The 57671-nt window shown below is 59.6% G+C and carries 45 protein-coding genes and 2 tRNA genes (2 of these 47 cut by a window edge); 30 read left to right on the top strand and 17 right to left on the bottom strand.

Annotated elements, in window-relative coordinates; genetic code table 11:
- The 3 genes from GSP01_RS04815 to GSP01_RS04805 all read right to left on the bottom strand — a co-directional run.
- Nucleotides 1-1165, bottom strand: partial view of a class I SAM-dependent RNA methyltransferase gene (locus GSP01_RS04815; RefSeq protein WP_141351343.1) — the 5' portion only. Its footprint begins 179 nt before the window's first position; 1165 of the gene's 1344 nt are visible here — the first part of the coding sequence; its start codon is at nucleotides 1163-1165; its stop codon lies off the left edge, out of view.
- The gene (locus tag GSP01_RS04810; protein ID WP_373320135.1) at nucleotides 1140-3269 is read right to left on the bottom strand and encodes a DEAD/DEAH box helicase; all 2130 of its coding nucleotides are present in this window, start codon (nucleotides 3267-3269) and stop codon (nucleotides 1140-1142) included. Before GSP01_RS04810 ends, GSP01_RS04815 begins: the two co-directional genes overlap by 26 nt.
- A 348-nt stretch (nucleotides 3270-3617) precedes the next feature.
- Nucleotides 3618-4070 carry a hypothetical protein gene (locus tag GSP01_RS04805; protein ID WP_141351260.1) on the bottom strand — a complete coding sequence of 151 codons (453 nt, stop codon included), beginning with the start codon at nucleotides 4068-4070 and terminating at the stop codon, nucleotides 3618-3620.
- A 183-nt stretch (nucleotides 4071-4253) separates the two neighbouring features.
- Here GSP01_RS04805 and GSP01_RS04800 point away from each other — a divergent pair, with 183 nt between their 5' ends.
- The 18 genes from GSP01_RS04800 to recO all read left to right on the top strand — a co-directional run bounded on the left by GSP01_RS04800 (nucleotide 4254) and on the right by recO (nucleotide 25765).
- Nucleotides 4254-5750 carry an NAD(P)H-hydrate dehydratase gene (locus tag GSP01_RS04800; RefSeq protein ID WP_228123783.1) on the top strand — a complete coding sequence of 499 codons (1497 nt, stop codon included), beginning with the start codon at nucleotides 4254-4256 and terminating at the stop codon, nucleotides 5748-5750.
- A gap of 68 nt (nucleotides 5751-5818) precedes the next feature.
- A tRNA-Leu gene (locus GSP01_RS04795) sits at nucleotides 5819-5903 on the top strand.
- Nucleotides 5904-5963: 60 nt separating this feature from the next.
- A complete protein-coding gene (gene tig, locus GSP01_RS04790; RefSeq protein ID WP_141351258.1) occupies nucleotides 5964-7295 on the top strand; it encodes a trigger factor in 1332 nt (443 codons plus the stop codon).
- Between the two features lie 134 nt (nucleotides 7296-7429).
- Nucleotides 7430-8077 carry an ATP-dependent Clp protease proteolytic subunit gene (locus GSP01_RS04785; protein WP_141351256.1) on the top strand — a complete coding sequence of 216 codons (648 nt, stop codon included), beginning with the start codon at nucleotides 7430-7432 and terminating at the stop codon, nucleotides 8075-8077.
- A gap of 196 nt (nucleotides 8078-8273) precedes the next feature.
- A complete protein-coding gene (clpX, locus tag GSP01_RS04780; protein WP_141351254.1) occupies nucleotides 8274-9539 on the top strand; it encodes an ATP-dependent Clp protease ATP-binding subunit ClpX in 1266 nt (421 codons plus the stop codon).
- A gap of 152 nt (nucleotides 9540-9691) precedes the next feature.
- Nucleotides 9692-12256 (top strand): endopeptidase La, encoded by a 2565-nt coding sequence (gene lon, locus GSP01_RS04775; protein ID WP_141351252.1) that lies wholly within the window; start codon nucleotides 9692-9694, stop codon nucleotides 12254-12256.
- A gap of 141 nt (nucleotides 12257-12397) precedes the next feature.
- The gene (locus GSP01_RS04770; protein ID WP_011251684.1) at nucleotides 12398-12682 is read left to right on the top strand and encodes an HU family DNA-binding protein; all 285 of its coding nucleotides are present in this window, start codon (nucleotides 12398-12400) and stop codon (nucleotides 12680-12682) included.
- Nucleotides 12683-12757: 75 nt separating this feature from the next.
- Nucleotides 12758-12832, top strand: a tRNA-Val gene (locus tag GSP01_RS04765).
- Nucleotides 12833-12851: 19 nt separating this feature from the next.
- A complete protein-coding gene (locus GSP01_RS04760) occupies nucleotides 12852-13583 on the top strand; it encodes a biotin--[acetyl-CoA-carboxylase] ligase (RefSeq protein ID WP_141351250.1) in 732 nt (243 codons plus the stop codon).
- A 16-nt stretch (nucleotides 13584-13599) separates the two neighbouring features.
- Nucleotides 13600-14412 carry a type III pantothenate kinase gene (locus GSP01_RS04755; protein WP_141351248.1) on the top strand — a complete coding sequence of 271 codons (813 nt, stop codon included), beginning with the start codon at nucleotides 13600-13602 and terminating at the stop codon, nucleotides 14410-14412.
- A 40-nt stretch (nucleotides 14413-14452) separates the two neighbouring features.
- Nucleotides 14453-16111 (top strand): ribonuclease J, encoded by a 1659-nt coding sequence (locus tag GSP01_RS04750; protein ID WP_141351245.1) that lies wholly within the window; start codon nucleotides 14453-14455, stop codon nucleotides 16109-16111.
- Between the two features lie 12 nt (nucleotides 16112-16123).
- Nucleotides 16124-17440 carry a proline--tRNA ligase gene (gene proS / locus GSP01_RS04745; protein WP_141351242.1) on the top strand — a complete coding sequence of 439 codons (1317 nt, stop codon included), beginning with the start codon at nucleotides 16124-16126 and terminating at the stop codon, nucleotides 17438-17440.
- Nucleotides 17440-18690, top strand: a complete 1251-nt coding sequence (locus tag GSP01_RS04740) for a lipoprotein-releasing ABC transporter permease subunit (protein WP_141351239.1) — start codon at nucleotides 17440-17442, stop codon at nucleotides 18688-18690. Before proS ends, GSP01_RS04740 begins: the two co-directional genes overlap by 1 nt.
- Nucleotides 18683-19378: an ABC transporter ATP-binding protein gene (locus GSP01_RS04735; RefSeq protein ID WP_141351237.1), complete on the top strand. Its 696-nt coding sequence runs from the start codon at nucleotides 18683-18685 to the stop codon at nucleotides 19376-19378. The genes GSP01_RS04740 and GSP01_RS04735 overlap by 8 nt, the downstream gene beginning before the upstream one ends.
- Nucleotides 19379-19446: 68 nt before the next feature.
- Complete coding sequence (dnaE, locus tag GSP01_RS04730; RefSeq protein WP_141351233.1) at nucleotides 19447-22869, top strand: DNA polymerase III subunit alpha; 3423 nt, start codon at nucleotides 19447-19449, stop codon at nucleotides 22867-22869.
- 194 nt (nucleotides 22870-23063) lie between these two features.
- Nucleotides 23064-23861, top strand: a complete 798-nt coding sequence (rpsB, locus tag GSP01_RS04725; protein WP_141351231.1) for a 30S ribosomal protein S2 — start codon at nucleotides 23064-23066, stop codon at nucleotides 23859-23861.
- Between the two features lie 101 nt (nucleotides 23862-23962).
- Nucleotides 23963-24871: a translation elongation factor Ts gene (gene tsf, locus GSP01_RS04720; protein ID WP_141351228.1), complete on the top strand. Its 909-nt coding sequence runs from the start codon at nucleotides 23963-23965 to the stop codon at nucleotides 24869-24871.
- 129 nt (nucleotides 24872-25000) lie between these two features.
- A complete protein-coding gene (recO, locus tag GSP01_RS04715; RefSeq protein ID WP_141351226.1) occupies nucleotides 25001-25765 on the top strand; it encodes a DNA repair protein RecO in 765 nt (254 codons plus the stop codon).
- Here recO and GSP01_RS04710 read toward each other — a convergent pair.
- Nucleotides 25759-26235 (bottom strand): hypothetical protein, encoded by a 477-nt coding sequence (locus GSP01_RS04710; protein ID WP_141351223.1) that lies wholly within the window; start codon nucleotides 26233-26235, stop codon nucleotides 25759-25761. The two genes, recO and GSP01_RS04710, sit on opposite strands and share 7 nt — an antisense overlap.
- On the opposite strand from GSP01_RS04710, the gene parC reads away from it, so the two are divergent.
- Nucleotides 26212-28422, top strand: a complete 2211-nt coding sequence (parC, locus tag GSP01_RS04705; RefSeq protein WP_141351221.1) for a DNA topoisomerase IV subunit A — start codon at nucleotides 26212-26214, stop codon at nucleotides 28420-28422. The two genes, GSP01_RS04710 and parC, sit on opposite strands and share 24 nt — an antisense overlap.
- A gap of 18 nt (nucleotides 28423-28440) precedes the next feature.
- Here parC and GSP01_RS04700 read toward each other — a convergent pair whose 3' ends face one another.
- Nucleotides 28441-29163 (bottom strand): arginyltransferase, encoded by a 723-nt coding sequence (locus tag GSP01_RS04700; RefSeq protein WP_141351219.1) that lies wholly within the window; start codon nucleotides 29161-29163, stop codon nucleotides 28441-28443.
- Nucleotides 29164-29318: 155 nt separating this feature from the next.
- Here GSP01_RS04700 and cls point away from each other — a divergent pair, with 155 nt between their 5' ends.
- Nucleotides 29319-30731 (top strand): cardiolipin synthase, encoded by a 1413-nt coding sequence (gene cls, locus GSP01_RS04695; protein WP_141351217.1) that lies wholly within the window; start codon nucleotides 29319-29321, stop codon nucleotides 30729-30731.
- A 4-nt stretch (nucleotides 30732-30735) separates the two neighbouring features.
- Here the strand turns inward: cls and GSP01_RS04690 are convergent, their stop codons facing one another.
- Nucleotides 30736-31362, bottom strand: a complete 627-nt coding sequence (locus tag GSP01_RS04690) for an endonuclease/exonuclease/phosphatase family protein (protein ID WP_141351214.1) — start codon at nucleotides 31360-31362, stop codon at nucleotides 30736-30738.
- Nucleotides 31359-32438, bottom strand: coding sequence for an AI-2E family transporter (locus GSP01_RS04685; protein WP_141351212.1), 1080 nt, complete (start codon nucleotides 32436-32438; stop codon nucleotides 31359-31361). The genes GSP01_RS04690 and GSP01_RS04685 overlap by 4 nt, the downstream gene beginning before the upstream one ends.
- A 129-nt stretch (nucleotides 32439-32567) precedes the next feature.
- Here GSP01_RS04685 and GSP01_RS04680 point away from each other — a divergent pair, with 129 nt between their 5' ends.
- Together GSP01_RS04680 and metC are read left to right on the top strand one after the other, a co-directional pair.
- The gene (locus GSP01_RS04680) at nucleotides 32568-33404 is read left to right on the top strand and encodes a sulfurtransferase (protein WP_141351209.1); all 837 of its coding nucleotides are present in this window, start codon (nucleotides 32568-32570) and stop codon (nucleotides 33402-33404) included.
- A gap of 2 nt (nucleotides 33405-33406) precedes the next feature.
- Nucleotides 33407-34618 (top strand): cystathionine beta-lyase, encoded by a 1212-nt coding sequence (gene metC / locus GSP01_RS04675; RefSeq protein WP_141351207.1) that lies wholly within the window; start codon nucleotides 33407-33409, stop codon nucleotides 34616-34618.
- 2 nt (nucleotides 34619-34620) lie between these two features.
- Here the strand turns inward: metC and GSP01_RS04670 are convergent, their stop codons facing one another.
- The 3 genes from GSP01_RS04670 to GSP01_RS04660 all read right to left on the bottom strand — a co-directional run bounded on the left by GSP01_RS04670 (nucleotide 34621) and on the right by GSP01_RS04660 (nucleotide 38353).
- Nucleotides 34621-36123: a YifB family Mg chelatase-like AAA ATPase gene (locus tag GSP01_RS04670; RefSeq protein WP_141351205.1), complete on the bottom strand. Its 1503-nt coding sequence runs from the start codon at nucleotides 36121-36123 to the stop codon at nucleotides 34621-34623.
- A gap of 50 nt (nucleotides 36124-36173) precedes the next feature.
- Entirely contained in the window at nucleotides 36174-37424 is a 1251-nt protein-coding gene (gene serA / locus GSP01_RS04665; protein WP_141351203.1) for a phosphoglycerate dehydrogenase, read from the bottom strand.
- Nucleotides 37425-37564: 140 nt separating this feature from the next.
- The gene (locus GSP01_RS04660) at nucleotides 37565-38353 is read right to left on the bottom strand and encodes an inositol monophosphatase family protein (RefSeq protein WP_141351200.1); all 789 of its coding nucleotides are present in this window, start codon (nucleotides 38351-38353) and stop codon (nucleotides 37565-37567) included.
- A gap of 75 nt (nucleotides 38354-38428) precedes the next feature.
- Between GSP01_RS04660 and GSP01_RS04655 the strand changes: the two genes are divergently transcribed.
- Genes GSP01_RS04655 through smpB form a run of 4 tightly spaced genes read left to right on the top strand, consistent with a single transcriptional unit; the run spans nucleotide 38429 to nucleotide 41422 of the window.
- A complete protein-coding gene (locus GSP01_RS04655) occupies nucleotides 38429-39154 on the top strand; it encodes a 3-deoxy-manno-octulosonate cytidylyltransferase (RefSeq protein ID WP_167495476.1) in 726 nt (241 codons plus the stop codon).
- Nucleotides 39154-39987 carry a prephenate dehydratase gene (locus tag GSP01_RS04650; RefSeq protein ID WP_141351195.1) on the top strand — a complete coding sequence of 278 codons (834 nt, stop codon included), beginning with the start codon at nucleotides 39154-39156 and terminating at the stop codon, nucleotides 39985-39987. The genes GSP01_RS04655 and GSP01_RS04650 overlap by 1 nt, the downstream gene beginning before the upstream one ends.
- Nucleotides 39988-40025: 38 nt before the next feature.
- Nucleotides 40026-40919, top strand: a complete 894-nt coding sequence (dapA, locus tag GSP01_RS04645) for a 4-hydroxy-tetrahydrodipicolinate synthase (protein WP_141351193.1) — start codon at nucleotides 40026-40028, stop codon at nucleotides 40917-40919.
- Between the two features lie 8 nt (nucleotides 40920-40927).
- Nucleotides 40928-41422, top strand: a complete 495-nt coding sequence (gene smpB / locus GSP01_RS04640; RefSeq protein WP_011251661.1) for an SsrA-binding protein SmpB — start codon at nucleotides 40928-40930, stop codon at nucleotides 41420-41422.
- 145 nt (nucleotides 41423-41567) lie between these two features.
- Here smpB and GSP01_RS15375 read toward each other — a convergent pair whose 3' ends face one another.
- Nucleotides 41568-42263 carry a cold-shock protein gene (locus GSP01_RS15375; protein WP_141351191.1) on the bottom strand — a complete coding sequence of 232 codons (696 nt, stop codon included), beginning with the start codon at nucleotides 42261-42263 and terminating at the stop codon, nucleotides 41568-41570.
- 276 nt (nucleotides 42264-42539) lie between these two features.
- Here GSP01_RS15375 and GSP01_RS04630 point away from each other — a divergent pair, with 276 nt between their 5' ends.
- Nucleotides 42540-43541 (top strand): lipid A deacylase LpxR family protein, encoded by a 1002-nt coding sequence (locus GSP01_RS04630; RefSeq protein ID WP_141351189.1) that lies wholly within the window; start codon nucleotides 42540-42542, stop codon nucleotides 43539-43541.
- 56 nt (nucleotides 43542-43597) lie between these two features.
- On the opposite strand, the gene GSP01_RS04625 is transcribed toward GSP01_RS04630, so the two are convergent.
- Nucleotides 43598-45298: a putative bifunctional diguanylate cyclase/phosphodiesterase gene (locus tag GSP01_RS04625; protein WP_141351186.1), complete on the bottom strand. Its 1701-nt coding sequence runs from the start codon at nucleotides 45296-45298 to the stop codon at nucleotides 43598-43600.
- Nucleotides 45299-45376: 78 nt separating this feature from the next.
- The gene (recG, locus tag GSP01_RS04620; protein ID WP_141351339.1) at nucleotides 45377-47530 is read right to left on the bottom strand and encodes an ATP-dependent DNA helicase RecG; all 2154 of its coding nucleotides are present in this window, start codon (nucleotides 47528-47530) and stop codon (nucleotides 45377-45379) included.
- A gap of 72 nt (nucleotides 47531-47602) precedes the next feature.
- On the opposite strand from recG, the gene mfd reads away from it, so the two are divergent.
- The gene (mfd, locus tag GSP01_RS04615; RefSeq protein WP_141351337.1) at nucleotides 47603-51124 is read left to right on the top strand and encodes a transcription-repair coupling factor; all 3522 of its coding nucleotides are present in this window, start codon (nucleotides 47603-47605) and stop codon (nucleotides 51122-51124) included.
- On the opposite strand, the gene GSP01_RS04610 is transcribed toward mfd, so the two are convergent.
- Entirely contained in the window at nucleotides 51113-51976 is an 864-nt protein-coding gene (locus GSP01_RS04610; RefSeq protein WP_141351184.1) for a DUF2125 domain-containing protein, read from the bottom strand. The two genes, mfd and GSP01_RS04610, sit on opposite strands and share 12 nt — an antisense overlap.
- Nucleotides 51977-52077: 101 nt before the next feature.
- Here GSP01_RS04610 and GSP01_RS04605 point away from each other — a divergent pair, with 101 nt between their 5' ends.
- Together GSP01_RS04605 and GSP01_RS04600 are read left to right on the top strand one after the other, a co-directional pair.
- Nucleotides 52078-52899 carry a DUF1217 domain-containing protein gene (locus GSP01_RS04605; protein WP_141351182.1) on the top strand — a complete coding sequence of 274 codons (822 nt, stop codon included), beginning with the start codon at nucleotides 52078-52080 and terminating at the stop codon, nucleotides 52897-52899.
- A gap of 77 nt (nucleotides 52900-52976) precedes the next feature.
- Nucleotides 52977-54404: a pyridoxal phosphate-dependent decarboxylase family protein gene (locus tag GSP01_RS04600; protein ID WP_141351179.1), complete on the top strand. Its 1428-nt coding sequence runs from the start codon at nucleotides 52977-52979 to the stop codon at nucleotides 54402-54404.
- Here the strand turns inward: GSP01_RS04600 and GSP01_RS04595 are convergent.
- The 3 genes from GSP01_RS04595 to GSP01_RS04585 form a co-directional block, all read right to left on the bottom strand.
- Nucleotides 54358-56232 (bottom strand): cobaltochelatase CobT-related protein, encoded by a 1875-nt coding sequence (locus GSP01_RS04595; RefSeq protein WP_141351176.1) that lies wholly within the window; start codon nucleotides 56230-56232, stop codon nucleotides 54358-54360. The genes GSP01_RS04600 and GSP01_RS04595 overlap by 47 nt on opposite strands.
- A 4-nt stretch (nucleotides 56233-56236) precedes the next feature.
- Nucleotides 56237-57253 (bottom strand): cobaltochelatase subunit CobS, encoded by a 1017-nt coding sequence (gene cobS, locus GSP01_RS04590; protein WP_141351174.1) that lies wholly within the window; start codon nucleotides 57251-57253, stop codon nucleotides 56237-56239.
- Between the two features lie 85 nt (nucleotides 57254-57338).
- Nucleotides 57339-57671, bottom strand: the 3' portion of a protein-coding gene (locus GSP01_RS04585; RefSeq protein WP_141351171.1) for a DnaJ domain-containing protein. The gene runs 288 nt beyond the window's last position; only the last 333 of its 621 coding nucleotides appear in the window; the start codon falls outside the window, past its right edge; its stop codon occupies nucleotides 57339-57341.

The raw sequence follows: 57671 nt of genomic DNA, 5'->3' as shown, positions 1-57671 counted from the left end.
CAAGCGCCGCTGGGTTGCAGCTCACGTAAACGATGTCCGGCACGGCCGACTTGGCCAGGGGCGCCGTTTGTGCGCCCGCACCTGCGTAAGGCGGATCAAGAACCACGGCCCGTGTTGATTTTAGATCGTGTGGCAGAAGCGGCTGGCGCCCCAGATCCCGATGAAACCCATCAACGCGGCGTCCACCGGAGGCAGCTTTCAGGCAGTGTGCAGCCGCCAGATTGCCTTCATAGGCCATGACACGGCCTTTTTCGGACATCGGGAAGGTCAGGGTGCCACATCCGGCAAACAGTTCGACCGTCACATCCTTTTTGTTGAGTGACGGCAAGCCGTCGACAACGGCGGCGACAATAGTCTTCTCGGCATCAGCGGTCGCCTGAAGAAAGGCAGAGGGAGGCGGGGAGACGATCACACCGTCAAAATCTTCCCGGACCGGGCCGGACTGGGCCACTGTCTCGATACCCAGATCTTTCGGATCCTGCCAGGAAATTCGCGACAGGTTATGCTCGCGGGCAAAGGCTGCCAGTTTGATGCGGTCAGCACTCGTCAAGGGAGCGGGGGTCTGCAGTGTGAGGTCTGGTCCACTGTCGAGCAGGTTGACCATCAGGCTCCCGCGGCCCGTCAGTGCACCCAGACTTCCAAGAACTTCACGCAGAGGGGTGAGAAGTCCAAAAATTTCGGGATGCAGGACATGGCATTCCGTCATGTCCACGGGATCACCATTGCGGCGATGCAGCCCGATGATCACGCCGCCCGGCACGCGCTGGACAGCAAAATCCATGCGGCGCCGGGTTTTTGGCGTTGTCTGGAACATCCGTGCAAGCGGTAGATCTGTGAAACCCGCTGCTGTGAGGGCCTGTGTGACGCGCTGCGTCTTCCAGTCCAGCAGAGCCGGGAGGGAGAGGTGCTGTAATGCACAGCCGCCGCATTCGCCAAACAGGTCGCACAGGGGGATGACGCGGTCGGGTGATGCGTGAACGATGTCAATGAGTTCGGGATGGGAGGGAGCGAGGCGGACCCGGACGTCTTCCCCGGGCAGAGTACCCGGGATGAAAACGGTCTGGCCATCAAGATGCGCGATGCCGTCGCCTGCCGCACCCAGTCCTTCAATCCGGAGTTCTGCAACTCCGGTCAAGGTGTCATTCATTACCGTAATGGCGCCCATCATGCTGAACAGGAGCAGCAGGATCGTTGCTACCGGGAACTATGACTTTTCTGCGGCGCGGGACCAGCATGAAAGCGGGCGTATCACCCCCAAACCCTGTCTTTGGCCCATCGTTTTCGAAAGCAGGGGCCAGTTCAACCGAACGGTGGCTGACGGGGGCCTCGATCGCCGCGACAGAGGTGGGTGTGACCTGCTGAACGGTCTCGTTTTCGTCGCGATCGCCACGATTGCGATTGCGACCGCCACGACGGCGCTTGCGGGGCCGCTGCTCTCCTTCTTCCGCCACGTCCTGCGGTGCAGGAGTCGCGGTCTCGGGCGGGCGGCGTTCACCGTCTTCGGGAGCCCAGTCAACGGTTGTGATGCCTTCAAGAACTGGGCGTGCAATCACCTTGCCTGTCAGTGTCTCGATGGCTTCCAGCAGTCTGCGATCGCGCGGGGCTGCCAGACTGAAGGCATGGCCTTCGTTACCTGCACGACCGGTCCGCCCAATGCGATGCACATAATCTTCCGCATTGAACGGTAGATCATAATTGAAGACATGCGACAGGCCGCCGATATCGATGCCGCGCGCTGCCACGTCCGAGCATACCAGGAACTTCAGGTCGCCAGAGCGGAAACGTTCAAGCGTCGAGAAGCGAAGGGACTGGGCCAGATCTCCATGAAGATGACCGGCTTCGATGCCATGCTTGGTCAGATACTGCTGGATCATGTCCACATCGCGCTTGCGATTGCAGAACACGATGGCGCTCTGGACGTTTTCACGACGCAGCAGCTTCTTAAGCGTGCGACGCTTTTCGTCCTCCGGCACAATAACCAGAGCTTCTTCGATCGTCGTGGCTACGGAAGACTGGCGCGCCACCGTGATTTCCACCGGGTGTCGGAGGAAAGCATCGGCTAAACGGCGGATTTCCGGTGCCATCGTGGCGGAGAAGAAGAGGGTCTGGCGATGGGCCGGCAGCAATGCCACAATTTTTTCGATATCGGGGATGAAGCCCATGTCCAGCATACGGTCGGCTTCGTCGATCACGAGCGTGCTGGTCTGCGTGAGCAGCAGGCCACCGCGTCCGAACAGGTCGAGCAAACGGCCCGGAGTCGCGATCAGCACATCTACGCCGCGGTTCAGCACGTCGCGCTGTTCGGCCATGCTCTCGCCACCGATCAGCAGCGCATGGGTCAGACGCAGATACTTGCCATAGAGCTTGAAGTTCTCGGCAACCTGCAATGCCAGCTCTCGCGTGGGCTCCAGGATCAGTGAGCGCGGCATCCGGGCGCGGGCACGTGAGCCGGCCAGTTTTTGGAGCATCGGCAGTGTGAAAGAGGCAGTTTTGCCGGTTCCGGTCTGGGCGACACCCAGAACGTCATGGCCCTTCAGGACTTCGGGAATGGCCTGGGCCTGAATGGGAGTGGGGTGTTCGTAACCAAGCTCCTCAATGGCTCGCATGATCGACTCGCCCAGACCCAGATCGGCAAAGCGTGGCCTGTCGGAAACGTCTTCGGCAACCACGACGGCGGAGGGATCAACGGTTTCTTCAACGACAGCCGGTGTTGCAGCAGCCGCTTTGGTACGGCGACGACGCGCAGGCTTTTCGCTTTTCGAGAGTTCGGCCTGAACGGCAGGAGTTTCTTCGGCAGCGGGTTCCAGGGCTTCCACGACAGGGGCGGAGGCCTTGCGACGGGAGGGACGCGTTTTCTTTTCGACGGGGGCCTCTACCTTGGCCTCTGCAACTGCGACATCCACCTTGCGCGGACGGCCGCGACGACGCGGCGCTGCAGGAGATTCTGGGGTTTCCTCCGGCACAACTTCGGTGGCGGGCTGTTCCATAACCGGCGTCTTGCGCGGACGGCCACGGCGTTTGGGGGCCGCCTCGACTTCTTCGGTCACGGTCTTGACTTTTTTTGTGGAGCGACGGCGCGGGGTAGGTGCGGCTACAGATGCCTGGGCAGGCTTGGTCGCGGCTTCCGGTTCTATAACAGCTTTTTTGGGGCGTCCTGCCGTTTTCGGAGTAGGGACTTCGCTTTCACTCGCGGATTCGGTAGCAGGCGTGGCTGTTTTGCGGGTCCGGCGTGCAGGCGCCTTTACTTCCGCCGTTTTTTCCATCGCCATTGCCGCAGCCTTCGTGCGGCGCGTGCGGGGAGCCTTGGCGGCAGGAGTTTCCGTTACCGGAGACGTTTCGCCTTCATCGGCAACCGTCGGTGACGTTGCGGCTGCGGCAGCACGTGAACCAGAGGGGCGTCCGCGTCTGGGCGTTGCAGTCGTACGGGGCTTGGAAGGACCGGAGGTCGTTTTCGCGCTCAAATGACTCTCGAGACTCTCTTTGACGGCGCACACCCGAATGGATGAGGGCCGGAGTTGAGGGCGGGGCAATTGCCCGCAGCTATAACTGGTGCGTTATCGATAAATAGCAGGAATGGCAAGCGATACGGCCCTTCAAGCGCCGTATCGCTTACGATTTCACATGCCGCGTGCCATTGCGGCGACAAGAATGGTCAGGACACCCAGCCCCGCCATCATGGCGGTGCGGCTGCGCAGGGTGTCGAATAGCGCGGGCTGGGGGCGCATGGCGCGTCGGGCCCGACGGAAGGGGCCTTGGACGGTCAGGATGAAAATTACCGCCATAGCGAGGCCCAGAAGTTGCATCGCATTGACCGGCCAGGGCACGGATGCAAATCCGCCTTCATGGAAAATCAGACCCCAGCCGCTCAGTAGCGAGAACGGGACGACCTGATAGAGGCCGCGGAAAAAGCGCGTGTAACCCTGAAGCAGGACGGAGTTACGTGGTCCCGGATCCAGCAGTCCGACCGTGGAGCGGACAACGAGTGTCGAGTAGATCGAACCGCCGACCCAGTATGTCATGCACAGCAGATGGATTGCGAGCACGAGGCTCCAGATGATCGACCCTGTCATTGATCCTCGTCATGGTTGAAAATGGAAAAAAAGGGGAAAGAACATTCCCGAAGCATTTCCCTTGAATACCCGACGCAAGCCCCTTAGCGCCAGAGGGAAGCGGAATTGAGGGGCCCCGTAAGAGGCAACGTAACAGCCGCTCATGCTTTGCTGTCATAAAACCAGCAGGAGAACGCCCTCGAGATGTCCCGCCCTGTAATATTCGCTCCTGTGTCTCGCCATCCTTTCGCATTGCTAATGCCCGAGGAGAGCGACCGCATGGATTATGCGGCTGCTGCCATCCTTCCATCTACACGTCTGATGGAAAATGCCGGCTGGGCCGCTGCACGCGTTATCCGTAACCGTTTTTCGCCGTGTCGTGTCACGGTTGCCTGCGGGCCGGGAAACAACGGTGGAGACGGCTATGTCGTAGCCCGCAATCTCGCACGCTGGGGTTGGTCTGTCCGCGTTGCCGCGCTTTCTGCTCCCAAATTCGGGACGCCTGCTGCCGACATGGCTGCCCGCTGGGCTGGTCCTATGGTGCCGTTCACAGCTGAGGAATTGGCGGAGGCTGATTTGGTGGTGGATGCGGTTTTTGGTTCGGGGTTGAAGCGCCCTGTTGCGGATGATGTTGCGGCTGTTCTTGCGGCTGCTCGGGAGGTCGTTGCCATCGATATGCCGAGCGGCGTGGCTGGGGCCTCGGGTGAAATCCTCGGAAAGGCCCGCGGCTGTAAGTTCACGGTGACTTTTGTTCGTCTGCGCCCCGGGCATGTCCTGCAACCTGGTTCTGATCTGTGTGGTGAGGTGATCTGCGCCGATATAGGCATGCCTGAAGCGGCGTGGGACGGCGTTACGCCGCTTGTGCAGCATAACGAGCCTGGCCTGTGGAGTTTGCCGCTTTCGGGGGATGGGGACTATAAATACCACCGTGGTGTCGTCAGTCTGTGTGGTGGGGCTGAAATGCCCGGTGCGGCCCGGCTTGCGGCTCGCGGGGCGCGCCGCAGCGGGGCGGGTCTTGTGCGAATTGCGGCGGGTGAGGGGGCTTCGGCCTATCGACTCGGTGATCCTGGTCTGATCGTGGACGAGGCGCCGCTTTCCGAATTGCTGAAAGATGCGCGTCGCAAGGTCTGGATCTGCGGTCCCGGCCTGACCGAAGACGAAGTTGCTACGACCCTTCCGCAGCTTCTCAAGGCCGACCGGATCGTGTTGGCGGATGCCGGTGCACTGGCATGGGGATCGCAGGATCTGTCGCGGCTGAAAGGGGTTGTTGCCGTCACGCCCCATATCGGAGAGTTTCGCAAACTCTTCGGACCGGTCGAAGGCAGTCGTCTGGATGTCGCGCTGGCTGCTGCAAAGCGTATCAATGCTGTTGTCGTCATGAAGGGGCCTGACACAATCATTGCTGCTCCGGATGGTCGGGTTGCCATCAATACGCATGCGTCGTCTGCTCTGGCGACGGCGGGTTCGGGGGATACCCTCACGGGTGTGATCGCAGCCCTTCTTGCGGCGGGGATGGATGTCTGGGAAGCCTGCTGCGCAGGCGTCTGGCTGCATGGGGAAGCTGGAATCGAGGCCGGGAAAGTGCATGGCGGCTGGCCCCTGGCCGAGGATCTGGATCTCCCTCTAGGGCAGGCAAGGGCGACCGCCACGCGTCTGGCGCGGGAGGCATTAGATAAAAAGGCGACCGGATCACTGTTGTGAAGTCGCGTTTCATGCGCTAAAGGCCGCGCATCCGAGGTTCGGTAACACGAGCCTGGAGGCCGAGCGCTGCGGGCGTGGTGAAATTGGTAGACACGCCAGATTTAGGTTCTGGTGGCGCAAGTCGTGGGGGTTCAAGTCCCTCCGCCCGCACCAAGCCCGGCTTCCCGAGAAAGAGATTTGACCAACCTACCGACCGAGAGGATCGCCTGGCTCATGCAGGTTACGCCCACGCTCAACGAAGGACTTAAGCGCGCCTTCACCGTCGTTGTCCCGTCTGCCGACCTGCAGGTCCGTCGCGATGCACGACTCGCTGAAGTCGCCAAGACGATCAAGCTTCCGGGCTTCCGTCCGGGCAAGGTGCCGGCCTCCCTCGTCAAACAGCGTTACAGCGATTCCGTGAATGCGGAGCTGCTGGAAGAAGTCATCAATGACGCCACGACCAAGCTGTTTGCAGAGCAGAATGTTCGTCCGGCGATGCAGCCGAAGGTCGAAGTGGTTTCCGCCATCGAAGACGGCAAGGATCTCGAATTCAAGGTTGAGACCGAAGTTCTCCCGGAAATCGAAGTTCCCGACCTGTCTGGCCTGAAGCTGACGCGCCTTGGCGCCAAGGTCAGCGAAGAGACCGTCGAGAAGGCCCTGAACGACGTTGCCCGTCGCAGCCGCAAGTTCGAGACGATCGAAGAAGACCGCGCAGCCGCTCAGGGCGATGTCGTCTGCGTTGACTTTGTGGGCAAGCTGGACGGTACGCCGTTCGACGGTGGCACGGCTGACGATGTGAATGTCGAAATCGGCGGCGAAGGCTTCATCCCCGGCTTCGCCGAGCAGATGGAAGGCATGAAGGCTGGCGAAGAGCGCGTTATCAACGTGACGTTCCCCGCCGACTATCAAGCTGAAGAGCTGGCCGGCAAGGCCGTGACCTTCGACATTAAGGCGAAGTCCCTGAAGAAGGCTGTTGATCCGGCCATCGACGACGAGCTTGCCAAGACGATCGGTTTCGAGAACCTCGAACAGATCCGCAAGATCATCACGGAACAAGCTGAGGGTGAATACCAGCAGCTTTCGCGTTTGCGCATCAAGCGCGATCTTCTGGACGCGCTGTCCGAGAAGACGGACTTCGAAGCGCCGTCCAGCATGGTTGACGCCGAGTTCAACCAGATCTGGGCCCGCGTCGAGGAAGACCGCAAGGCCGGTCGTCTGGACGAAGAAGATGCTGGCAAGGACGAAGAGACCCTCAAGGCTGACTACCGTCGCATTGCCGAGCGTCGCGTGAAGCTGGGTCTGCTGCTGGCTGAGATCGGCCGCAAGCAGGAAATCCAGGTTTCCCGTGAAGAGCTTCTGGGTGCGATGCAGCAGGAAGCCCAGCGTTACCCGGGTCAGGAACAGATGGTTTTCGAGTTCTTCTCCAAGAACCCGCAGGCTGTCGAAGGGCTCCGTGGCCCGATCCTGGAAAACAAGGTCGTCGATTATCTGATCGAGCTGGCTGACGTCACCGACAAGGAAGTGACGCCGGAAGAACTGGCCGAAATCCCGCCCGCCGAACTCTGATCTTTCGGCGCGGGATCCAGCGGGCGCTCTTCGGGGTACCCGTTTTTTCCTGCCTGCTCCCTTTGACGGAACGACATGTCGGGTCCATGTTAGGAAGTAGAAGAAAGCCCATCGGGCATTGAGGAACAGACAGCATGGCCATTCGGGATCGTGATCCCCTCGAGGTGTTCAGCAACTCTCTGGTGCCGATGGTGGTCGAGCAGACTGCCCGCGGAGAGCGCTCCTTCGACATTTTTTCGCGTCTCCTTCAGGAGCGAATTATCTTCCTGACCGGACCTGTCTACGATCAGGTCTCGTCCCTGATCTGCGCGCAGCTCCTCTATTTGGAGAGCGTGAATCCCACCAAGGAAATCTCGTTCTACATCAACAGCCCGGGCGGTGTCGTTTCCGCTGGTCTCGCGATCTATGACACCATGCAGTACATCCGCTGCCCCGTGAGCACGGTCTGCATCGGTCAGGCTGCATCCATGGGTTCCCTGCTTCTGGCAGGTGGCGAGAAGGGGCATCGCTACGCCCTTCCCAATGCCCGCGTAATGGTTCACCAGCCGTCCGGTGGTGCTCAGGGACAGGCTTCAGACATCGAGATCCAAGCTCGCGAAATTCTCATCATCCGTCAGCGGTTGAACGAGATCTATCGCGAACATACCGGTCAGACGTTGGAGCAGATCGAGCAGAAGCTCGAGCGTGACAGTTATCTCTCAGCCAACGAGGCCCGCGAATTCGGCCTGATCGACAAGGTCGTCGTACGCAATCCGCATGAGACCACGTCCGATCCGAGTTGAGATACTTCCGGACCTGAGGAGCCTTATGCTCCTTACCGGACCAGAAAAGCGGCATTCCGATATGCCGCTTTTCGTGTCTTGGGGCATCGGGGCTCCGGGGTTGCCGAAGACTCCGACCTCGGCCTAAAGTTAAAGTTCTTTCGCATGTCTGCTGCATGAATGTGGTCAGGTCGTGCGCAAGGGAAAGGGAACAGCAATGAGCAACAAATCCGGCGATTCCAAGAACACCCTGTATTGCTCGTTCTGCGGGAAATCCCAGCACGAAGTCCGTAAACTGATTGCTGGTCCCACGGTCTTCATCTGCGATGAATGCGTCGAACTCTGCATGGATATCATCCGTGAAGAGCACAAGACCCATCTCGTGAAGTCCCGTGATGGTGTTCCGACTCCCAAGGAAATCTGCAAGGTTCTTGACGATTACGTGATTGGTCAGTTCGAGGCCAAGCGTGCGCTCTCCGTGGCGGTTCACAACCATTACAAGCGCCTTGCCCATGCCACGAAGAGCAGCGACATCGAGATTGCAAAGTCCAATATCCTGCTGATCGGTCCGACGGGTTCGGGCAAGACCCTGCTTGCCCAGACGCTGGCACGTATCCTGGACGTTCCCTTCACGATGGCGGATGCCACGACCCTGACTGAAGCCGGCTATGTCGGTGAGGACGTGGAGAACATCATCCTCAAGCTGCTCCAGTCCGCTGACTACAATGTCGATCGGGCCCAGCGCGGCATTGTCTATATCGACGAGATCGACAAAATTTCCCGCAAGTCCGACAACCCGTCCATAACGCGTGATGTCTCGGGTGAGGGCGTGCAGCAGGCCCTGCTGAAGCTCATGGAAGGCACCGTAGCTTCTGTGCCGCCGCAGGGTGGTCGCAAGCATCCGCAGCAGGAATTCCTGCAGGTCGATACGACCAACATGCTCTTCATCTGTGGCGGTGCTTTTGCCGGTCTGGACAAGATCATTTCGGCGCGTGGTAAGGGGTCGGGCATTGGCTTTGGTGCGGATGTGCGTTCTGATGACGAGCGTCGTCTTGGTGCGATTCTGCAGAGCGTGGAGCCGGAAGATCTGTTGAAGTTCGGTCTCATCCCCGAATTTATCGGCCGCTTGCCGGTCATAGCAGCCCTGAACGATCTGGACGAATCCGCGCTGATTCAGATCCTCAGTAAACCCAAGAACGCGCTGATTAAGCAGTATGGTCGTCTTTTCGAGATGGAAGGCGTCAAGCTGACCTTTACGGAAGATGCCCTGGCAGCGATTGCCAAACGCGCCATCGAGCGCAAAACTGGTGCGCGTGGCCTTCGTTCGATCCTGGAAAGTATTCTTCTTGGTACGATGTTCGACTTGCCTGGACTTGAAGGCGTCGAAGAGGTCGTCATTAACCGGGAAGTGGCGGAAAACAAAGCCCAGCCAGTCTATGTTTACGGGAAGGGCAAGTCCGAGCCCACGGAGCAGTCTGCGTAAAAATGGTTCCGGCTCTTGTGCTGGCCCCTTCGGCTTTCGACATAACTGACTGAGATTGTCCGAACTCATGCCGCTCAAGCATGAAAAAAATGCGATACTGGCGCTGCATGGCAGGTCGGTATCGCAAGATCGTCCCTCTGGAGATCAAGTGAATGACTGACGATACCAAGCCGAAAACCCGCCGCCGCATAAAGAAAACAGACGATGTGGCTATTTCCGAAAAAGCTACTGCGGCTCCGAAGAAGGTAACGCGCAAGCCGCGTGCTGCAGCGCGTAAGCTGGAGCCCGAAGCGGTGGCGCCTGCGGTGCAGCAGCCCGTACGTCACGATGTGATGGCCGTTCTGCCGCTGCGGAACATTGTTGTGTTTCCACACATGATCGTGCCTCTGTTTGTTGGGCGCGAGAAGTCGGTGAAAGCGCTGGAGACCGTGACGCGCGAGAGCAAGCAGATCCTGCTTGTGGCGCAGAAGGATGTCTCGTTAGACGACCCGTCCGTCGATGACATCTATCGCTACGGCACGGTGTCGACGATTCTCCAGCTTCTGAAATTGCCTGACGGGACCGTGAAGGTTCTGGTTGAAGGGACGCGGCGTGTACATATAACGCGTCTATTCGATGTAGACGGGCATTTCGAGGCTGAAATCGAGGAAATTCCCGAAGAGCCTGTTGATGCCGCTTCAGGAGGTGAGATCGAGGCGCTGAGCCGTTCGACGGTTTCGCAGTTCGAGCAGTATATCAAGCTCAACAAGAAGATCCCCCCGGAAGTCATGGTCTCGATCAACCAGATCGAGGGTATTTCCAAGCTGGCCGATACGATTGCGAGCCATCTGAACCTTAAGATTTCCGAAAAACAGGAAATTTTGGAGACGGCCTCGGCTGCGCGTCGCCTGGAACAGGTTTTCGCGCATATCGAGACGGAAATCGGTGTTCTTCAGGTCGAAAAGCGCATCCGCAACCGCGTCAAGCGACAGATGGAGAAGACCCAGCGCGAGTATTATCTGAACGAACAGCTCAAGGCGATCCAGAAGGAGCTCGGCGAAGGCGAAGACGGCAAGGACGAGAATTCCGAGCTTGAAGAGAAAATCAAAAAGACCCGTCTGAGCCGTGAGGCCAAGGAAAAAGCCTATGCCGAGCTGAAGAAGCTGCGCGGCATGAGCCCGATGTCGGCCGAGAGTACGGTTGTGCGCAACTATCTCGACTGGCTGCTAGGAATTCCCTGGAAGAAGCGCTCCAAGATCACGCGGGAGTTCCAGCACGCTGATGACGTTCTCGAAGCCGAGCATTACGGTCTGGAGAAGGTCAAGGAGCGGATTCTCGAGTATCTGGCAGTGCAGACGCGCTCGCAGAAGCTTAAAGGACCGATTCTGTGCCTTGTCGGCCCGCCGGGCGTGGGCAAGACTTCTCTGGCGCGTTCGATCGCCAAGGCGACGGGGCGGAATTACATTCGCATGTCGCTGGGTGGTGTGCGCGATGAATCCGAGATCCGCGGACATCGTCGGACCTATATCGGCTCCATGCCAGGCAAGATCATCCAGGGTATGAAGAAGGCGCGGACATCTAATCCGCTGTTTCTGCTCGATGAGATCGACAAGCTGGGTGCCGACTGGCGCGGTGATCCGTCATCTGCGCTGCTCGAAGTGCTGGATCCGGAGCAGAACTCCACGTTTGCTGATCATTATCTGGAAGTGGATTATGATCTTTCGGATGTGATGTTCGTGACGACGGCCAACAGCCTGAACATGCCCCAGCCGTTGCTGGACCGCATGGAGATCATCAACCTGTCCGGCTATACGGAAGACGAAAAGGTACAGATCGCGCGCCGTCATCTTCTGGGTAAGCAGGCCGAGGCACATAACCTGAAGCCTGCTGAATGGACGGTCACGGATGAGACGATCCGCGAACTGATCCGCTCCTATACCCGCGAGGCCGGTGTCCGGAACCTTGAGCGTGAACTGGCTAAGCTCGCGCGCAAGACGGTCAAGGAAATTATCACGACCGGCGTCAAGCATGTCGAGATTACGCCCGAAAACATCGAGAAGTATGCGGGTGTCCGTCGCTACCGTCATGGCGAAACCGAGACCGAGGACATGGTCGGTGTAGTGACAGGGCTTGCCTGGACTTCGGTCGGTGGCGAGATACTGACGATCGAGAGCGTGATGGTTCCGGGTAAGGGGCAGGTCAAGCAGACCGGCAAGCTCGGTGAAGTCATGCAGGAGAGTATCTCGGCCGCGTTATCTTATGTCCGCTCGCGGTCGCAGGACTTCGGGATTCGGCCGCCGTTGTTTGAGAAGCGGGACATCCATATCCATCTTCCCGAAGGTGCGACGCCCAAGGATGGTCCGTCAGCCGGTATTGCGCTCGCGACGTCTCTGGTGAGCATCATGACCCAGATTCCCATCCGCAAGGATGTGGCCATGACGGGTGAGATCACCTTGCGTGGCCGCGTCCTTGAGATCGGGGGACTCAAGGAGAAGCTGCTGGCGGCTCTGCGGGCTGGCATCAAGACGGTCCTGATCCCCAAGGATAACGAGAAGGATCTCGTGGAGGTGCCGGATAATGTCCGTCATGCGCTCAAGATCATTCCCGTCAGCCATGTAGATGAGGTGCTCAAGATCGCCCTGACTCGTATGCCAGAAGCCATCGAATGGGACGAAAATGTCGACCCGGTGGGTGAAATAACGGTGGATAAGACGGCTCCGCAGGCACTTCCTCACTGACACTGACACGCTTCTGCGATTCTAGCAGTTGACGCGGGCAAAATCCGCTTCATAGTGCGGCCGCAGATCGAACAAGGCGCCTGAGCCAGAAGGGACTCACCAGAGCCCGGCTCAGGCGCTCTAACACCAGAAAGGCACATCATGGAGAAGCCCCTCAACAAGCAGGAACTGATCGCCGCCGTTGCAGACGCTGCCGATCTTCCGAAGGCCAAGGCCAGCGAAGTTGTCGATGCGGTGTTCAGCACGATCGAAGCGACGCTTGCCAAGAAGCAGGAAGTCCGTCTCGTCGGTTTCGGCAGCTTCGTGACTGCCACGCGCAAGGCCGCCAAGGGCCGTAACCCGCGCACGGGCGAAGAGATCGACATTCCGGCATCCACCTCCGTCCGCTTCAAGCCGGGCAAGGGGCTGAAGGACGCCGTGAGCTGAGAAAGTTCACAAAATGGTTCCGGGTGGCTTTACCGCCATCCGGAACCGTGTATATAGACCGCACACACATTCTGAGGGCGATTAGCTCAGCGGTAGAGCGTCTCGTTTACACCGAGAGGGTCGGCGGTTCAATCCCGTCATCGCCCACCATAAAGAACATCATGCAGCCATGAGCTGGCGTTTCGAATACTATGAAACGCTCGGATCCACCTCCGATCTGTGCAAAGCCAGAGCCGAAGTCGGTGAACCCGAACATCTAGCCATTCAGGCTTTTTCCCAGACATCAGGGCGTGGCACGCGCGGACGGACCTGGACCGATCCGGGGGGCAATCTTGCCATTTCGCTGCTGTTTCGTCCGGCTGATCCCAAGGCTTTTATCGCAGCGCTGCCATTTGTTGTTGCCGTGGCTCTTTTCGAGACGGCAACCCATTTCTGTTCAATTGTGACGGGGCCGTCCCGTTTTATGCTCAAATGGCCCAACGATCTTCTGATGCATGGTCGAAAGATGGCGGGCGTGCTGATCGAGACGGGCGGTCTACAGGGTAATTCCTGGGTCGTTGTGGGAATCGGGGCCAATCTGCGGCAGGCCCCCGAAATTCCGGGGCGTCGCCTGGCGGCGCTCGTCGAGGCGACTGATCCGCCGTCTGCGGAAGTTTTTGGAAAGGTGCTGGTGACACAAATCGAACGCTGGGCTCTCATCCGGGAACGTGAAGGGTTCGCACCGGTCCGGGCCGCATGGCTGGCGCGGGCACACCCGGTTGGCACCCCGCTTGCGGTTCAGCGTTGTGAAACCTATATTACAGGTTCGTTTTCAGGGCTCGACGCGCAGGGACGCCTGCTGCTTGCCTTGCCTCACGGTGAAACCATTCCGGTTGTAACCGGCGATATCCTGCTGGACTGAAGGACCGGACTGCAACGTGCTTCTCGTCATTGATGCTGGAAACACCAACATCGTGTTCGCTGTACACGATGGAAAGTCGTGGCTGGGGCAATGGCGTATTTCGACGAATGAAGCACGGACGGCTGATGAATATGCGGCCTGGCTTCTGACACTCTTCGATCGGGTGGGGGTGAATGCCAAGGCCATCGAGCGAGCTATTATCGGGACAGTTGTACCCGTGGCGCTTTATGAACTGCGGCGTTTCTGCCGTGAATGGCTTAATGTTGTACCCTTGGTTGCCAATGCAAGGCTGGACTGGGGTATCGACGTTCTTGTCGATAATCCGAATGAACTTGGCGCGGACCGCCGCCTGAACGGTCTGGCGGGTCGCGAGCTTTTTGGTACACCGCTGATCGTGGTCGATTTCGGGACCGCGACGACCTTTGACGTCGTCAACAGTGCGGGACAGTTCTGTGGTGGGGCGATTGCTCCGGGTGTAAACCTGTCGATCGATGCGTTGCACCGTGCAGCTGCTCGCCTGCCGCGTATGAGCATCGGTCGCCCTACGGCGGCGATTGGCCGCAATACGAGTGTGGCAATGCGTTCGGGCCTGTTCTGGGGCTATGTCGGTCTCGTTGAGGGATTGATCCACCGAATTTCCGATGAAATGGACGCAAAGCCGACTGTGATTGCAACAGGCGGTCTGGCTCCACTGTTCTCTGAGGGAACGCCGCTTTTCGATGTGCTGGCACCCGATCTGACACTGGATGGCCTGCGCCTTCTGGCTGACCGTAATACGGGGCCGCCGCTTTCCTATTCCCCCGAGCGCTCTCAGGGCATCGGGCAATGAATATCACTCTGATTATGCATCATTTTTGTAAGGAACAATCATGACAGAAAAACAGGACGGTTTGTCCTTCCTGCCCTTGGGCGGGACGGGCGAGATCGGCATGAATTTCAATCTCTACTGCCTGACGAAGAACGGTAACGACACCTGGCTTGCCATTGACTGCGGTATCGGGTTTTCGGGTAATGATACGCCTGAAGCCGAAGTGCTTATGCCGGATCCGACTTTCATTGCCGACCGTGCGCGGGATCTGTGCGGTCTGGTGATTACGCATGCACATGAAGATCATTTGGGGGCGGTAGCACATCTGTGGCCCTATTTGCGCTGCCCGGTTTATGCTACACCGTTTGCTGCAGCCGTGCTGCGCCGTAAGCTGCAGGAAGCGCATCTAAACAATCAGGTGAAGATTCACGTCATCCGCCCGGCTTCGCGCTTTGAGGTTGGGCCGTTCGATCTTCAGTTTGTGTCCGTCACGCATTCCGTCGCTGAGGCTCAGGCCGTGGCACTGCGGACGCCGCATGGCCTGATCGTGCATACGGGTGACTGGAAGCTGGACGAGAACCCGCTGGTCGGGCCGGTGACGGATCTTGAGACGTTTGGCAAGCTGGGCGACGAGGGCGTTCTGGCAATGGTCGGCGACAGCACCAATGTGCTCAAGCCGGGCAAGTCTGAGTCGGAGGCGGACGTCCGAAAGGGCTTGACGGATCTGATCATGGGGCTGGAAGGCCGCATTGCCGTCACCTGTTTCGCTAGTAATGTGGCGCGCGTCGAGAGCATCGCCAAGGCGGCCCAGGCTTCGGGACGTGTGGTCATGATCGTTGGCCGCTCGCTGCGCAATCTTGAGACGGCTGCGCGTGAGTGCGGCTATTTTCAGGACCTGCCACCGTTCCTGACCGAGCAGGATGCGCGGGATGTGGATGATGACAGTCTGCTGATGATCATCACGGGCAGCCAGGGTGAACCGCGCTCGGCCTTGTCGCGGATTGCGTCCGACACCCATCCGAACATCGCGCTCGGTGAGGGGGATACGGTGATCTACAGCTCGCGGATGATCCCGGGCAACGAGCAGGCCGTCATGGCTGTGCAGGACAACCTGTCGCGTCGTGGCGTGACGGTCCTGACGGACAAGGATGCCAAAGTCCACACGTCTGGTCATGCGACCAGCGAAGACATTCGCACGCTGTACCGGATCGTCCGTCCGAAATACAGCATCCCGACCCATGGTGAATGGCGTCATCTGACGGCCCATGCTGCTCTCGCTCATGAAATGGGTTCTGAGCCGATCCTGCTGGAAGACGGCGATATCCTGAACCTGTCTCCTGGTGAGGTTAAGGTTGTCGATACGGCGCCGACGGGCCGGCTGGCACTGGATGGCGGTCGTCTGCTGCCAATGACGGGTGGCGTTCTGGCCGCTCGTCGCAAGATGCTGTTCAACGGCATCGTGCTGGCAAGCTTCGCTGTTGATGACGAAGGCTATGTCATCGGCGAGCCCAAGATCAGCGCCCCGGGTCTGCTGGAATCTGACGACCCTGAAAGCATCCGGATTCAGGAAGAGTTTGCTGACTCCATCGATCAGATCCCCGACGAACTGCGTCAGGACGATGCAGCCTTCCGGGATGCGGCCAAAACGGCCCTGCGTCGTGCTCTGGGGCGCAAGCTTCAGAAGCGCCCGCTTGTCGATGTTCATCTGCTGCGCGTCTGAGAGAAGTAACACATGCGTTTGACGAAAGCCTTTCAGCCGACGCTGAAGGAAGTTCCGGCCGAGGCACAGATCGCGTCTCACCGCCTGATGCTGCGGGCTGGCCTTGTGCGCCAGACCTCTTCGGGCATCTATGCTTGGCTGCCGGCAGGCCTGCGGGTTCTGCGCAATATCGAGCAGATCGTCCGCGAAGAGCAGGATGCGATCGGCGCACAGGAAGTCCTGATGCCGACGCTTCAGTCCGCTGATCTGTGGCGCCGCTCTGGGCGTTATGACGCTTATGGTCCGGAAATGCTCCGGATTCAGGATCGTCATGGCCGTGATCTCCTGTACGGGCCGACGAACGAGGAAATGATCACGGACATCTTCGGCGCGTCCGTGAAATCCTATAAGGATCTGCCCAAGGCGCTCTACCACATCCAGTGGAAGTTCCGTGATGAGGTGCGTCCCCGCTTCGGCGTGATGCGTGGACGTGAATTCCTGATGAAGGACGCGTATTCCTTCGACGCGACATACGACGATGCTGTTGCCAGCTATCGCCGCATGATGTTGTCCTATCTGCGTATCTTCCAGCGTCTGGGTGTTCGTGCTGTCCCAATGGTTGCTGATACCGGGCCAATTGGTGGCGATTTAAGCCATGAATTTCTGGTTTTGGCTCCGACAGGTGAGAGTGGCGTTTTCTTTGATGCAGCTCTTGAGGAGCAGGATTGGCTCGGTCGCCCGGTCGATTGTGACGACCACGAAAGTCTCGCCACGTTCTTCTCAACTGTGACTGACCACTACGCGGCCACGGACGAAAAGCATGATGAAGCCGAATGGGCCAAAATTCCGGAGGAGCGTAAGCGCGAAGGCAGGGGGATCGAAGTCGGTCATATCTTCTATTTCGGTACGAAGTACACGGAATCGATGGGTATTGAAGTGATCGGCTCTGACGGGGCGTCGTTCCATCCGCAGATGGGTTCCTACGGTATCGGCGTGTCACGTCTGGTCGGCGCGATCATCGAAGCGTCGCACGACGATGCAGGCATCATCTGGCCCGCATCCGTTGCACCTTATCGGGCCGCGATCCTGAACCTGCGTCAGGGTGACGAAGCCTGCGATGCGATCTGTGACCGCATTTATGGGACTGACCCGGAAAACATGCTGTATGATGACCGTTCCGAGCGGGCGGGCGTGAAGTTCAACGACGCGGATCTAATGGGACATCCCTGGCAGATCATCGTTGGGCCACGAGGGGCCAAGGAAGGCAAGGTCGAACTCAAGCAGCGCGCCACGGGCGAGCGGTTCGAACTGTCAGTCGAGGATGCTCTGGCCAAAATCGGAGCCGCCTGATGTTCGGCCGCTTTGAGCGCATGGTGGCGGGACGGTATCTCCGCGCCCGCCGTGGCGAACGCTTCGCCTCGATCATTGCCATCTTTTCCCTGATCGGGATTGCGCTTGGAGTGGCAACGCTCATCATCGTTATGTCGGTAATGAACGGGTTCAAGGCCGATCTGATGGGGCGCATCCTCGGACTGCACGGTGATCTGACCGTGTACGGCTACGGGCGTCCTATCGAAGCTTACGAAAATGACGTGGCGGCGATCCAGCAAGTTCCCGGTGTAAAGTCCGTCATTCCAATGGCGCAGGGCACTGTGCTGGTGGAAGCGGGGCGTTTTTCTTCCGGAGCGGAAATGCAGGGCGTGTCCCAGCAATCCCTCCGGGACTGGACGGCGCTGAGCAGCGGGATCGTTGCGGGAAGTCTGAACAATTTCACGGGTAATGATGCGGTTGCGATCGGAACGACGATGGCCGATCGGGCCGGGCTGACAGTCGGTTCTCCGATCACGCTTCTGTCTCCAGACGGTCAGGCGACGCCGTTCGGCACCATGCCACGGGTGAAAACCTATCATGTGGCCGTCATTTTCGATGCCAACTGGAACGACTATAATTCCAGCATCGTTCTGATGCCGCTGCCTGCGGCACAGAAATTCCTGATGCTGGGGCCGTCTGCCGTTTCGCTCATTCAGGTCTCGACGGCTGATCCGTCGAATGTACAGCCTACGCGCAAGGCCATTGCCGTACGTCTCGAAGATCCGCGTTTGCGCGTTCTAGACTGGACGCAGAGCGCGAACGGTTTTCTGGATGCTGTGACGGTCGAGCAGAACGTGATGTTCCTGATCCTGACCCTGATTATTCTCGTTGCAGCGTTCAACGTCATTTCGTCGCTTATTATGATGGTAAAGGACAAGACACGGGACATCGCCGTGCTGCGCACCCTGGGGGCAAGCCGGGGCGCAATCATGCGGATTTTCCTCATGTGTGGCGCATCCGTCGGCATCGTAGGGACTGTGGTGGGGTCGGCGCTTGGGATTGCGTTTGCGCTGAACATTGAACGGATCCGCCAGTGGCTCCAGTCGCTCACGGGAACAAATCTGTTCAATCCGGAAGTCTATTTTCTGGAGCGCTTGCCAGCGAAACTGGTCTGGTCACAGGTTTGGGAAGTGATCGGAATGTCGCTGGTCCTGTCGCTTCTGGCGACACTTTATCCGTCCTGGCGGGCAGCCAGAACTGATCCGATCGAGGCTCTGCGTCATGAGTGAAGTATCAGTCGGAACGAGTGCCCTGCGCCTTGAAGGTCTGACGCGCCGTTTCCGCTCCGGCGAGGAAACGCTGGAGATTCTCAGTGGTGCGGAGTTCGAACTTCGCGGCGGCGAGATCGTTGCCCTCGTAGCGCCGAGTGGGACTGGGAAGTCCACGCTTCTGCATCTTGCTGGTCTGCTGGAAGCACCTTCGGAAGGCACGGTCTTTGTAGCAGATCGTCCGGCCAGTGGACTGAGCGACACCGTCCGGACGGCAATCCGGCGCGATCAGATCGGATTTGTGTACCAGTTCCATCATCTGCTGGGCGAGTTCACGGCGTGCGAGAACGTCATGCTGCCACAGCTCATTGCTGGTGTAGCGCCGCGCAAGGCACGGGAGCGGGCACGGGAACTTCTGGGCCGGTTCGGGCTATCGCATCGTCTCGATTCGCTGCCGGGGCGGCTATCGGGTGGCGAGCAACAGCGTACGGCAATTGCGCGTGCGCTGGCTAATAAGCCAAAGTTGCTTCTTGCGGATGAGCCTACGGGAAATCTTGATATCGGCACGGCCGATCATGTGTTTGGCGAGCTTTTGCGTGTCGTGCGCGAAGAGGGCGCAGCAGCGCTGATCGCCACACATAATGAGGAGCTGGCTGCCCGCATGGACCGGACCGTGACATTGCGGGACGGTAAGCTCGTTACGTTCTGAGGGATGATCTGGGGCAGGGTGTATCAAAACCCCCTGCATCCGATACGCGTCCCTGATAGAATAGCGGCATGTCTCATGCCGATTTCGTTCATCTAAGAAACCATTCCGCTTATTCCCTGAGTCAGGGCGCGATCCGCATTCCGGAACTCGTGAGTCTGGCGGCCAAGAATGGCATGCCAGCGGTGGCACTCACGGATAGTGGTAATCTGTTCGGCGCGCTTGAATTCTCGCTGTACTGTCGTAGCAACGGTGTCCAACCGATAGTCGGTTGTCAGATTTCACTCCCTCCGCGCAGTACCAAACCTGGAGCGATGTCCGAGCCGCTGGTGCTTCTGGCGCGGAATGAGGAGGGACTGGAAAATCTTCAGATCCTGTCATCTGAAGGCTTTTTGAATGGTGATCCTGCTGATCCTTCGGTTGCGATCGATTTTCTGTGTCAGCATGCAGCGGGACTATTTCTGCTGACAGGCGGCAATCGCGGGCCAATCAACAAGCTAATCCTTGAGGAACAGAAGTTTGAGGCGCAGGCGCTTCTAAGCCGTCTGGAAGAAGCTTTCCGGGGAAATATCGCAGTCGAACTGAACCGGCTGGGAGAGGCGGGGGAGCAGGAAGTCGAAAGTGTCCTGATTCCAATGGCGGACCAGATGGACATTCCGCTGGTAGCGACCAATGAGTGTTTCTTTCCGAGGCCGGAAATGCATGAAGCCCATGATGCGCTACTGTGTATCGCGCAGGGGCGGACCATTGCGGAAGACGACCGTTGGCATGTATCTCCGCAGGCCTGGTTCAAGACGCCTGCCGAAATGCGGGCTGTCTTCCATGATCTTCCGGAAGCCTGTGACAATACGCTGATCATTGCCCAGAAATGTGCGGTGGCAGCTTGTACGCGAAAGCCGCTTCTGCCGATCTGCCCTAAAGTTCGCGAGGGCTCGACGGAAGAAGAGACGCTTCGGGCTATGGCTTGGGAAGGGCTGGAAAAGCGCCTTGAAGCGATCAATGCGGATGAGGAAAAGCGCAAGCTTTACTCGGAACGCCTGCAGGTGGAACTCGATATCATCGCAAGGATGGGCTTCCCGGGCTACTTCCTTATCGTTGCCGACTTTATCCAGTGGGCAAAAGCGCATGACATTCCGGTAGGCCCAGGGCGTGGATCAGGTGCAGGTTCGCTGGTGGCGTATGCGCTGACGATTACGGATATCGATCCCATTCCATTTGGACTGCTGTTCGAGCGCTTTCTGAATCCCGAACGCGTTTCCATGCCGGATTTCGATATCGATTTCTGTCAGGACCGACGTGACGAGGTGATCCGTTATGTGCGCGAAGAATATGGTGGAAGCCGTGTGGCGCAGATCATCACGTTCGGAAAGCTTCAGGCCAAGGCGGCCGTGCGCGATGTCGGCCGTGTGCTGGGGCTGCCTTACGGCATGGTCAACCGTGTTGCCGAGCTGATCCCGAACAATCCGGCCAAGCCTGTTTCCCTGTCCGATGCGATTGATGGGGAGCCGCGGCTTCAGGAAATGCGGGACAGCGATGAGTCGCTCAAAAGGCTCATGGAAATCGCGTTGCAGCTTGAAGGCCTGTACCGTCATGCCTCTACGCATGCCGCGGGTGTGGTGATTGGTGATCGCGAACTGGTGGAGCTGGTGCCGCTGTATCGCGATCCAAAGAGCGACATGCTCGTGACGCAGTACAACATGAAATATGTTGAGCAGGCTGGTCTGGTGAAGTTTGACTTCCTCGGCCTGACAACGCTCACCATTCTCAAGCGTGGTCTTGATTTCCTTAAAGAACAGGGAATTACAGTCGATCTCTCACGTATTCCATTGGACGATGCGAAGACGTTCGAGATGCTGGCCAAGGGCGATACGGCAGGCGTGTTCCAGTTCGAAGGCGCGGGCATGCGGGACATGCTCAAGCAGATGGCAGCCAGTCGGTTGGAAGATCTGATTGCGGGTGTGTCGCTATATCGTCCGGGGCCTATGGCAAACATTCCGGATTACTGCCGTCGCAAACATGGCGAACCTTGGGAGCCGCCTCACGAGGAAATTCGAGATATTCTTGAAGAGACCTATGGGATCATGGTCTATCAAGAGCAGGTCATGCAGATCGCCCAGAAGATGGCGGGTTACAGTCTGGGGGGCGCGGATCTGCTACGGCGGGCGATGGGTAAGAAAATTGCCGCGGAAATGGAGAAGCAGCGCGCGATCTTCACTGAGGGTGCAACGGCGCGCGGTATTCCTCAGGAAAAAGCAGTCGAAGTCTTTGATCTTATGGCTCGTTTTGCGGATTACGGCTTTAATAAATCACATGCTGCAGCCTATGCCTTGGTGTCCTATCAGACGGCCTGGATGAAGGCGAATCACCCGGTCGCCTTTCTTGCGGGCTGTATGTCTCTGGCACGGGAAAAGACGGACAAGCTGGCAGCTCTGTGTCAGGAAGCACGGCGAATGAAGATTCCTGTGTTACCCGTTGATATTAATAAATCTCTTGCTGATTTTTCTATAGAAACGCTGGAAGACGGGCGTCAGGGGATTCGTTATGCGCTGTCAGCCATCAAACGTGTAGGCGCGGCTGCGATGCAGAGTGTCGTGTCATCCCGTGGCGACAGGCCGTTTCAGGACCTTACGGATTTTGCGGAGCGCTGCGATCCGAAGAGCCTGAACAAGATCCAGCTGGAAAGTCTTGCAAAAGCAGGGGCTTTTGACCGCCTTCTCAAGGAACGGCATATCGTTTTTTCGAGCGCCGATATTCTGTTGCGCCGAGCTCAGGCGCGGGCGCAGGAGCAGCAAATGGGTCAGGCCGGACTGTTCGGAGGCGCGGGTCAGGAGCGTGAGATTCTGCGCCTGAACGAAGGTCGCCCCTGGCCTGACTTTGAACGACTCTCACTGGAAGCGTCGGCCATCGGGTTCCACATGAGTGCACATCCGCTGGATGCGTATCGTAGTGTCCTGCGGCGCTTGGGTGTGACGCCATCAAACGCACTGGAAAATGCTGCAAAAACAGGGACTACGCGCGTCAAGATCGCAGGCTGTGTTGTGGATCGCAAGGAGCGGCCGACACGGACCGGCAAGAAAATGGCTTGGGTCAATCTGTCCGATAGCGGTGGCGGATGTGAGGTCACGTTATTTTCCGAAACGCTGATATCCTGCCGGGATCTGCTGGTGGCGGGACAGGCCATTCTGGTGACGGCGGAGCTCAAGGTAGATGGCGATGCGCTGCGAATTACCGCGCAGAATGTCATGGATCTTGAGGTTGCGGCTGCGGCCGAGCGTTCGGAAATTCGAGTTTGGTTGAAGGAGGATGCGTCCCTGCCAGATCTGGCCTCTTTGCTGGAAGAGGTTCAGGGAGGTTTGGGGCGTGTGAAGTTGCTGCCTTCTGTCGAGGAGACACAGGATGTCGAAATCTCCATTCCGGGATATTACCGAGTGACACCGCGTCTTGCGGAGCGGCTGCGGACATTGCGGGGAGTTGAGAACGCCTTACAGGTCTGATCGGGGGCGTATGTGTGAAACTCTGCTGACAGGTCTTGCGTCTGTGAGCGTTTTCCGTCATATCGCGACCGTTCTTCTCAAGGGGATTTCTCCTGATGAGAACAATCCGCACGCATGGCTCTGGGTTTTCTGGTGTCCTGATTTTAAGGACGTTGCCATGCGGAGGTTCAACCAGACGCAAGGAATTTTGAATCATGGCAATGCCTGATTTCACCATGCGCCAGCTGCTCGAAGCCGGCGTTCATTTCGGTCACCACACCCGTCGCTGGAACCCGGCTATGGCGCCGTACCTGTTCGGTGTGCGCAACCAGGTCCACATCATTGACCTGCAGCAGACGGTTCCGATGCTGGACCGCGCCCTGAAGGTTGTCCGTGACACCGTTGCAAACGGCGGCCGCGTCCTGTTCGTCGGCACCAAGCGCGCTGCGGCTGACCATGTTGCTGAAGCTGCACAGCGTTGCGGCCAGTATTATGTCAATCACCGCTGGCTCGGCGGTATGCTGACCAACTGGAAGACCATCACGGGCTCCATCAAGCGTCTGCGCCAGATCGACGAAATGCTGGCTGGTGGCACAGCTGGTCTGACGAAGAAGGAAGTTCTCGACATCACGCGTGACCGCGAGAAGCTCGAGCGTTCCCTCGGTGGCATCAAGGAAATGGGTGGCCTTCCCGACCTGCTGTTCGTGATCGACACGAACAAGGAAAAGCTGGCGATCGAAGAAGCCACGAAGCTTGGCATTCCGGTCATCGGCGTTCTGGACAGCAACTCCAACCCTGCTGGCGTGACCTACCCGATCCCGGGCAACGATGACGCCATCCGCGCCATCACCCTGTATTGCGATCTGGTTTCCGGTGCAGTTCTCGACGGTATTTCCGCCGAGCTGGCTGCTTCGGGTCAGGACATCGGTGCTGCCGAAGAACTGCCGGCTGAGACGGCTGTTCTGGAAGCCGCTGCAGCTGAAGGCGCAGAAGCTTCCGCTTCCGCAGGCTGAACAGACTGCCGGGGTCCGGTTATGGAAAACGGCAACTGAAACATGGCATGCGGCCGGGCGAGTTCGTCCGGCCGCATGATCTTTTTTAAGGGATGAGATAAATGGCAGAAATCACAGCAGCCCTGGTCCGCGAACTGCGCGAAGCCACCGGCGCAGGCATGATGGATTGCAAGAAGGCCCTGACCGAAGCTGCCGGCGACATGGACGCCGCCATCGACTGGCTGCGCACGAAGGGTCTGTCCCAGGCTGCAAAGAAGTCCGGTCGCACGACGGCTGAAGGTCTGGTTGGCGTTGTGTCCGCCAAGAACCGCGCCGCCATGGTCGAAGTCAACGCAGAGACAGACTTTGTTGGCCGTAACGAAGCTTTCCAGGCATTCGTCGAGCAGGTTGCTCATGTTGCGCTCGAAGTCGGTGACGATCTGGACACCATCAAGGCTGCCAAGGTTCCGTCCGGCCGTACGGTTGCTGACGAACTGACGCACCTGATCGCCACGATTGGTGAGAACATGGCCATCCGTCGCGCCAAGGTCCTGTCGGTCAAGTCCGGTGTTGTTGCCAGCTACGTCCACAGCGCACTGCGTCCGGGCATCGGCAAGATCGGCGTTCTGGCCGCTCTGGAAGCGCCGTCCGAGTCCGATGCCCTGCTGACGCTGGGTCGCCAGATTGGCATGCATGTTGCTGCAACCCGTCCTGCTGCCCTGGATGTTGCCAGCGTTGATCCGGAGTCCCTGGAGCGTGAGCGCGCCGTTCTGATTGAGCAGGCTCGTGAGTCCGGCAAGCCGGAAGCCATTATCGAGAAGATGGTCGAAGGCCGTATCCGCAAGTTCTATGAAGAAGTTGTTCTTCTGGAGCAGGTGTGGGTTCTGGACGGCGAGAGCCGCGTGTCCAAGGTTGTCGAGAAGGCTGGCGCAAAGCTGGCTGGTTTCGAGCGCTTCCAGCTCGGTGAAGGCATCGAGAAGGAAGAAAGCGACTTCGCTGCTGAAGTCGCTGCTGCCGCTGGCACCAAGTAAGGTTTTCCGTTTCTGCCCTGAGCCGGGTCTGTCTGGTTCAGGTCTGACGTGAAAGTCTATAAAGGCCCCTGTGCGCTCTGGCGTGCGGGGGTTTTTTGCGTTTTGGCGTATGGATCGGGGAGGAAGACGATGGAATGGGAAGCGGCGGCGCTGGTTCTGTCCGTCCGGCCTTACGGCGAAGGAAGCACCCTTGTCCATCTGTTCAGCGAGGAGCAGGGGGTTTCGCATGGCATGGCACGCGGGGGAGCGTCTCGCCGTCAGGCTTTCTTGTGGCAGACCGGCAATCTGGTCATGGCGCGCTGGCGGGCGCGACTTGCGGATCAGCTTGGGACTTTGACGGCCGAGCCGGTTCAGTGTGTGGCGGGGCGCATTCTGGATGCTCCGCTGCAGCTTGAGATGGTGAGCAGCGCCTGTGCGCTGGTCGATGGGGCGTTACCGCAGGGTGAAGCACATCCGGAGCTTTTCATGCGGCTGGTCCGTCTTCTGACGCTGATTAACGTGGCGCCTGAGCCTGCGCCGATGGGCACCTACCTGCGCTGGGAAACCCTGCTTCTGGCAAGGCTCGGCTATGGGCTGGACTTGTCGGAATGTGCGGTGACGGGCGCGCGGGAGAATCTGCTCTACGTGTCGCCACGGTCGGGGCGGGCGGTAAGCCGGGAAGGGGCTGGCGAATGGAGGGACAGGCTTCTTCAGTTACCCGCATTGATGATGGATGAGACGCAGGATGGAACACCCGAAGACTGGAAGGATGGTCTTGCGCTGACGGGACATTTTCTGTCGCGCTGGGTCTTTGGCGTGCGCCACCAGCCACTGCCCGCAGCACGGGAGCGGCTGGTGGAGTATGTGCAGCGGCTTCAGTCTGCACAGGACGTTGATATGGAGTCCGATCAGTAAAAAACGTGGCTGGGGCCGGGGCGTAGACCGTTGACGACGTCCAGGTCGGCCGTGCTGTCCCAGACGGACCAGTCCCAGCCCGGATGCTGGTTGATCTCGGCCGTCATGCGCTGCTCCTGCGCGGTATCGATCGGATGACTGGTCTTATAGGCAGCATAGGCTGTCTTATTACCGATATAGACGCAGCCGCAGGCGATGGGGTCGGCATAGAGCAGGACCGGCTGCCCGTTCTGTATGCGGTAAGTCAGGGTGTTGGGGGGCAGGAGGTTCATCATTGCCCAGCGTGCGGTCGTATCGGCAGGGTGTGCCCTGAACCCGGCCAGCGCGAAGGACACTTCCGCCTTCTGGACCGGGCGGTAGGGTGAACAGGCCGCTGGCAGGATAAGGAGAGCGCTGGACAGAATGGCACGCCAGTGTCTAAGTCCTGCACGAAAGAGGGGAGATGCATGGGAACGGATCTGGCTGGTCATATCGAGGATACCAAGCTCGCTGAGGCTCTGAGCGAGCGATATATTGCGTATGCGATGTCGACAATCATGTCGCGGTCCCTTCCGGACGTGCGTGATGGCCTGAAGCCGGTACACCGCCGCCTCCTTTATGCGATGCAGCAGTTACGCCTTGATCCCACATCAGGGTTTAAAAAGTGTGCACGTGTCGTCGGTGATGTGATCGGTAAATTCCATCCGCATGGCGATGCCTCCGTATATGAGGCGCTGGTGCGTCTGGCGCAGGATTTTGCTGTCCGCTATCCGTTGGTCGAGGGACAGGGTAATTTCGGCTCCATCGATGGCGATGGCGCAGCGGCCATGCGATATACCGAAAGCCGCCTGACGGAAGTGGCGCAGGCACTTTTGGACGGCATTCAGGACGATGCGGTCGATTTCCGCGCGACATACGACAACGAAGATCACGAACCGATCGTGCTGCCGGGGACGTTCCCGAACCTGCTGGCCAATGGTGCGGCAGGCATTGCCGTGGGCATGGCGACGAGCATTCCTCCGCATAATGCCGCCGAAATCTGCCGGGCCGCCAAACTTCTGATCGAAAACCCGGATGTGACGATCGCCGAACTGGTGGATCTGATGCCCGGCCCGGATTTCCCGACGGGCGGCATTCTGGTTGAAGAGCGTGATTCTATTATCCGCTCTTACGAAACAGGCCGTGGCAGTTTCCGGACCCGCGCACGTTGGGAAGTCGAACAGGGCCGGTTTGGTACTTGGATGATCATCGTCACCGAGATTCCGTATCAGGTGCAGAAATCGCGCCTGATTGAGCAGATCGCGGACCTGATGGAACAGCGTAAACTGCCGCTTCTGGGCGATGTGCGCGATGAGAGTACGACCGATATCCGCCTTGTGCTGGAACCCAAGACCAAGGGTGTCGAGCCTGAAGTTCTGATGGAGACACTGTTCCGCAATACGGCGCTTGAGAACCGTTTCAGTCTGAACATGAATGTTCTGGGCGGTGATCGCGTTCCGGGTGTGTTGTCTCTGAAAGAGGTTCTGCGGGCGTGGCTGGACCATGTGCACGAAGTACTGGTGCGGCGCTCGAACCATCGTCTGGCGGCTGTCCTGCGGCGGCTGGAAATTCTTGAAGGTTTCCTTGCTGTTTATCTGAACCTCGACGAGGTCATCCGCATTATCCGCGAGGAAGACGAGCCCAAGGTCAGCCTGATGGCAACGTTCAGCTTGACGGATGTTCAGGCCGAGGCCGTGTTGAACATGCGCCTGCGTTCGCTGCGACGGCTTGAGGAGATGGAAATCCGGCGGGAGCGGGACAAGCTTGCTGACGAGCAGAAGGCGCTTGAAACGCTGCTGGGTTCGGAGCGTCGGCGCTGGACCCGGATCTGCAAGGATCTGGATGGCACGATCAAGAAATTCGGGTCTGGCCCGCTCGGAGATCGTCGAACGCTGATTGCTGCGGCGCCGGAGCCGGTGGATATTTCGGCAGCACTGGAAATCGACCGTGAGCCGCTGACGGTTCTGTTGTCCCGCGAGGGATGGATTAGGGCTATGAAGGGCCATGGGCTTGATCCGCAGGGACATCGCTTCAAGGAAGGCGATGAAGGTTGGCTATCAGTTGAATGCCAGAGTACGGACCGGCTGTGCCTGATCTCCAGTAGTGGTAAGGCCTATACCATCAAAGCGGCGGACCTGCCGCGCGGGCGCGGGTTCGGGCAGCCGTTCCGGACTGTGGTGGACGTGCCGCAGGAAGACCGGATTGTGATCCTGTTCCCCGTTTCAGACGAAGGGCGCCGTCTGATCGCATCCGCATCAGGGCGTGGGATGATCGTGTCCGAAGCCGGGCTTGTGGCGGAAAAGCGCACGGGCAAGCAGGTCTTCAACGTCAAGGACGGTGATGAAGTCTTTGCCTGCATCCCGGTCAGTGGCTCGCATGTCCTGACACTGGGGCATAACAAGAGGGCGCTGATCTTCCCGCTGGAACAGGTTCCGGAAATGACCCGTGGAGGCGGTGTCGCGTTCCAGAAACTGGGTGACAGCACGCTGCGTGATATGCGGACCCTGACCCTGTCTGAGGGGCTGTTGTGGCAGGAAGGCCAGCGGGTTCGATCGGCCGCAGATCTGACACCGCTTGAAGGTCGCCGTGGCGCCGTGGGCCGTGCTGCGCCCCAATGGATGCTGCGGAACAAGGGCTAAAAATGAACAGGGGCCTGCTCAGGCCGGGAGTGTCCCGGTCAGCAGGCTCCAGTGACCGTCACGAAAAACTTCGGCAGGCCCAAAGGCGGCTTTATAGGCCATCTTTGGGCTGCCAGGAACATAATAGCCCAGATACAGGTGTTCCAGCCCCATCCGGGCAATCTGTTCGATCAGCCACAGGATCGAAAACGTTCCCCAAGACGCAGTCAGATCGTTGACGTCATAAAACGTGTACACCGCAGACAGTCCGTCCGAGAGACGGTCAATCAGGCTGACACAGACAAGCGTGCCATCCGGACGACGGAACTCGGCCAGAAACGTTTCGACCGGCGTGTTGGCGATCAGCTCGGCATAATCGCGCCAGCACATATGGGCCATGTCGCCATCAGGGTGACGGACGGCCTGATACATCTCGAACAGACGGAACTGCTCGTCCGTAGGAACCGGAGGCACCATGTTGACGATAAGATCAGCGTGGCGATTACGGATTTTTTTCTGGGTCCGGGTAGGGACGAACGTTTTTGCCGGAATGCGTATGGGAGTACAGGCGCGGCAGCCGACGCAGACCGGTGCATAGGCAATGGCATGGCTGCGGCGGAAGCCGGCCTGGGACAAGCGGTTGTGCAGGGCTACGGCGTTGGGGCCCGCCAGTTCGGTCAGAACCTTGCGTTCTGTGCGGTCGGGCAGATAGGGGCACGGGGCTGGAGCCGTTGTGTAGAAGAGCTGTGGGCGATGTTGCATGGGACGCTCTCCTTTTTTGAAAGACGGGACCGGAAGATGATCCTATCGTAAGGACGGGTGCTGGCGCATCCTTCATCTTTGCGAAAGGATGATGGAAGAAGATCCGGGGGCTGATGTGTTGTTTGCAGCACAGAATATCCACCGCAGGGAGATTTATGACGCACTGGACCGTTTTCCACATTTTCATGCAGATCCTGCGCTGGACGCTGCCCTTGTTCGTCACGGTTCATGCTCTGCTGCACAAGCGCGATACGGCATCCTGCACGGGCTGGATCGGCATCTGCTGGATTGCGCCTGTTCTGGGGACGGTGCTGTACCTGATGTTCGGAATCAATCGTGTCCGGCGCCGGGCACAGAAAATGGTCAACCGGCATCTGTGGGAAGGGCGCGACCCCCTGGCGCAGTACCGACAGACGGTGGATGGCGATCTGGCACTGCTTTCAAAGATGCTGGGGCGTCTGACGGAACGGCCATTGATGCGAGGCAATTCGATCACCTGCCTGCATGACGGGGACAATGCCTATCCGGTCATGCTGGAGGCAATCGGTCAGGCTAAAAAATCGGTCATCCTGTGTTCCTATATTTTCCGGGATGACGAAGTCGGGCGGCGTTTTGCCGAGGCTCTGGTGGCGGCGAAGCAGCGCGGGGCCGAGGTCAGGGTTCTGGTGGACGGGATCGGGAGCGGATATTTCCGCTGCGGGATTGAGCGCCGACTGCGGCATGAGGGGATTGCCTGCGCACGCTTCATGCACTCGGTCTGGCCCTGGCGCATGCCGTTCATTAATCTGCGTAATCACCGCAAGATCCTCGTGGTGGACGGGACCATCGGCTTCATGGGTGGCCTGAACATCGGCGAGGAGAACATGCTCCGCTTACGGACGAAGCTTCCGGTGGCTGATACGCATTTCCGAATTCAGGGGCCGGTCGTGCATCAGCTGGCTGTGGCGTTCGCCTGGGACTGGTCGTTTACGACGGGTGAGGAACTTAAAGGCGAGCGTTATCTGCCCGAGCCGTCTCCTGTGGGTGATGTGCCGATGCGCATTGTGACGTCAGGGCCGGATACGGATCTGGAGAAGATCGAATACGGGATGTTGCAGGCTTTCGCGCTGGCCCGCAGTCATATCTGGGTCATGACGCCATATTTCCTGCCGGATGACCGCTTCTCGACGGAGCTTATTCTTGCGGCCTTGCGAGGCGTGGTGATTGATATCGTCGTGCCTAAAAGCAGCAATCACGCTCTGATCGACCATGCGCGGGATGCCAATCTGCGGCCGTTTCTGGATGCGGGCTGCCGGGTGTGGATGGCCGATCCTCCGTTTAATCATTCCAAGCTGATGGTAGTGGACGATGAATGGAGCTTTGTGGGCAGTGCCAATATTGACATGCGCTCTCTCCGGCTGAATTTCGAGATTAATCTGGAAATCTATGACACGGGCGTGGCGAAAGAACTGTCCACGTTCATGCAGACGCATCGCCGCAATCGTCTGACTCATCATGATCTGGATAGTAAGCCGTTCCTGATCCGGATGCGTAATTCGGCGATCAGGCTGCTGCTTCCGTATCTGTAAGGTTTTACGTGCCCAGCCTCAGCGTCACGCAGATAGGGCGGTGATCTGAGCCGAAACGCGGCAGGGCACGGGCTTCGAGACGGGACAGGCCACGCACGAGGCAGCGGTCAAGCCTCAGCGGAACATGGTTCAGCATCCGGTGGGTCTTTTCCCTGGGGCCGACATCCAGAAAGCCCGGAAGCAGGACAGGCCCGATCAGATTGAAGTCCCCCATGATGACGGCACGGTGGCGCATGTTGGTGCTGATACTGCGCAGTTGCCGGCGATTGAGGATCTGACCATGCGACAGATGCACATTGGCGAGAGAAAAGCTGCCAAAATCGATAAGCTGTGCCGTACGTTTGACCAGCAGACCGCGCGGCAGACGGCAGAATGAGGGTGGCCGCGTAAATGGCAGCCGGCTCCAGCAGGCGGTACCATGTGGCCGCCCGGGAAGTGGAATGCGGTCGTAATAGCCGCCAAGGATCTCGGGAAGTTCATCCACCGCTGTCTGTGCTTCCTGCATAACGATGATATCGGGATCTTCCGCACGGATGACCGTCAGAACGTCTTCGAGGGACGCCCCTTCCCAGCGGTAAAGGTTCCAGCTCAGGATCTTGAAAGAGGCTCCGGGTTGAAGAGACGTCGTCATTTCGGAGGCTCCGGCAGGTACAGGGGATTGCGTTCTCGGTGATGGGGGCCAGCCGCGAATTCGCTGGTCAGGGTATAGCCGACAGCCAGCAAGACGGGACCGAGGAAGATGCCGACCCCGCCAAAGGTCACGATGCCGCCAAGAACGCCCAGGACGGTCAGCAGATAGGGCAGCTGGGCACCCCGGGCGATGAAGGCCGGACGGATGACGTGATCGGCACCCGAGATGATCAGGATGCCGTAGATGGCCAGGAACAGGCCGTGCCCGAAATGATGGGTCATGCCCAACCAGATTGCGGCGGGCACCCAGACGAGCGGAGCGCCAATGGGAAAGACGGCCACGAAAGCGGTAATACCGGCCAGCAGGACGGGAGAGGGTACGCCCGCCAGCATGAGGCCGATCCCTGTCAGGACGCCCTGGATCAGGGCAGTGCCAAGGATTCCATAAACCGTGCCGCGGACTGTGCGCCCTATGATGTTGATGAGGCGCGGCGTAGTGTGGGGGCCGGCGATGCGGTCGATCAGGGCCGTGATGGTGTTGCCCAGTGTATCGCCGTTGAGCCACAGGAAAAACGCCACGAACAGCGCCATGACCAGTTCGGCGAGACCGCCGGCGAGGCGGAGCAGGACCGTCAGTGTCAGATGGGCGATCTGCCCGGCATAAGGGCGCAGAACCTCGGTCGCGAAGGCGCCGACGTCATGGCTGAAATGATGCCAGGCATTCACGAGATGGGGACCGGCCATCGGAATTCGGTTCAACCAGGCCGGAGGTGGGTTCGCGCTGGTGACATGCAGGATCAGGACGTCGATTTCCGAGATCGTGCCGGGAATATCGCTGATCCCCGCGCTGGTCAGGACAGTCAGAGGAACAACGATAAAGAGCGCGCTCAATGCCATCATGGCGAGGGCGGCCAGCACAGGACGGACATGTCGTCGCATGCGGCGGTAGATGGGCCAGGTCGTGAAAGCGAGGATCGCGGCCCACAGGATGGCCGAGAGGAAAGGCCACAGGATGATGCCGCATCCATAGGCAATTCCGGCCAGGATGAGGCCGAGGAGAATCCGCTCGGTCGTCATGCGGTGCCGTTCTCCTGACTGGAGCCGGACGGAAGCCCGGACCGGCATGACTCTGTGGGCTGCGTGTTCATGGAGTGATACATTGGCACGCTCTGGCGTCGGACGCATCCCTCGACCTATGGTGCGGGGATGACGATCTCGCCACTTGTTGATGCCGCGACCCTGAGCTCCGAGGTTGGCCGGTTCATTCCCCTTGATGCCAGCGTGCTTTTGCCGGGGCAGAAGGGCGACCCCGATGTCGCGTTTGCCCAGCGCCATCTGCCCGATGCACAACGATTCGATATTGATGTCTTTGCGGACCCGGATAGCCCGTTTCCGCATACTGTGCCGGGGGCCGCGCGCTTCGCCCGGCTAATGGGCGCTCTCGGAGTGAGCGAGGATGTGCCGGTCGTGTTTTATGATGGGCGCGGAAGTGTCGGTGCCTGTCGGGGCTGGTGGCTTGCACGGCTGTTCGGGCATCGGAATGCGCGGATACTCGATGGTGGACTGGAAGCCTGGCTGAAGGCCGGCGGTCCGGTGGAAGAGGGTGCCGCGTCCGCAAAGGAGCCAGCTCTTTTTCGGGCCCGTCCCCGCTATGGGCTTCTGGTGGGTTCGGGGGATGTGCGGCTTGCGCTGGAGCGGCAGGGCAGTCTCGTTCTCGATGCCCGGAGTGCAGGACGGTTTGCGGCGACAGTCCCGGAGCCGCGCCCTGGGGTGCGGAGCGGTCATATGCCTGCTGCAATGAGCATGGACTGGACGCGTCTTGTGAATGAAAGCGGCTGCTTTCTGCACGCCTCCGAACTGAAGAAGATTCTGAGTGCCGCGGCGGAGCGATCAGTGATCGCAACCTGTGGCTCCGGGTTGACAGCCGCGACAATCGTAGCGGCTGTGGCTATCGCGGGATATGGCGACGCGGCTTTGTATGATGGATCCTGGGCAGAATGGGGCAGTGACCCTGATGCCCCGGTTGTGACAGGAGAGGGATGAGCATGAGCGATCTGGAAAAGCAGGTCAGCGCAGGATGGAGCCGGATGGCCTCGATGTTGGTGCGCGATGGGCGTCCACACGAGCTTCCGGAATCGGGAATATTCGTGAATGCGCCGGTGAGCCGCGGGTCGACGGTCCTGTTTCCGTCCCTGGAAGCCATGAACCGGACGGATGGTCGCAGTCATGCTCATAAGGTGGTTTATGGCGCCATGGGTTCGCCGATCCAGCACCAGCTTGAGGAAATGCTCAGCCGGATCGAAGGAGGAACCCATACACAGGTTGTCGGCTCAGGTCTCGCAGCCTGCGCATTGCCACTTCTGGCGTTTCTGGGGTGTGGAGACCATCTTCTACTTCCCGACTCGGTGTATGGACCGACTCGGCGGTTCGCGGGAACCATGCTCCAGCGCATGGGCGTGATGACGACCTATTATCCACCCATGGCATCGCGAGACGAAGTTTTGTCGCTCATGCGACCGGAGACAAAGGTGCTGTTTGCGGAAAGCCCCGGCAGCCACACCTTTGAGGTGCAGGACGTGCCCATGTTGTCGGACATTGCGCACGAGGCCGGAGCGCTCCTGATGCTGGACAACACATGGGGGATCGGTGTCTTCCAGCCCTTTACTCATGGCGTGGATGTGTCGATCCAGGCGCTGTCGAAATATCCTGCAGGGCATTCTGACGTCATCATGGGATCGGTTACGGTTAATGATGAAGCGCATTGGAAAACGCTGCGCGATGCCGCAATCCAGCTTGGACTGTGCGCGGGGCCGGATGACTGCTGGTTGACGCTGCGGGGTCTGCGGACAATGGGAGTGCGGCTGGCGCATCAGTCGCGCTCGGCGCTGGAAATCGCGCAGTGGCTGAAAACACGCCCCGAAGTTGCACGCGTTCTGCATCCGGCGCTGGAAGACTGTCCGGGGCATGCATTCTGGAAACGTGATTTTACCGGAGCGTGCGGCCTGTTCGGGGTGGAGCTTCAGCCGAAAGTTTCCATTGAGGCCGCCGAGCGTATGATTGATGGGCTTGAAATGTTTGGGATCGGAGCCTCCTGGGGCGGATATGAAAGTCTAGTCCTGCCGACTACGGGGCATATCCGGCGCGTGACGGGTGAGGGTGGTCCGAAATCCGCGACATTCCGTCTGCATATCGGGCTGGAAGACGTCGAGGATCTAAAGACCGATCTCGCAAGAGGTCTGGATAGCCTCCGGCTCTGACCTTAACGACGACGGAAGGTCAGAGCTTCAGCGACATGATGCCGCTGTATGCTCTGTGTGCCTTCCAGATCGGCGATGGTGCGGGAGACGCGGATCAGGCGCGTAATGCCGCGATTGGAGAGGCGCAGTCTTTCGGCGGCCTGTTCTGTGAGAGAGCGGGCATCGTCATCCATTTCAAGGAGGTCCGGAGAGACCTGCGAATTGGGAACACCCTGACGATCGATCTGGCGTTTGCGTGCCAGTTCGACACGCGCGCGAACTTTGGCGCTACTCTCGCCTTTCGGCGCACGGCTGATTTCGATGGGAGATAATGGCTCGATCTGCACGCAGAGATCCATGCGGTCGAGCATCGGGCCGGAAATCTTCGCCGTGTAGTCCTCACCGCAGCGGGGAGCCTTCCGACAACTTCGCTCCAGATCGCCTAAGTAGCCACAGCGACAGGGATTCATGGCGGCAATAAACTGGAAACGTGCGGGATAGGTGGTGTGATGGGCTGCACGGGCGATGGCAATGCTGCCGGTTTCGATGGGCTGACGCAGAGATTCCAGGCAGGCCCGCGAGAACTCCGGAAGCTCGTCAAGAAACAGTACCCCGTTGTTGGCAAGGCTGACTTCGCCGGGCCTGGCTTTGGTGCCACCGCCGACAATGGCAGGAAGGCTCGCACTGTGATGCGGCGCGCGGTAGGGCGGCCGGATAACTAGTCTTCCATTCTGCAGAATGCCAGAAACACTGTGAATCCGGCTGGTCTCCAGAGCTTCTTCCCGGGTCAGGTTCGGAAGAATGCCGGGCAGGCGGCTGGCGAGCATGGATTTCCCCGCGCCCGGTGGTCCACTCATGAGCAGGGAATGAGCCCCGGCAGCGGCAATTTCCAGAGCGCGCCGTCCAATTGCCATTCCTTTGACGTCCACAAGATCGGGTCCGTACTCAATGACATGTTCAGTTGGGGACGGGGCCGGAGACAGGATCTGCTGTCCCTGAAAATGGGAAACAAGGGCTGCGAGTGTGGGGGCCCCGAGAACATCTGTGCTGTCATTCCCCCAGCGTGCTTCCAGAGCCTGTGCAGCCGGGCAGATCAACCCAAGTTCGTTCGCAACGGCACCGATCGCGGCCGAAAGAACGCCTGCGACAGGATTGATCCGACCATCCAGCGACAGCTCGCCGACAGCGGCATAGGCCGAGACCGCTTCGAATGAGAGAATACCCATGGCACAAAGCAGGCCGAGCGCGATGGGTAGGTCAAAATGCGCGCCTTCTTTGAGAAGGTCGGCCGGTACGAGATTGACGAGGATGCGTTTGGGAGGAAGCGCCAGCCCCATGGCTGTCAGCGAGGCACGGACACGTTCGCGGGCTTCCCCGACGGATTTGTCTGCCAGCCCTACGACGAGAAACGCTGGAAGTCCGCTGGAGACCTGAACCTCGACCGTTACCGGAACGGCTTCGATACCCAAGAAGGCGAAGCTCTGGATACGGGCGAGGGCAGGTGTATGTGGGCTGGGACTCGTCATGAGACAAATCCTAGCCCGAAATTATTTACCGTTGGTTAACGGCAAAGGTGTCAGGCGCGCTGATACAGTAGGCGGGCACGGAGTGTACCATCGAGTGCCTTGAGACCGTCCAGCAGCTTCGTATCCATGTCAGGGTTTTCTGACTCGGCTTCGACAACGACGTAGCCAACTTCACCATCCGTCTGGAGGTACTGTGCCGTCACGTTGCAGTTCTGCGCGGCGAACAGATCATTGATCTGGCGCATGATGCCGGGCCGGTTGGCATGGACATGCATGAAGCGCGTGCCTCGAGGGCGCTCGGGGAGCTGGACGCTGGGAAAGTTGACGGATCCGATTGTGGAGCCGACGTCGGAATAATCGACCAGCTTGCGAGCGACTTCGACGCCGATGCGCTCCTGTGCTTCCATGGTGGAACCACCGATATGCGGCGTGAGAATGACATTCTCCAAGCCTTGGAGCGGGGATTTGAACTCTTCGCCAGCCTTCTTGGGTTCGACCGGGAACACATCCACGCCCGCGCCCATGAGATGACCCTCCTTGAGGGCTGCAGCGAGAGCATCGAGATCCACGACGTTGCCGCGTGCATTGTTGAGTAGGATGGAATTGGGTTTCATGGCCCGGATTTCCGTCTCTCCGATCAGTAGATCGGTTTCCGGTGTCTGCGGCACATGGAGGCTGACAATGTCGGACTCGGCCAGAAGATCATGCAGGGTCGGCACTGCGATGGCGTTGCCATGCGGCAGGCGCGGCATCACGTCGAAATATAGCACGCGCATGCCGAAAGCCTCGGCCAGGACCGAAAGCTGCGAACCGATGGAGCCATAGCCGACGATGCCGAGCGTCTTGCCGCGCACTTCCCAGGCATTGGTGGCGGACTTGTCCCAACCCCCTTTGTGGCAGGCTTCCGAACGCGACGGAATGCGTCGGAGGAGCATGACGATCTCGCCCATCACCAGTTCAGCCACGGAACGGGTGTTGCTGAAGGGGGCGTTGAAGACGGGAATACCGAGCATACGTGCGGTGTTCAGATCGACCTGATTCGTCCCGATGCAGAAGCAGCCGATAGCCATGAGGCGGTCCGCGGATTCAAGAACCTCGCGGGTAAGCTGTGTCCGACTGCGGATGCCGACCATGTGTATACCCTGCAGGGCTTCCTTGAGCGCGTCGCCTTCAAGTGCACCCTTGACGCGCGTCACTTCGGCGTAGCCTTCGTCGGCGAAATGGGAGGCGGCGCTTTCGTGAATGCCTTCCAGAAGAAGAATGCGGATCTTGTTCTTGGGGAGAGAGAACTGCGTTTCCATAAATCCGTCCCGGTCATGAACCGGAAGGCTCCGGTTTCAATTCAAACTGGTTCCATCAAATCTGGCCGTGACCAGACCGGTCCCGGCTCATGTCTGCCGCCACGTTCGCCGGGGTCCCCTCCCTAGCCGATTGGCGTGAATCAGGAAAGGTGGCGGATGATTTCGGGAAGCAGGGTTGCATCTCCGCAGGCCAGAACGGTGCCGTCGCTCTCCAGCGTGAGGAGATTGCCCTGCCAGTCCGTGATGCGGCCACCTGCACCTTCCACAACCGGCACAAGGGCACCCCAGTCCCAGGGTTTCATGGTGCATTCCGCAATGACGTCGATCTGGCCGAGGGCGAGCAGTCCGTAGGCATAGCAATCTCCGCCCCATGACGTGCGGCGGGTGTGTTTCTGCAGATTGGCAAAGCGCGGGGCGTGCTCCGCAGTCATGATTTCAGGAGCTGTGCAGGATAGTTCCGCTTCGGCTGCTGTCGGACAGGGGCGCGTTCCGATCGTGCCAGGCAGGCGCTCGGACACGAATATGGTTGGACGCCCCGAAACGCCGAGCCAGCGTTCGCCAGTGACAGGCTGGTCGATCAGCCCCAGGACCGGGCGTCCCTTGTGAAAAAGCGCAATGAGTGTGCCGAAAGTGGGGCGACCCGTCAGGAAGGCGCGGGTGCCGTCAATGGGATCGAGAACCCAGAGCCAGTCGCTGCTGGCTCCACTCATGCCGGCTTCTTCACCGAGAATGGCGTGCTCTGGCAGGCGCGCTTCAAGAATGCTGCGCATGGCCCGTTCGGCCTGACGATCCGCAATGGTGACGGGGCTGTCATCAGATTTGGCATCGGCACGAAGGGACGTCCGGAAATGGGGCAGGACGGTCCTGCGGGCGATGTCGGCGCAGGCCGTGGCGGCTTCAATGGCGGTCTGCAAATCCGTTTCACTCATGATTTTTGTCTATTCCCGTCCCAGGAGCATGACACGAGATTGACGCCCGTTCTGGGGGGCGGCATCAGAGGAGCCATGCATCCGATCATCGTTATCCCCTCCAGACTTGCTTCGACCCGCCTGCCGCGCAAGCCCCTCGCTGACATTGGTGGCGTGCCCATGATCGTCCGGGTGGTCCGACGTGCGCTGGCAGCAAAGGTCGGGCCAGTTGTCGTTGCAGCAGGGGATCCTGAAATTCTTGATGTTATCCGGGATATGCCCGATGTGTGGGGTGTGCTCACCGACTCGAGGCTGGCGAGCGGCTCTGACCGTGTGCAGGCCGCACTTGCAGAGGTTGATCCTGAGGGCCGGCACGACGTGGTGATTAACCTGCAGGGTGACCTGCCCTTGATCGAACCGTCCAGTCTGACTTCTGCCCTGAAGCCACTGGAAGATCCTGCGTTCGATATCGGAACACTGGTGGCTCCCGTGACCAGTGATGCCGAGCGTGATGCTTCCCAGGTTGTGAAGGTTGCCTGCGCGTTTGGTGAGGCGGACGTGGCGCGTGCGCTGTATTTCTCCCGTCTGCCCATTCCGTGGGGCGAGGGGACGCACTGGCATCATGTCGGGATCTATGCCTGGCGTCGTGCAGCGCTAGAGCGCTTCGTGACGCTGCCGCCCTCCGCGCTGGAGCGCCGGGAAAGTCTGGAACAGTTGCGGGCGCTTGAAGCTGGCATGACGATTGGTTGCGCGAGGATTGACCACGCGCCTCAGGGCGTGGATACGCCTGCTGATCTTGAGCATGTGAGAGGATTGGTTTGATGGCGGTCATTGCATTTCAGGGCCGCCCCGGCGCCTATTCTGATCTGGCCTGCCGTCAGGCGCGTCCGGGTTGGACGACGCTGCCCTGTCCGACATTTGCCGATGCGATCGACGCCGTGCATGATGGTCGGGCAGACGAAGCACTTCTGGCCTGTGAGAACACGCTGGCCGGTCGTGTGCCGGATATTCATTCACTTCTGCCGGACGCCGGGCTTCACATTGTCGGGGAATATTTTCAGCGCGTTGAACACTGCCTTCTGGGTGTAGCGGGTGCGAAGATCGAAGATGTCCGCCGGATTCACACACATCCTGTTGCATTGGGGCAGGTTCGCAAATTGATCAGCGAACTGGGTGTGGAGCCAGTGGTGCAGTTCGATACCGCCGGTGCGGCTGAGATGGTGGCGCAGTGGGGACGCACGGCAGATGCGGCGATTGCTTCTTCCTTGGCTGCTGAGCTGAACGGACTGATGGTGCTTCGGAGTAATGTTGAGGACGCTTCGCACAATACGACGCGCTTTTATCGCGTGGCCCGCAAGCCTTGCATTCCCTCGCCCGAGCGCACAGATGTGCTGACGACGCTGCTGATGCGGGTTGGGAACTGTCCGGGTGCGCTCTATGCGGCATTGGGTGGATTTTCCCGGCATGGTATCAACATGACGCGGATCGAAAGCTATATGCTTGACGGCTCGTTTGCGGCGACGCAGTTCCTGATGGATGTCGAGGGACATCCGGCACAGGCCCCTCTGGCGGCGGCGCTCGCGGAACTGGAGCAGGTCAGCGACGATCTTAGAATTCTGGGTGTTTACCCAAGCAGTCTCTCACGCCGGGCGTGAGGGCAGAACAGGCAGAGCCCATGACAGAAGGCGGAATAATGGCTGACACGAGCATGTATCAGGGGTCGCTGACGGCTCTGGTCACTCCGATGCATACGGACGGACGGATCGATTTCGACGTTTCGGCAAAGTTGATCGAGCGTCAGATCGAAGCAGGCACCACGGCACTGATCCCTGCCGGTACGACGGGCGAAAGCCCAACGCTGTCTCATGAAGAACATGGTCGCGTCGTGGCGCATTGTGTTGAGACGGCAAATGGTCGTGTCCGCGTCATGGCGGGTGCGGGTTCCAATAGCACGTCTGAAGCTGTTCTTATGGCAAAGCATGCCCATTCCGTCGGAGCGGATAGTCTGCTGGTGGTTGTGCCGTATTACAACAAGCCGTCACAGGAAGGGCTGTACCGCCATTTCATGACGATTGCCGATGCGACGCCTCTGCCGATGTTCCTGTACTGCATCCCTGGCCGCTCGGTTGTGGACATCTCGGTGGCGACCATGGCGCGTCTGGGCGAACACCCCAATATCGTCGGCACCAAGGATGCGACTGCCAATATGGCCCGGCCGATCGCGGTGCGTCGTGCCGTGGGCAAGCCGTTCAACCAGCTTTCCGGCGACGATAACAGTGTCCTGTCATTTCTCGCTGCAGGTGGCGATGGATGTATCGGCGTGACGTCCAATGTTGTGCCACATCTGTGCGCAGACATGCATCTGGCCTGGCAGGAAGGGCGGATCGAGGACGCAATCGCTATTCAGGATCACCTGACACCGCTGCATGATGCCATGTTCATGGAAAGTAATCCAGGTCCGGTGAAATATGCGCTGTCCAGACTCGGGCTATGCAATGCGACGCTGCGCCTGCCGCTCGTAGAGCCGAAGGAAGAGACACGTCGGGCCATCGATACTGCTCTGCGCTCGCTTGAGCTGCTGGACTGATCACAGCTATGGCCGGAAAGAAAACCAAGAGCGGCATGATTTCCCATGGCATGGCCGCACAGAACCGCAAGGGGCGGTTTGATTATACGATTCTGGAAACGACTGAAGCCGGAATCGTTCTGAAGGGGCCGGAAGTGAAAAGTCTGCGTCTCGGGCGGGCGACGATTACGGAGGCCTATGCTGCCGAGCGGGACGGCGAGATCTGGCTCTTCAACTCCTATATTCCGGAATATCAGGGGGGCGTCCTCTCCCGGTTCGAGCCCCGCGCTCCACGCAAGCTTCTGATGCACCGCAAGCAGATCGCGCATTTTTTAGGCGCTGTCAGCCGCGCGGGCGCCAGTCTGGTGCCGCTTGATATTCATTTCAACGCCCGTGGTATGGCGAAAGTGACTTTGGGTCTGGGGCAGGGACGTCGTAAGGAAGACAAGCGGCATGCCATTGCCGAACGTGACTGGAAGCGGGACAAGGCACGATTGGTCCGGAGCAGCGGCAAGGACTACTGATCCGGTTCGCTCGAATGAGGATTGAAAAAAGGTCGGATTCTTCCGGCCTTTTTTATTGCCTGGGCTGCAATGCTGGCATGAAAAAAAGCCGCTGCAGCAGAAGCTGGCAGCGGCTTTTTTTTACTCAGACCGAAGTCCGGGTCATTCAGTCAGCGCTGATTTCAGCAGCTTCCGGACCCTTCTGGCCCTGAACAACCTTGACGTTGATCGTCTGGCCTTCGTCAAGCGTCGGCAGGCCCGAACGCTCGAGAGCGGAGGCATGGACGAAAATGTCCTTGCCACCGGATTCCGGCGTGATGAAGCCGAAGCCCTTCGTGGCATTGTACCACTTGACCGTGCCACGCATGTCTTCAGCGCGGGACAGGTCCGGAGCCGGACGGCCAGGACGTGCGCCACCGAAGCGAGGCTGATCACCACCGAATGCAGCGCGGGGACGCGGTGCTTCTGCTGTGCTTTCGTCAACGGAGAGAACTTCAGCGACCTGACGGCCCTTTGGACCCTGGCCGATGCGGACCACAACGGTCGCGCCCGGGTTCACGTTGCTGACACCAGCATTTGTGAGGGCGTTGGCGTGCAGGAAAATGTCGCCCGAGCCATCGGAAAGTTCAACGAAACCGAAACCCTTCTCGGTGTTGAACCACTTCACGCGGGAGCTGATTTCCGGGCCTGAAGCTGCGACGAAGCTGTTGCTGCGACGGGGTGCGCCGTAGCCACCACCGCCACCATTTCCACCACCAAAGCCACCACGGTCGCCATAGGACGGCTGGGACGAGTATGCATCGTCAAATCCGCCGCGGCGAGGTGAGTTGAAGCTGCTGCGGTCGGTTCTGTTGTTTCTCAACGGTCTAATCCCGAGACTGGGGTGTCATGGTAGGGAAACCCTGCCGTGACGTAATTTCAAAAATTTGGAGAAAAACAATCCCGCTTTTCTCCTGTAGTAATCCCTAGCACGCTTTTTTCCCTCTCTGCCACAGGGAATATGAGGCTGAAACATAACTCGCGCTAATTTTAAGATTGAGATGAGACCCGCCGACACTTTGATTCCGGTCGTGAAAATGACATACACACGTTTCCCAGTACTTGGTGGTCCCGGATCCCGCGCGTAACAGAGGTGCCCATGCGAAGCCGACTGACTTTTTCTATTGGAGCCACTGCCGTGCTGGCGCTGTCTTCCACCGCCATGGCTACGCCGTTGCAGGATCCGTACGGAACCTGGACCGTCCAAGGTGAGAATGACGCGATTTCCACCCTGAAAGGTACGTCGGATCAGTATTATACGTCCGGTTTGCGCATCAACTGGACCTCGGGAACGGACAATCTTCCGCGGCCTATCGCGAAGCTGAACCATATCCTGATGGGCGATGGCGTACAGCGTATCAGCATTGGTCTGCAGCAGATCATCGACACGCCGCGCGATACTCAGGCCGACAATCCGCCGCAGGGTGACCGCCCTTATGCCGGGCTGCTGCTGGGAACTGTGAATCTCATCAATGATACGGATCTTTCCCGGACCGTAATGGGAATCCAGTTCGGCATGCTTGGTCCGTCGGGACTCGGGCGTCAGGTCCAGAATGGCTTCCACAAGGCCATCAGCGATACGCCGAGCACGGGCTGGGGACATCAGCTTGCGAATCAGCCGATCTTTCAGGTTCAGGCCGGGCGGATCTGGCGCCTGCCTGTTCTGGATGTCTATGGCATTCATGCCGACGTGCTGCCCGCGATCTCGGGCGCTGCGGGTGATTACCGGACCTATGCCGATGTGGCGACCACGTTCCGTATCGGTCAGGGGCTGGACAGTGACTTCGGCAATGCGACGATCGGACCGGGACTCGACGGAACGGATGCGTTCCGCGCGACCCGTCCCTTTGCCTGGTATTTCTACGGCGGTGTTGAAGGCCAGGCCGTGGGCTATGACGTGACGCTTCAGGGCAGCACGGTTCGCCCCAACGCGCCACATGTCGACAAGGTTTGGGATTTGGGCGAGATTCATGCCGGTGTTGCTGTGATGTGGCATGGCGTGCGTCTGTCCTACAGCCAGAACTGGCAGACAGCCCAGTTCCAGACGCAGAAGGCCGGTCTGTTCAACTATGGATCGCTCAAGCTTTCGGTTAAGTTCTGACGTTTTCAAACTAGGGACTGAAAAGGCCGCTTTACCTTATGGGGAGCGGCCTTTTTTCATGTCCGGGCGAGATGCGGGACGTGGCTGTCCCGAACCGGCGCCCCCAGCAAGTAACCCTGGACTTCCTCGCAGCCATTGGCATCGAGCAGCGCCATCTGGTGTTCTGTTTCAACACCTTTGGCGCAGCAGGTGATGTTCAGGGAGCGGGCGAGAGAGAGAATGGCGTACATGATCTCATCAGCGCGCATGTCTTCCCCCAGGTACTGGACGAAGGCGCGGTCGAGCTTGATCTGGTCAAGTGGATAGATTCGCAGTTTCTCCAGTGAGGAGTAGCCGGCCCCGAAATCGTCGATGGCAAGACGGACACCTAGCGCGCGGACGCGGGAGAGTTCGCGAAAGGCGATGTCCGATGGACCGAAGGGACGGCATTCGGACAGTTCGACCTGCAGTCGTCCGGGCGGAAGGCCGGTCTCGTTCAGCACGGTATCGACGAGCGGCGCGAGCCGTTCATTGACCAGCCAGACGGGCGAGACATTTACACACACGCGCAGCGGAGTCGGCCAGCGGAGGGCGGCCAGACAGGCACTGCGCAGGCTCCAGCTGTCGAGTGCCTCGATCATGCCGACTTCCTCGGCGTAACGAATAAAGAGATTGGGTGCGACTTCGCCATGACCTGGTCGGTTCCAGCGTAGAAGCGCCTCATGCCCGACGATCTTCTGGGAGGCCGTATCAACGACGGGCATCCATTTCAGGAAGAGGGCATTGTCTTCGACCGCCTTGAGCAGATCCTTCTCAAGGTTGGACGTGATTGCGTAGGTGTTCGTGAGTTCCGCATTGGCGCGGCGCTCATGGCCGCCGCCCGTTCGATTGGCTTCGGTCAGTGCTGCCCGGGCGGCGAGGATCAGTTGGTTCGCGTCTCCTGCATCCTGCGGATAAACACTCCATCCTGCCGAGATCGAGAATGGAATGGCGCCCATATCCAGAGACACGGGTGTACTTGAGATCTGCAGGATCGCATTAACCAGCGAACGGGTCGTGACGGCTGTGGTGCCCGGTGGTGTCAGGACCATGAAATGGCCGCCGCCGATCGAACTCAGGAAACAGCCTTCCGGTAGAACAGCTCTGAGACGGCGGATTATTTCCGCGAGGATTAGGTCAGCCGTGTCCCATCCATAACGGTCGTTGATCAGTGAGAGATGATCCAGGTTGAGATGGATCAAGCTGAACAAGGCGCGGCGTGAAAGCTTGCCTGTCCGTTCAATGAACTGGTGCAGAACGCGGAGGCTTTCTTCGCGGTCCGGCAGAGCGGATTTTCCCGGATGTTCCGCAGTTTCATTGGCAAGTTCGTCTGCGACGTCCTGCAGGGCGCGGCCAGCCGTAGCCGAAAAAACTCCGCCCGGTGGGCAGAGTGCGACTAGAAACAGTCCGGACTTGCTGTCACTCGAACTGGTGGGGACGGGGTATCCGATAAGGGAGAAGTCATCGGGCAACGGGCAGGAAAATGGAGTGTCGCCATTCCGGTTCTGTTTCGATGAAAGAATTATCTTTCCCGCAGCCGCTTTTTGCAGTCCTGGTGGAAGGGGGCCGATTGCATAGAGAATATCCGGGGTGCCGCTTGCGGGGAGGTCCAGAAACGCGACTGCCGACCCACCGGTCGCGGGCAGAAGCAGACGAAAAAGCAGGGATCGGCGGTCTGAAGAGGTACCAGAGTATTCGTGTGAAGTCTCTTTTTGAGCGTCTCTGGCAGGACTGCTCATTACGCGTGTACTCCATGAAATTCAGTTGAATGCATTAATAATAAAGTGGCGGTATTATATCCGCATGAACTTTTCTGTCTAACCGGAAATCAGAAGTCTGTCTGGATCATTCCGGTCAAATATTTTCAGAAGAAGTCTGAGTGCGTGGCCCCGGGGACCTTGCAGGTGCGGATTGCGGGCGATTTCACGTTCGCTGTCCTGCTGCATGGCGGTCAGGAGCAGGCTGAGACGCGCGCCCTGCGCCAGACGAAAGCCGGGAAGTCCGGACTGCCTGTCGCCGGCGATGTCCCCACCGCCGCGGATCCTGTAATCCTCGTCGGCGATCAGAAAGCCGTCATTCGTATCTCGCAGAAGACTGAGACGCCTGACGGCGGTCGGCGTTGCCGCCCGGTCATGGAGCAGCAGGCAGAACGACTGTTTCGAGCCGCGTCCCACGCGCCCGCGAAGCTGGTGAAGCTGGGCCAGTCCGAACCGTTCGGCCTGTTCGATCACCATGACGGATGCAGCGGGGATGTCCACGCCCACTTCAATGACGGTGGTGGCGACAAGAAGGCGCGTTTTGCCCAAGCGGAACGTGTCCAGTGCGTCCTGACGGACGGTAATGTCCTGCTTGCCGTGGGCGAGACCGACCAGCCCTTCAAACCTCTGTTCCAGTGAGGCCCAGCGTTCTTCCGCGGCTGCGGCCGCCTGTGTTTCACTGTTTTCGATGAGGGGGCAAACCCAGAAAACCTGCACGCCATCGCGCAGGGTGCGGCTGATGCCGGCGAGCACACTGTCGAGCGAGTCCATGCTGTGCAGGGTCGTGCGGATCGGCTGTCGTCCCGGCGGTTTCGAGTCCAGACGGCTGACGCTCATTTCGCCCCATTCCATGAGTTGGAGCGTGCGGGGAATGGGCGTTGCGGTCATGACGAGGATATCGGTCGCTTCCCCTTTGGTGCTCAGATTCATGCGCTGGCGGACGCCGAACCGGTGCTGCTCGTCAATGACGGCGAGGCCGAGATCGTGAAAGGTCACACCGTCCTGAAAGAGGGCGTGAGTGCCAATGACAATTTTCGCCGTCCCATCTGCGATGGCAGCAAGGGTTTTGCGTCGCGCTGCACCCTTGATGGTGCCGCTCAGATAAACGCATTCCGTCGGGCAAAGACGGGAAAGCGTCTCGAAATGCTGACGCGCGAGGATCTCTGTGGGCGCCATTAGAGCAGCCTGTGCTCCGGACTCTACAGTCTGAAGCATGGCGTTCATGGCGACAAAGGTTTTGCCCGCGCCGACATCGCCCTGAAGCAGGCGCATCATGGGCGTTGGGGCCCCAAGATCGGCAGCGATTTCGGCAATGGCCATCGTCTGGGCATGGGTAGGTTTGTGTCCGAAACGTCGGAGCATTTCGGTCTGAAGTGCGCCGGTGCCGGGAAAGCTACGTCCGTGCCGCTCACGGGCCTTGAGGCGGGCGAGACCGAAACAGAGCTGATCGGCCAGCAGTTCATCAGCAGCGAGACGGGACAGGGCGCGGTTGCGGACAGGCTCCCAGGCGATTTCCGGCGGAATGATCTCGGGAGACTGCATCAGGCGCAGGGCCTGCGTGAAAGACGGCCATTTCCGCTGGGTGACGAGGGTTTTGTCCAGCCATTCTGGGAGATCGGGCAGGAGCGCCAGAGCGGCACGCATGGCCTTGCGAACCGTATAGGGAAACAGGCCGGCCGTCAGGGGCCAGACGGGTTCCAGTGATGGGAAACTGTCGCGCTTGGCCCAGTTCACGACATGGTCGGGCTGTGGCATCGTCAACTCGCCCTGAAAGGTTCCGGTCTTGCCAGAGACAAGAAGCTCGGCGCCCACGGTCGGGCTTGGCATGTTGCGCGTCTGGAAGAAAACCAGATCGAGCTTTCCGGTGTCGTCTTCGGTGCGGATGATGGAAGGCTGTCCAGGGCGACCGGCCTTGCGCAGGGAGAGGACCCGCACATGCGCTGTCAGGATTCCGCCTGGGGCGAGATTGTGTCCGTCCGCGACTGTGCGCAGAATACGCCGGTCAACAACCCGTTCGGGTAGGGTGAACAGCAGGTCCAGCACGCGTCGTCCTCCCGCGATTTTCTCCAGCAGGCCGGCGTGTCGGGGGCCGATTCCGGACAGGCTCGTCAGCGGTGCGAAAAGTGGGGCGAGACGGTCATCCTGGCTTGCTTCAGGATGCTGTTTCGGTTCGGAATGGTGCGGGAAGGATTGCGGGACGTGTTCGGACGGCATCGTGACAACGGGCGCTTCCCGTGCTCCTCGGGCTGACAGGCGATGGAACGGCAGGTATAGGGCATGAGCAGGATGGAACAAAACGAAACCATGACCCGTGAAATGTCCACAACGTCCTTCGACCGCTCTTTCGGACCAACCGTCTGGGGCGTACCGGATGGCAGTGTGGCCTTTCTTCTTCGTCAGCGTCTTGCTGAACATGACGGAGCTCTGCTCCATGTTGCGCGCGATGACGCTGCCGTGGCCGCGCTGGCCGACATGCTGGTCTGGCTTATGCCGGAAGTGGAGGTTCTGCGTCTGCCGGCCTGGGATTGCCTGCCCTATGATCGTGTTTCGCCCAATCCGGTTCTGATCGCTGAACGGGCCGGGACGCTGTGCCGTCTGCTGGAACCCACGAAGGCGCGACGGATTGTTCTGACGACCGTGCACAGTTTGGTGCAGCGCGTGCCGCCGCGCTCGGCATTCCGGGGACAGTCCATCAGCGTGAAGACGGGCGAGAGCCTAGATCAGGCCATGCTGATCGAACTGCTGGTCGCCAATGGCTACACCCGGACCGATACGGTCATGGAAGCAGGCGAGTTCGCGACACGGGGCGGTATTTTCGATCTGTTCCCGGCCGGGGAAAGCGATCCGATCCGGCTGGACCTCTTCGGGGACGAGGTCGAGAACATCCGTGCGTTCGACGTTGGAACACAGCGCTCTACCGAAACCCTGAAGCGCTTCGAACTGCGCCCCGTGTCCGAGTTCTCGCTGGGTCCGGACAGCATCAGCCGCTTCCGCACCGGCTGGCGCGATTCGTTCGGCCCGGCGGCGACGTCCGACACGATTTATGAGAACGTCTCGGATGGGCGGCGCTATCCGGGGCTAGAGCACTATCTGCCGCTGTTTCATGATGGTGACGGCCACCAGATGGAGACGCTGCTGGATTATCTGCCGGGTGGGGCGGTCAGCTTCGATCAACATGCGCCGGAGATCCTCAAGGCCCGGCTGGACATGATCGCCGATCATTATCAGGCCCGGCGCGTTCCGACGCGTGAAGGGGAAATCCCGTACCGTCCTCTGCCGTCACACCGGCTCTATCTGGATACACATGGTTGGGAATCGATGCTGGCGGATGTGCCGTCCGTTATTTTCAATGCGTTCGCCATGCCGGATACGGCACAGGGTGTGGATGCAGGCTACCGGCCCGGCCCGCTGTTTGCGCGGGCAAAGGACGGAACGCGGGCGGGGATGTTCGAGGCTTTTGGACAGCAGGTGAAAACCTGGGCCGAAGCCGGGCGACGGACCTATGTTACGGCCTGGAGCCGGGGGTCTCGGGAGCGGATTTCCCATCTGCTGGCGGAACATGGCGTTACGGTGACGTCCTATGACGACTGGCCGGATGCGGCGGGAATGCCGAAAGGCACGACCGGCCTGCTGACGCTGGGGCTGGAGCGCGGGTTCGTCTCGGACCGTCTGTGCTTCGTCTCCGAGCAGGATCTTCTGGGCGAGCGGATTTCGCGTCCGCCCCGTCGTCGCAAGCGCGGCGAGCAGTTCATCTCGCAGGTCGGCGAGATTGCGGAAGGCGATCTGGTCGTTCATTCCGATTACGGAATCGGGCGGTATGTCGGGCTGGAGACGGTCGTCGAAGGCCGGGTTGCGCATGACTATCTGTCGATCCTGTATGATGGGGAGCAACGCCTGCTTCTGCCCGTCGAGAATATCGAACTTCTCAGCCGTTTTGGTTCCGAGCAGGCCGGGGTTCAGCTCGACAAACTGAGCGGAACGGCTTGGCAGGCCCGCAAGGCCAAGATGAAATCCCGCATCCGCGTCATGGCGGGCGAGCTGATCAAGACGGCAGCGGCCCGAGCCATGAAGGATGCGCCAATGCTCGCGCCCGCCGAAGGGCTGTGGGACGAGTTCTGCGCGCGCTTCCCGTTCGTGGAAACGGAAGACCAGTCCCGCGCGATTGCGGACGTTCTGGAAGACATGAGCGCCGGGCGGCCGATGGATCGGCTGGTCTGTGGCGATGTGGGTTTCGGTAAAACGGAAGTCGCCCTGCGGGCGGCGTTCGTGGCCGCGCTTTCAGGGATGCAGGTCGCGGTCGTGGTGCCGACAACGCTGCTCGCCCGCCAGCATTTTCGGAGCTTTACGGCTCGTTTCGAGGGCTTTCCCGTCAATGTGGTGCAGCTTTCGCGCCTTGTAACGCCCAAGGAAGCTACGAAGGTCCGCGAGGGCATGGCGAACGGCACGGTAGATATCGTCGTTGGCACCCATGCGCTGCTGGCCAAGACCGTGGCATTCGAGCGTCTGGGCCTGCTGATCATCGACGAAGAACAGCATTTCGGCGTCTCTCACAAGGAACGCCTCAAAGCGCTGCGCGAAGACGTGCATGTCCTGACTCTCTCCGCCACGCCGCTGCCCAGAACGCTTCAGCTTTCGCTGTCCGGCGTACGGGAAATGAGCCTGATCGCCACGCCGCCCACAGATCGTCTGGCGGTCCGCACGTTCATTACGCCCTTCGACAGTGTTATGATTCGTGAAGCTATTCAGCGTGAACGGTTCCGCGGTGGTCAGGTCTTTTGTGTCGTGCCGCGTCTGGCGGACATGGACAGGATGGCCGAGCGTCTGGCGGAAATCGTGCCGGACGCCAAGACCGTACAGGCGCATGGTCGTCTGACGCCGACCGAACTCGAACGTGTCATGACGGAGTTTGCGGACGGGAAATACGACATTCTGCTTTCCACCAACATTGTGGAAAGCGGGCTGGACATGCCCAGCGTGAATACGATCATCATCCACCGTGCGGACATGTTCGGTCTGGGGCAGCTCTACCAGCTTCGCGGACGCGTGGGTCGCGGTAAGCAGCGGGGTTATGCCTATCTGACCTGGCCGCAGACGCGTCCGCTCTCGGCCTCGTCGGAGAAGCGGCTTGAGGTCATGCAGACGCTGGATTCGCTCGGGGCCGGGTTCACGCTGGCGTCCCACGATCTGGATCTGCGAGGCGCGGGCAACCTGCTGGGGGATGAGCAGTCCGGGCATATCAAGGAAGTCGGTATCGAACTCTACCAGCAGATGCTGGAAGACGCCGTAATCGACATGCGTCGCGAGCGCGGCAAGCGTCTGGAGGAAGAGGATAGCTGGACCCCGACCATCATTCTGGGCCTGCCGGTACTGATCCCCGAAACCTATGTGCCGGACCTGCCGGTGCGTCTGGGGCTATATCGCCGGATTGCGTCGCTGACGAACGAGGCCGAGGTCGAGGCGATGCGCGCGGAACTGGTGGACCGTTTCGGATCGCTTCCGCCGGAAGTGGGGAATCTGCTTGATGTGGTCCTGATCAAGCGCCTGTGCCGTGAGGCCGGCGTAGAGCGTCTGGAGACCGGGCCGAAGGGCATGGTGATCCAGTTCCGTCGCAACCGTTTCCGTAATCCGGCTGCACTGATCGACTGGGTGACGCGCAAGAAAGAATCGGGCGTGAAAATCCGCCCCGATCATAAGCTTGCAGTCATCCGCGAAATGACGAACGCGACACGTATCGGCTATGCCAAAAAGGTCACGACCGTCCTGTGCAAGATGATCCGCAAGCTTGAGGCGTCGAAATCAGGGGACTGAGAAGGGCAGCGGGATGCGGTTGATGGTCACGACACCGCCACTCAGTCCGATGTCCCACAGGGTTGCATCACCGCTCTGACGGCCCATCAGCCGGGCGATCGTTAGGGCGGCCACGACCTTCTTTGGAGCCGTGTCGCGGATTTCACCAATCAGGGTGTCGACATTCGTGACGCTGACATGCAGGTCTGCGGTCGAAGTAGAGGCTGTTGCGCCAGGTTCGATGCTGCCCTTGCCGTCGATGGCGCTGCTGCCGGATACGGCATGCAGGGCGTTGATCGTGATCTGCTGGCGTGCAGTATCCAGGCCCTGGACCGTTAGATCTGCTGAAAGTTGCGTGGGCATGAGGGGCTGTTTGGTATCATGGATGCCCGTGCCTTCGACCTTCAGTCGCAGGTCCGGCGTGGTCTGGACTGCCTGGATCGATGCCTTGTGGATGGTCATGTTGTGGCCGGGGCGAGCCAGTGTGACGTCTGTCCAGGCGGCCTGTGGGGTGCCGCTGCGGATATCGCTGCTGTTAATTGTCAGGCTCTGCTCCTTGCAGGCTGCGCTGACCCCGCCACGGAAGGCGCTGAGTGCGGCATAGGCGGCTACGGCGTTAAAACGCTCCAAGGTGGCGCTTTCAACGTGACCGGACGGATCTGACAGGTTTACGCCGTGGATGTCGAGCGTGATGTCGGTTCCGGTCAGGGTCGCATGCAGGGTTTTTGCCGTCAGGCCATGCGTGACGGCCTTCGTGCCGGCAAGTTCGTAGGTGAAGCAGGATGCTGGCAGATCGGAGAGGGTGGAGGCGCTGGCCATAACCGGTACCAGAAGCGCGGTTGTGGCGGCGAGCAGGGAGAGGCGAATGGACATGAGGGGGTTCCGGACTGTGGAAAAGGACAAGAGACGTTAAGACTGTATTAGAGAATAGGGAGATAGAGTGACGGACCTACTCCTTTTTCGGAGAAACGCGCGTGTCTTCCTCCATTTCCGCCATGCCCGCCATTCCGCAGTATGTTTCCATCATCAAGGATGAAGACTCTTCGGCAAACAAGTGGGAAAAAACAAGCGTCTCCACCCAGCAGGCTGTCACGGCCTTCCAGAAGGATGCGGCTTCGATCAAGACACCGGAGCAGCTTCTGAAAAACTACAAGGCCCTCACGGTGGTGCTTGGGGCCTATGGAATGTCTTCGGTTATTGGTCAGACAGCGGTTATCAAGGATCTCATGACACAGGATCCGACCTCGTCCAAATCTCTGGCCCAGACCAGCGGGAACTCGGCCTGGAAGGCTTTTGCGAATGCTTTTTCTGATTGGTCGACCTCCCCTCTGTCGTCTTCCGACACTGTGCAGAGCATCACGCAGAGTTACCTAACCAACAGTTATGAAGACAGCTTGCAGACAGAAACACCGGGTCTGGGAGATGCGCTGTATTTCACCCGGACAGCCACGACGGATATGACGCTTGCCAATGTGATGGCAGATCCGAAGCTCCTGAAAGTGGCTGAGGTTGTTTCCGGTTTTGACACGACACAGTTCGGCGCGCTGGATTATGATCAGCAGGTCCGTCTGCTTGGATCGAAACTGGATCTCTCCAAACTCAGTACGAAGCGGGGAATCCAGCAGTTCGCGCAGCAATACCTCGCCCTGCTGCAGATCCACCCCGTTACGAGCACGACGCCAGCAAGTATGCTGACGCTCTATGGCGGGAGCGGTTCTAGCACGAGTATTCTTTCCCTTTTTACTGAAAACTCGAGCAGCGATAGCAGTTCATCGCTGTATTCCGCCCTGTTCTGAACGCCTTTCCTGGCGTGACATCGGCTTGGCGGCCCTGTATCGCAGACACCTGACGGATTTCAGGTGAAGGGATAATCATGGCCGGACTGGACCCCACCGACTGGCGTGGCATTCGTGACATCGGGCACCGGATGCTGGATGAGGTCTTTGACCGCATGGAGCATGTGGGAGAGGGGCCCGTATGGAGATCCATGCCATCTTCTGCCCGGCAGGCCCTGAAGGAAGGACTACCGGAAAAAGGACGTTCCCTCGACGATCTGTATGGGCGTTATCTTGATCTGGTCGTGCCTTATGGCGTGGGGAATACCCATCCCGGTTTCATGGGGTGGGTGCATGGCGCAGGAACGCCGGTCGGAATGCTGGCCGAAATGCTGGCGGCTGGTCTGAATGCGAATTGTGGTGGACGTGATCACGCACCGATTGAGGTTGAGCGTGAGGTCATCCGTTGGGCTCTGCAGATGGTCGGCATGCCGCAGGACGGCTCGGGGTGTCTGGTAACGGGCTCGTCCATGGCCAACTTCATCAGCGTGATAACGGCGAGCCGGGCGCAGGATCTGTCCATCCGGAAGGAAGGAATCGGTGACCGCAGGCTCGTGGGCTATGCCGCGACGACTGCTCATGGATGTTTGCCGAGGGCGTTTGATCTGGCAGGGTTGGGAAGCGCGGCGCTGCGGCGCGTTCCCGTTCTGCCGGATCATCGTATGGATGTCAGCGCCTTGAGGGACATGATCGCCGAGGACCAGAAGGCCGGTTTCGTGCCGTTCATGGTTGCGGGTACGGCCGGAACCGTTGACTGCGGGGCGATTGACGATCTGGCGGCGATCGAGGGGGTCGCTCGTGAGGCTGGGCTCTGGTTCCATGTGGATGCGGCATTTGGTGCACTGGCCTGTCTTTCATCGCGCTTTCAGCCGCAGCTTGAGGGGATCGGGAAAGCAGACAGTCTGGCTTTTGATTTCCATAAATGGGCGCAGGTTCCCTATGACGCGGGCTGCGTGCTGGTGCGCGACAGCCGCAAACATGCGGCGGCTTTTGCGCAGTCCCTGGATTATCTCGTGCGTGAAGAGCGCGGGCTTGCGGCCGGAGCGCCCTGGTTCTGTGACTTCGGGCCGGATCTGTCACGCGGCTTCCGGGCGCTCAAGGTCTGGATGACGCTGGGCCATTACGGAGCCGAGCGTATGGGAGAAATGGTCGAAATATGCTGCGATGTGGCTGCCGATCTGGCACGGCGCGTAGAGCGGACGGATGGGCTGGTTCTGCTGGCGCCGGTGACGCTGAATATCGTCTGCTTCGGGATCGAGGGTCTTGAAGATGCCGAAGTCTCGGAACTGGTGCAGGATCTGCATGAAAGCGGGATCGCTGCGCCGTCCACGACAAAGATCAATGGTCGGCTGGCGGTGCGGGCGGCGATCGTCAATCACCGCACCACGACCGCCCATACCGACCGGATGCTGGAGGCCGTTATCGCGCTACGCGACGACCGGTTGAAGGCGCAAATAGCGCGCTGAGCTGTGCCATCATGGTCCCGCCGAGGTCTTCGGCGGAGTTGATGGTGACGCTGTTGCGATAATAGCGCGTGACGTCATGACCGATGCCGATGGCCAGAAGTTCTGTGCTGCTATCCGCCTCGATCCGGGCAATCACCTTGCGCAGATGGTCTTCCAGATAGTTGTGCGGGTTGGCGGAGAACGTGCTGTCATCGACCGGTGCACCATCGGAAATCACCATCAGGATATGGCGGTGTTCCGGGCGTCGCCGCAGCCGTTTCCAGGACCAGAGCAGGGCTTCGCCGTCAATGTTTTCCTTGAGCAATCCATCGCGCAGCATCAGTCCTAGGTTGCGCCGGGCACGCCGCAGGGGGGTGTCCGCATCCTTGTAGATGATGTGGCGCAGATCGTTCAGGCGTCCTGGCTGGGGTGTGCGTCCGTTTTTGAGCCAGCGCTCACGGCTCTGGCCACCTTTCCACTGGCGGGTCGTGAACCCAAGAACTTCGACCTTCACGCCGCAGCGTTCGAGCGTGCGGGCAAGAATATCGCCGCAGATGGCCGCCGTGCCGATCGGGCGTCCGCGCATGGAGCCTGAATTATCGATCAGGAGAGTAACGACCGTGTCGCGGAACTCCGTCTCGCATTCATGCTTGAATGATAGCGGAAGGGTCGGATTGGTTACGACGCGGGACAGGCGCCCGGCGTCGAGAATGCCTTCTTCCTGCTCGAACTCCCAGCGGCGCTGCTGCTGCGCCATGAGGCGGCGTTGCAGCCGGTGCGCAAGGCGTGAGACCAGGCCATGGAGCTGGGACATCTGCTGGTCGAGTTTCTGGCGCAGCCGGTCCAGTTCATCGGCGTCACACAGATCGGATGCGTTCACTTCCTCGTCGAAATCGGTGGTGTACGCCTTGTAGGTATTGAGAGATTCGGAAGGTCCGGTGTCGGCCTGCTGGTCTGAAGGTCCGGCAGCTTCTTCGGTGCCGTCTTCCGACATCTCAGCGGATTCCGTGGCTTCGCTTTCGCCGGAAAGGCCAGTCTCTCCGCTTTCGGGCTGGTAGCCGTCTTCTTCCTCTTCGGTGGCGGCAGGGGCCTGCTGGTCCTGACCTTCTGCCTCAGGCGCATCGCTGTCCGTCGTTTCCTCTTCGTCGGACGGCAGATCAGACGGGGCCATCTGCTCTTCGTCCTCATCGGGGACGGTCGTGAGCTTGCAGGCGCCAAGGAAGCGGGTTGTTGCGCGGGCGAAGGCTGTCTGGTCGCTCTGGGTGCGGGCCATGTCGGCGAGTGCGGCTTTTGCCGAGGGTGTCAGGGACGCGCGCCATTCATCCAGAGCCGCTCCGGCCTGAACAGGCATGGGGTGGCCGCTCATGGCTTCTCGGGCAAGGAGATCCAGCGCGACGGGAGCCGGCATGTCCTCGCGCGTTTTCATCCGGTTGCAGCCAAGTTCGGCGCAATGCTGGGCGACGCGCTGTTCCAGATTGGCCCGTACACCAGCCATATGGCGTGAGCCGTAAATCTCGCAACGGGCCTGTTCCAGCGCATCAAACGCCTGGCGGGCTACGGGCTCAGCCGGTGCGCTTGCGTCTTTCTGGGTATGGTAGCGCATCCGCAGGGCTGCGGAATCCGCAGCTCCCCTGATCTTGCGGATTTCCCAGTCGTGCATGTGGCGCGACAGATAGGGCAGCTCTACATTGCCGGCAGCGACGGCGTTCTGACGGCTTCCGTTGACTGCGCTCTGAAAATCTACGCCTTGCTCTGGCGCTCCCCCCATGGCGCGCAGAGTGGCGATGGTGGCCTGACGGAAGCGTTCCTGCCGTTCTTCGTCGGTGAGGGAGGTCTCAGGAGCAGACAATGGATCAGGCCAGCGGTGAGGTGTTGAAGCAACGCTGATAGTATTCTGCCACGATTCCGCGCTCGGCCTCGTCGCATTTGTTGAGGAAGGTGAGACGGAAGGAGAATGCCACATCGTTGAAGATGCGGTTGTTTTCGGCCCAGGCAATGACAGCGCGCGGAGACATGACCGTGGAAATGTCACCCGCCATGAAGCCGGAGCGTGTGAGGTTCGCTAGTGCGACCATGCGTTCGACCAGGGTTGTGGCATCCTTGTCTTTTGCTGGAATCTTCAGCTTGGACGTAACAATGCCCACTTCCTGCTCCAGCGGCAGGTAGTTCAGGGTAGCAACAATATTCCAGCGGTCCATCTGGCCCTGATTAATCTGCTGGGTTCCGTGATACAGGCCGGTCGTGTCGCCCAGACCTACCGTATTGGCGGTGGCGAACAGGCGGAAAGCCGGGTTGGGACGAATGACGCGGTTCTGATCCAGAAGCGTCAGATGCCCTTCGGCTTCCAGCACGCGCTGGATGACGAACATCACGTCCGGACGGCCGGCGTCGTATTCATCGAAGATCAGGGCGCAGGGGTGCTGGAGGCACCAGGGCAGCAGGCCTTCGCGGAATTCCGTGATCTGCTTGCCGTCCTTGAGGACGATCGCGTCCTTGCCGATCAGGTCGATCCGCGACACATGGCTGTCGAGATTGATCCGGACGCAGGGCCAGTTCAGGCGCGCGGCGATCTGCTCGATATGGGAGGACTTTCCGGTACCGTGGAAGCCCTGGACCATGACGCGCCGGTTGAAAGCGAATCCCGCGAGAATGGCGCGGGTGGTGTCTTCGTCGAACTTGTAGGACGGGTCGATGTCGGGGACATGTTCCGTGCGTATGGAATAGGCCGGAACCTGCATGTCCGTGCGGATACCAAAGACTTCTGCCGAGGAGATCATGAGATCGGGCGCGCCGAGAACGCTGGTCGGGACCGCAGCATTTTCAGCGGTGGTCACGGCTTCCGGGGTGTCAATCGTCGCGAAATCACTCATGGGACTCTTGGGCTTTCTCTGGCTCTTGGATCAGGATGTTCTGGAGAAGATGGAGCCTCGGCGTCCTGTGTTCCAGTCTAAAAATTCAGGAAACGAAATCATCCTGCCGGGTGAAATGGACTTTCAGTACGGAATAGGCCGAGCCGATGGCCTTGAAACGCTCTTCGGATTTCGCATCGCCGATATTGGCATCGGGATGATGCTGGCGGGCGAGGGCGCGATAGCGGGTCTTCACGTCATCGAAAGAGACTGGCCATGTCAGATCCAGGGTCGCAAGCGGTTGGCGCAGGAGCTCGGGGATTCCGGAGGCGTGAGCAGGCGCGCGCTGACGGGCCGCATCTTTCGCCCGTTCGGCCCGGCTGTGACGGGTCGCGCCAAGGATGTCGAGCGGGTCGAGGATGTCGTCCTCGTTGAATTC

Origin of the sequence: Gluconobacter sphaericus NBRC 12467 (genome assembly GCF_006539125.1) — a bacterium.
Taxonomy (GTDB): Bacteria; Pseudomonadota; Alphaproteobacteria; order Acetobacterales; family Acetobacteraceae; genus Gluconobacter; species Gluconobacter sphaericus.
The sequence above is the reverse complement of the archived record's forward strand: the minus strand, read 5'-3'. Positions and strand labels throughout refer to the sequence as shown.

Excerpts from the sequence above, each read along its gene's own strand:
- GSP01_RS04770 (WP_011251684.1), top strand. The coding sequence starts at position 12,398 with ATGGAGAAGCCCCTCAACAAGCAGGAACTGATCGCCGCCGTTGCAGAC.
- rpsB (WP_141351231.1), top strand. The coding sequence starts at position 23,064 with ATGGCAATGCCTGATTTCACCATGCGCCAGCTGCTCGAAGCCGGCGTT.
- GSP01_RS04750 (WP_141351245.1), top strand. The coding sequence starts at position 14,453 with ATGACAGAAAAACAGGACGGTTTGTCCTTCCTGCCCTTGGGCGGGACG.
- GSP01_RS04670 (WP_141351205.1), bottom strand. The coding sequence starts at position 36,123 with ATGACGAGTCCCAGCCCACATACACCTGCCCTCGCCCGTATCCAGAGC.
- mfd (WP_141351337.1), top strand. The coding sequence starts at position 47,603 with ATGGAACAAAACGAAACCATGACCCGTGAAATGTCCACAACGTCCTTC.
- GSP01_RS04600 (WP_141351179.1), top strand. The coding sequence starts at position 52,977 with ATGGCCGGACTGGACCCCACCGACTGGCGTGGCATTCGTGACATCGGG.
- GSP01_RS04685 (WP_141351212.1), bottom strand. The coding sequence starts at position 32,438 with ATGACGACCGAGCGGATTCTCCTCGGCCTCATCCTGGCCGGAATTGCC.
- GSP01_RS04810 (WP_373320135.1), bottom strand. The coding sequence starts at position 3,269 with ATGGCGATGGAAAAAACGGCGGAAGTAAAGGCGCCTGCACGCCGGACC.
- lon (WP_141351252.1), top strand. The coding sequence starts at position 9,692 with ATGACTGACGATACCAAGCCGAAAACCCGCCGCCGCATAAAGAAAACA.
- metC (WP_141351207.1), top strand. The coding sequence starts at position 33,407 with ATGAGCGATCTGGAAAAGCAGGTCAGCGCAGGATGGAGCCGGATGGCC.
- GSP01_RS04650 (WP_141351195.1), top strand. The coding sequence starts at position 39,154 with ATGGCGGTCATTGCATTTCAGGGCCGCCCCGGCGCCTATTCTGATCTG.
- cls (WP_141351217.1), top strand. The coding sequence starts at position 29,319 with ATGACGCACTGGACCGTTTTCCACATTTTCATGCAGATCCTGCGCTGG.
- serA (WP_141351203.1), bottom strand. The coding sequence starts at position 37,424 with ATGGAAACGCAGTTCTCTCTCCCCAAGAACAAGATCCGCATTCTTCTT.
- proS (WP_141351242.1), top strand. The coding sequence starts at position 16,124 with ATGCGTTTGACGAAAGCCTTTCAGCCGACGCTGAAGGAAGTTCCGGCC.
- parC (WP_141351221.1), top strand. The coding sequence starts at position 26,212 with ATGGGAACGGATCTGGCTGGTCATATCGAGGATACCAAGCTCGCTGAG.
- GSP01_RS04735 (WP_141351237.1), top strand. The coding sequence starts at position 18,683 with ATGAGTGAAGTATCAGTCGGAACGAGTGCCCTGCGCCTTGAAGGTCTG.
- recG (WP_141351339.1), bottom strand. The coding sequence starts at position 47,530 with ATGCCGTCCGAACACGTCCCGCAATCCTTCCCGCACCATTCCGAACCG.
- GSP01_RS04800 (WP_228123783.1), top strand. The coding sequence starts at position 4,254 with ATGTCCCGCCCTGTAATATTCGCTCCTGTGTCTCGCCATCCTTTCGCA.
- GSP01_RS04740 (WP_141351239.1), top strand. The coding sequence starts at position 17,440 with ATGTTCGGCCGCTTTGAGCGCATGGTGGCGGGACGGTATCTCCGCGCC.
- dapA (WP_141351193.1), top strand. The coding sequence starts at position 40,026 with ATGGCTGACACGAGCATGTATCAGGGGTCGCTGACGGCTCTGGTCACT.
- GSP01_RS04625 (WP_141351186.1), bottom strand. The coding sequence starts at position 45,298 with ATGAGCAGTCCTGCCAGAGACGCTCAAAAAGAGACTTCACACGAATAC.
- GSP01_RS04785 (WP_141351256.1), top strand. The coding sequence starts at position 7,430 with ATGGCCATTCGGGATCGTGATCCCCTCGAGGTGTTCAGCAACTCTCTG.
- GSP01_RS04700 (WP_141351219.1), bottom strand. The coding sequence starts at position 29,163 with ATGCAACATCGCCCACAGCTCTTCTACACAACGGCTCCAGCCCCGTGC.
- GSP01_RS04710 (WP_141351223.1), bottom strand. The coding sequence starts at position 26,235 with ATGACCAGCCAGATCCGTTCCCATGCATCTCCCCTCTTTCGTGCAGGA.
- smpB (WP_011251661.1), top strand. The coding sequence starts at position 40,928 with ATGGCCGGAAAGAAAACCAAGAGCGGCATGATTTCCCATGGCATGGCC.
- GSP01_RS04805 (WP_141351260.1), bottom strand. The coding sequence starts at position 4,070 with ATGACAGGGTCGATCATCTGGAGCCTCGTGCTCGCAATCCATCTGCTG.
- GSP01_RS04655 (WP_167495476.1), top strand. The coding sequence starts at position 38,429 with ATGCATCCGATCATCGTTATCCCCTCCAGACTTGCTTCGACCCGCCTG.
- tsf (WP_141351228.1), top strand. The coding sequence starts at position 23,963 with ATGGCAGAAATCACAGCAGCCCTGGTCCGCGAACTGCGCGAAGCCACC.
- recO (WP_141351226.1), top strand. The coding sequence starts at position 25,001 with ATGGAATGGGAAGCGGCGGCGCTGGTTCTGTCCGTCCGGCCTTACGGC.
- dnaE (WP_141351233.1), top strand. The coding sequence starts at position 19,447 with ATGTCTCATGCCGATTTCGTTCATCTAAGAAACCATTCCGCTTATTCC.
- cobS (WP_141351174.1), bottom strand. The coding sequence starts at position 57,253 with ATGAGTGATTTCGCGACGATTGACACCCCGGAAGCCGTGACCACCGCT.
- GSP01_RS04680 (WP_141351209.1), top strand. The coding sequence starts at position 32,568 with ATGACGATCTCGCCACTTGTTGATGCCGCGACCCTGAGCTCCGAGGTT.
- GSP01_RS04690 (WP_141351214.1), bottom strand. The coding sequence starts at position 31,362 with ATGACGACGTCTCTTCAACCCGGAGCCTCTTTCAAGATCCTGAGCTGG.
- GSP01_RS04660 (WP_141351200.1), bottom strand. The coding sequence starts at position 38,353 with ATGAGTGAAACGGATTTGCAGACCGCCATTGAAGCCGCCACGGCCTGC.
- GSP01_RS04760 (WP_141351250.1), top strand. The coding sequence starts at position 12,852 with ATGAGCTGGCGTTTCGAATACTATGAAACGCTCGGATCCACCTCCGAT.
- GSP01_RS04630 (WP_141351189.1), top strand. The coding sequence starts at position 42,540 with ATGCGAAGCCGACTGACTTTTTCTATTGGAGCCACTGCCGTGCTGGCG.
- tig (WP_141351258.1), top strand. The coding sequence starts at position 5,964 with ATGCAGGTTACGCCCACGCTCAACGAAGGACTTAAGCGCGCCTTCACC.
- clpX (WP_141351254.1), top strand. The coding sequence starts at position 8,274 with ATGAGCAACAAATCCGGCGATTCCAAGAACACCCTGTATTGCTCGTTC.
- GSP01_RS04610 (WP_141351184.1), bottom strand. The coding sequence starts at position 51,976 with ATGTCCATTCGCCTCTCCCTGCTCGCCGCCACAACCGCGCTTCTGGTA.